Here is a 57,548-nt window from a genome sequence, read left to right on the forward strand (position 1 = left end):
GAGAAAATGTGAAAGTATTTTTTCAAATCGTCAAAGAAAATCAAAAAATACCTTCAAGCCAAATTTTGGTCTCTCAAAGGATCAGCGCAGATGTCAGGTCGGTTTTCTCTTCAGCTGTTCAGTGAAGGGTTGAGACCATCAAGGTGTCAGCCATGTGTAGGGACCGATGCGGCTGGACGAATGACGGGTTTAGCAGTGCTAAACCCGACCAGATTCATTACCTAGGATCACCAAGAAGCCTGGCTCTTGGAGACGACTCACTCCACCGTCACAGACTTCGCCAAGTTACGCGGCTGGTCCACATCAGTCCCCTTGAGCACCGCGACGTAGTACGACAGCAGTTGCAACGGGATGGTATAGAGGATCGGCGACAGGATGTCGTGGATGTGCGGCATGTGCACCACGTGGGTACCTTCACCGTTGGTCATGCCGGCTTGTTCGTCTGCAAAGACAATCAACTGGCCGCCACGGGCGCGCACTTCCTGCAGGTTGGACTTGAGCTTTTCCAGCAGCTCGTTGTTCGGCGCCACGGTGACCACCGGCATGTCGTTATCCACAAGCGCCAGCGGACCGTGCTTGAGTTCACCGGCCGGGTAGGCCTCGGCGTGGATGTAGGAGATCTCCTTGAGCTTCAAGGCCCCTTCCATCGCCACCGGGAATTGCGCGCCGCGCCCGAGGAACAGGGTGTGGTTTTTCTCGGCGAACAGCTCGGCGATTTTTTCCACGGTGCTGTCCATGGCCAGGGCTTCGCCCAGGCGGGCCGGTAGGCGGCGCAGTTCTTCCACCAGTTTGGCCTCGACGCCCTCGCCCAGCGTGCCGCGGACCTGGCCCAGGGACAGGGTCAGCAGCAGCAGGCCCACCAGTTGCGTGGTGAATGCCTTGGTCGATGCCACGCCGATCTCACGGCCGGCCTGGGTCAACAGGGTCAGGTCGGACTCGCGCACCAGCGAGCTGATGCCGACGTTGCAGATCGCCAGGCTGGCGAGGAAACCCAGTTCCTTGGCGTTGCGCAGGGCCGCCAGGGTGTCGGCGGTTTCCCCGGACTGGGAAATGGTGACGAACAAGGTGTCCGGCTGCACCACGACCTTGCGGTAACGGAACTCACTGGCCACTTCGACCTGGCACGGAATACCGGCCAGTTCTTCGAGCCAGTAACGGGCGACCATCCCGGCGTGATAGCTGGTGCCACAGGCGACGATTTGCACGTTACGCACCTTGGCGAACAGTTCGGCCGCCTGTGGACCGAACGCCTGGACCAGCACCTGGCTCTGGCTCATGCGGCCTTCCAGGGTGCGCTGCACCACGGCCGGTTGTTCGTGGATTTCCTTGAGCATGAAGTGGCGGAACTCGCCCTTGTCGGCGGCTTCGGCACCGTCGCGGTACTGAACGGTCTCGCGCTCCACGGCTTTGCCGTCGATGTTCCAGATTTGCACGCTATCGCGGCGAATCTCGGCGATATCGCCTTCTTCCAGGTACATGAAGCGGTCGGTGACCTGACGCAGCGCCAACTGATCGGAAGCCAGGAAGTTTTCCCCCAGGCCCAGGCCGATCACCAATGGACTGCCGCTGCGGGCCGCGACCAGGCGATCAGGTTGTTTCGCGCTGATGACCGCCAGGCCATAAGCACCGTGCAGTTCCTTGACGGTGGCCTTGAGGGCCACGGTCAGGTCCACCAGGTCCTTGAGCTTGTGGTTGAGCAGATGGGCGATGACTTCAGTGTCAGTGTCGGAAGTGAACACATAACCGAGCGCCTTGAGCTGTTCACGCAGGGCTTCGTGGTTTTCGATGATGCCGTTGTGCACCACCGCCAGATCGCCGGAGAAATGCGGGTGGGCGTTACGCTCGCACGGCGCGCCATGAGTGGCCCAACGGGTGTGGGCGATACCCAGGCGACCGAGCAGCGGTTCGGCGTCCAGCGCCTGTTCCAGCTCGCTGACCTTGCCCGGACGACGCATGCGCTCGAGCTTCTCGTCGTTGGTGAACACCGCCACACCGGCGCTGTCGTAGCCGCGGTATTCCAGGCGCTTGAGGCCTTCGAGCAAGATTGCTGTGATGTTGCGTTCAGCAACGGCGCCGACAATTCCACACATGCTATTTCTCCTGGCTGACAGGCGCGCAGATCACGGTGATGCCGCGGGCCTGAATCTGATCGCGGGCCTCTACGGGCAGGCGATCATCGGTAATGAGGGTATGGACGCTGCTCCACGGCAGCTCCAGGTTGGGGATCTTGCGGCCGATCTTGTCGGCCTCCACCATCACGATCACTTCCCGGGCAACCTCAGCCATCACGCGGCTCAAGCCCAGCAGTTCGTTGAAGGTGGTGGTACCTCGAACCAGATCGATGCCGTCGGCGCCGATGAACAACTGGTCGAAGTCGTACGAACGCAGAACCTGCTCGGCCACCTGGCCCTGGAACGACTCGGAGTGAGGGTCCCAGGTGCCGCCGGTCATCAACAGCACCGGCTCGTGCTCCAGTTCGCTCAAGGCGTTGGCGACATGCAGGGAATTGGTCATCACCACCAGGCCTGGCTGTTGGCCGAGTTGAGGGATCATGGCGGCGGTGGTGCTGCCGCTGTCGATGATGATGCGCGCGTGTTCGCGGATCCGCTTCACGGCGGCCCGGGCAATGGCGAGTTTGTACTTGGAGACGGTTTGTCCGTTATCGGCCACCAACTCCTGCGGCATCGGCACCGCGCCACCGTAGCGACGCAGTAGCAGGCCATTGGTTTCCAGGGCGGCGAGATCCTTGCGAATCGTAACCTCAGAGGTTTCGAAGCGCTTGGCCAGCTCATCCACACTGACCTCGCCCTGCTCTTGGAGCAAAGCAAGGATGTTGTGGCGGCGCTGTGGCGTATTGCGTTTCGACATGGCGGCTTAAGTTTCGATTCGAAAGATAACGTAAGCAATCAAAACCTATTGCAGCGGCATCGTCAAGGCGCCTGGAGAAAAATTCAGAAATCCTCTCATCACTGTGGGAGCGAGCTTGCTCGCGAAGGGGTCAGACCGGGCAATACAGCTTTACCTGATACACCGCTATCGCGAGCTAGCCCGCTCCCACAGGGGTTGTGGATAACTTTAGGGTTTCTTGATTTTTTCCGGCCGCTTCCAACCGTCGATGTTGCGTTGGCGCGCGCGCGCCACCGCCAATTGGCCGTTATCCACATTCTGGGTCAGGGTCGAACCGGCCGCCGTGGTCGCACCGCTGGAGATATCCACAGGCGCCACCAAGGAGTTGTTGGAGCCGATGAAGACATCGTCACCCATTACGGTTTTCCACTTGTTGGCGCCATCGTAGTTGCAGGTGATGGTGCCGGCGCCAATGTTGGTGCGGGCGCCGACTTCAGCGTCACCCAGGTAGGTCAGGTGGCCAGCCTTGGCGTCTTCGCCCAAATGAGCGTTCTTGAGTTCGACGAAGTTACCCACATGGGCACGGGCTTCCAGCACGGAGCCTGGGCGCAACCGCGCGAACGGGCCGGCGTCGCTGCCTTCGCCCATGACCGCGCCCTCGAGATGGCTGTTGGCCTTGATCACCACGCCTTTGCGCAGGGTGCTGTCCTTGATCACGCAGTTCGGGCCGATGATCACGTCGTCTTCGATGACGACCTTGCCTTCGAGGATGACGTTGATATCGATGACCACGTCGCGACCCACGCTGACTTCACCGCGCACATCGAAACGGGACGGATCGCGCAAGGTCACGCCCTGGGCCATCAGGCGGCGGGCGGCGCGCAATTGATAGTGGCGCTCCAGCTCGGCCAGTTGCCGACGATCGTTGGCGCCCTGCACTTCCATGGCGTCCAGCGGTTGCTCGGTAGCCACCACCAGCCCGTCAGCGACCGCCATGGCAATCACATCGGTCAGGTAGTACTCGCCCTGGGCATTGTTGTTCGACAGACGACTCATCCAGTCGCCCAGACGCTCGGCCGGCACAGCCAGGATCCCGGTGTTGCCCTCGGTGATCGCGCGCTGTGCCTCGCTGGCGTCCTTTTGCTCGACAATCGCCGTCACCTGGCCGTCGGCGTTGCGCACAATGCGGCCGTAACCGGTGGGGTCATCCAGCTCGACGGTCAGCAGGCCCAGTTGCTGTGGGGCGACGTGCGTGAGCAGGCGCTGCAAGGTCTCGACTTCGATCAGCGGCACATCGCCGTAGAGAATCAGCACCGTATTGGCCGTGATGAACGGCACGGCCTGGGCCACGGCATGACCCGTACCCAGTTGTTTGTCCTGCAGCACGAAATTCAGGTCATCCGCCGCCAGGCGTTCGCGTACCGCATCGGCACCGTGGCCGATGACCACGTGAATGCGCTGTGGATCAAGTTGCCGCGCGCTGTGGATAACATGACCGAGCATGGAATTGCCGGCGACCGGGTGCAAGACCTTGGGCAACGCCGAACGCATGCGGGTGCCTTGGCCGGCCGCGAGGATAACGATTTCAAGAGACATGACTGGCTACCAATCCTGGGTGGTCAGCGGCTGCGACCAGGTAATGAATAGGGGAAAAGAAAAAAGGGTAGCCGAGGCTACCCTTTTTAATCAATCGCACAGAAAGCAGACGGCTTAGCCGCCGAACTTCTTGCGGATCTGCTGGACGGTACGCAGCTGGGCTGCGGCCTCGGCCAGACGTGCGGCAGCAGAACCGTAGTCGAAGTCTGCGCCTTTTTCGTTCAGAGCCTTCTCGGCAGCCTTGACGGCTTCCTGAGCGGAGGCTTCGTCCAGGTCGGCAGCACGTTGCACAGTGTCGGCAAGGACCTTGACCATGTTCGGCTGAACCTCGAGGAAACCACCGGAGATGTAGAACACCTCCCTTTCCCCGCCCTGCTTGGTCAGAGTAATCGGACCTGGCTTCAAGCTGGTGATCAGCGGTGCGTGACCCAGGGCGATACCAAGATCACCCAGCTCACCGTGCGCAACCACAAACTCGACCAGACCGGAGAAGATTTCCCCTTCCGCACTGACGATATCGCAATGGACTGTCATAGCCATCTGATTGCCTCAACCTAAATTAGCGCCCGTTGCCGGGCGCCGGGATTACAGTTTCTTGGCTTTCTCGATCGCTTCTTCGATGCCGCCGACCATGTAGAACGCTTGTTCTGGCAGGTGGTCGTAGTCACCGTTGAGGATGCCTTTGAAGCCAGCAATGGTGTCTTTCAGGGAAACGTATTTACCCGAGGCACCGGTGAAGACTTCAGCCACGAAGAACGGCTGCGACAAGAAGCGCTGGATCTTACGAGCACGGTTTACCAACTGCTTGTCGGCTTCCGACAGCTCGTCCATACCCAGGATCGCGATGATGTCCTTCAGTTCCTTGTAACGCTGCAGCACGTACTGGACGCCGCGAGCGGTGTCGTAGTGCTCCTGGCCGATCACGTTCGGGTCCAGTTGGCGCGAAGTCGAGTCCAGTGGATCTACCGCTGGGTAGATACCCAGGGAAGCGATGTCACGGGACAGAACGACGGTGGCGTCCAAGTGGGCGAAGGTGGTCGCTGGCGACGGGTCGGTCAAGTCGTCCGCTGGTACGTATACCGCTTGGATCGAGGTGATCGAGCCTTGCTTGGTGGAAGTGATGCGCTCTTGCAGCACGCCCATCTCTTCAGCCAGGGTCGGCTGGTAACCTACTGCCGAAGGCATACGGCCCAGCAGTGCGGATACTTCGGTACCGGCCAGGGTGTAACGGTAGATGTTGTCGACGAACAGCAGAACGTCGTTACCTTCGTCACGGAACTTCTCGGCCATGGTCAGGCCGGTCAGGGCTACGCGCAGACGGTTTCCCGGCGGCTCGTTCATCTGGCCGTAGACCAGTGCCACTTTGTCCAGAACGTTGGAATCCTTCATCTCGTGGTAGAAGTCGTTACCCTCACGAGTACGCTCACCCACACCGGCGAACACGGAATAACCGCTGTGCTCGATGGCGATGTTACGGATCAGTTCCATCATGTTTACGGTCTTGCCTACACCGGCACCACCGAACAGACCGACTTTACCGCCCTTGGCGAACGGGCAAACCAGGTCGATAACCTTGATGCCGGTTTCCAGCAGTTCGTTGCCACCAGCCTGTTCAGCGAAGGTTGGCGCAGGACGGTGAATGCCCCAGCGTTCTTCGGTGTCGATCGGGCCAGCTTCGTCGATCGGGTTGCCCAGTACGTCCATGATCCGGCCCAGGGTCGCTTTACCGACCGGTACGGAGATGGCTGCGCCAGTGTTGTTGACGTCCAGACCGCGCTTCAAGCCCTCGGTGGAGCCCATCGCAATGGTACGAACCACGCCGTCGCCCAGCTGCTGCTGAACTTCCAGGGTGGTTTCGGCGCCTTGAACCTTCAAGGCGTCGTAGATGCTCGGTACGCTGTCGCGTGGGAATTCCACGTCGATAACGGCGCCGATGATTTGAACGATACGTCCGCTACTCATAGCTGGATCCTCTGAATATTTGAACCGTTAAACCGCGGCAGCGCCGCCGACGATTTCCGAGATCTCTTGGGTGATCGCAGCCTGACGCGCCTTGTTGTAGATCAGCTGCAAATCGCTGATCAAATCACCGGCGTTGTCGGTAGCGTTCTTCATCGCGATCATCCGCGCCGCTTGTTCAGCTGCGTTGTTCTCGACCACCGCCTGGTAGACCTGCGACTCCACGTAGCGGACCATCAAGCCGTCGAGCAGCTCCTTGGCATCCGGTTCGTAGAGATAGTCCCAGTGGTGCTTGAGTTCCTGTTCCGGGGTCGCCACCAGTGGAATCAACTGCTCCACGGTCGGCTGTTGCGTCATGGTGTTGATGAACTTGTTGGATACCACGGACAGGCGGTCGATCCGGCCTTCCAGGTAAGCATCCAGCATCACCTTGACGCTGCCGATCAGGTCATTGATCGACGGTTCTTCACCCAGGTGGCTGATAGCAGCGACGACGTTACCGCCGAAGTTGCGGAAGAAAGCCGCACCCTTGCTACCGACCACGCACAGATCGATCTCGACGCCTTGTTCGCGGTTTACCGCCATGTCCTTGACCAGGGCCTTGAACAGGTTGGTGTTCAAGCCACCGCACAGACCACGGTCACTGCTCACCACAACGTAACCGACGCGCTTGACGGCGCGTTCGATCATGAACGGGTGGCGGTATTCCGGGTTGGCGTTGGCCAGATGACCAATCACCTGGCGGATGCGCTCCGCATAAGGACGGCTAGCAGCCATGCGCATTTGTGCCTTGCGCATTTTGCTGACCGCCACTTTTTCCATGGCGCTGGTAATCTTTTGCGTGCTTTTGATGCTCGCAATCTTACTGCGAATCTCTTTTGCGCCTGCCATGTAACACCTATCAGGTTAGCAAGCGGGAGCCTTGCGGCTCCCGCTGCGGCTTACCAGGTTTGGGTGGCCTTGAACTTCTCGATACCGGCCTTGAGGCCAGCGTCGATTTCGTCATTGAAGTCACCTTTAACGTTGATCTTGGCCATCAAATCGGCGTGATCGCGGTTGAAGAAAGCGATCAGCGCTTGTTCGAAGCTGCCGATCTTGGCGATTTCAATGTCAGTCAGGAACCCACGCTCAGCGGCATACAGCGACAGCGCCATGTCAGCGATCGACATTGGTGCGTATTGCTTCTGCTTCATCAGCTCGGTAACGCGCTGACCATGCTCAAGTTGCTTACGGGTCGCTTCGTCCAGGTCAGAAGCGAACTGGGCGAATGCCGCCAGTTCACGGTACTGGGCCAGGGCGGTACGGATACCACCGGACAGCTTCTTGATGATCTTGGTCTGAGCGGCACCACCCACACGGGATACCGAAACACCGGCGTTCACAGCAGGACGGATGCCCGAGTTGAACATGGCCGATTCCAGGAAGATCTGACCGTCGGTGATGGAAATCACGTTGGTCGGAACGAACGCGGAAACGTCGCCAGCCTGGGTTTCGATGATCGGCAGCGCGGTCAGGGAACCGGTCTTGCCAGTCACTGCGCCGTTGGTGAACTTCTCTACGTACTCTTCCGAAACGCGGGATGCGCGCTCCAGCAGACGGGAGTGGAGATAGAACACGTCGCCTGGGTAGGCTTCACGGCCTGGTGGACGGCGCAGCAGCAGGGAAATCTGGCGGTAGGCCACTGCTTGCTTGGACAGATCGTCATAAACGATCAGCGCGTCTTCACCGCGGTCGCGGAAGTATTCGCCCATGGTGCAACCGGAGTACGGTGCCAGGAACTGCAGTGCGGCCGATTCGGAAGCACTGGCGGCAACGATGATGGTGTTAGCCAGTGCACCGTTCTCTTCCAGCTTGCGAACCACGTTGGCGATGGTCGATTGCTTCTGACCGATGGCCACGTAGACGCAGAAGATGCCGCTGTTTTTCTGGTTGATGATCGCGTCGATCGCCAGAGCGGTCTTACCGATCTGACGGTCGCCGATGATCAGCTCACGCTGGCCACGGCCGACAGGGATCATGGCATCGACAGCCTTGTAGCCAGTCTGTACAGGCTGGTCTACCGACTTACGCCAGATCACGCCTGGAGCAACTTTCTCGACCGCGTCGGTCTCGGTGTTGTTCAGCGGACCTTTGCCGTCAACAGGGTTACCCAGTGCGTCGACAACGCGACCCAGCAGTTCCTTGCCTACCGGAACTTCGAGGATGCGGCCGGTGCACTTGGCGCTCATGCCTTCAGCCAGCGTCGTGTATGCGCCCAGTACCACGGCACCTACAGAGTCTTGCTCCAGGTTGAGGGCCATACCGTAGACGCCGCCCGGAAACTCGATCATCTCGCCGTACATGACGTCGGCCAGACCGTGAATCCGCACGATGCCGTCAGATACGCTGACGACAGTGCCTTCGTTACGGGCTTGGGAGGTCACATCGAGCTTTTCGATGCGGCCCTTGATAATTTCACTTATTTCGGAAGGATTGAGTTGCTGCATTGCTCTGCTGCCCCTTCAAACTCAAGATTTCAATGCTTCGGCAAGTTTCGCGATTTTGCCGCGAATCGAGCCATCGATAACCAGGTCGCCGGCGCGGATGACAACGCCCCCAATCAGGGACTTGTCTTCCTCGACTTGCAGGCGCACTTCCCGGTTGAGTCGTGCACTGAGAACCTTGGCGAGTTTGTCTTGCTGTTCTTGGTTCAATGCAAAAGCACTGGTGACTTCCACGTCTACCGATTTCTCTTGCTCGGCCTTGTACAGGTCGAAAAGAGCGGCGATCTCCGGCAGAAGCGGGAGACGGTCGTTTTCGGCAACGACATGGATGAAATTCTGTGCCTTGGCATCGAACTTGTCGCCGCACACGTCAATGAACGTGGCGGCCTTTTCTGCGCTCGTCAGTCGCGGGGCCTTGAGCACGCGCTGCATGGTGCCGTCTTGCGACACCGCTGCTGCCAGGCCGAGCATGGCTGACCAATTGGCCAGTTGCTGGTGGGCCTGAGCGTGCTCGAAGGCCGCCTTAGCGTAAGGTCGGGCCAACGTGGTCAGTTCTGCCATGATCGCCCTCGCTTAGATTTCAGCAGCCAGTTTGTTTACCAGCTCTGCGTGCGCGTTTTGATCGATTGTGGCACCCAGGATCTTCGAAGCACCGCCAACGGCCAGAGCACCCACTTGGGCACGCAGCGCGTCTTTGACACTGTTGAGTTCCTGTTCGATCTCGGCTTGAGCCTGAGCCTTCACACGGTCAGCTTCGACGCGAGCCTGTTCACGGGCTTCGTCGACAATCTGGGTACCGCGTTTCTTGGCTTGCTCGATGATTTCAGCTGCCTGAGCTTTCGCTTCGCGCAGTTGCTGACCCACTTTCTCATGGGCCAACTCCAGGTCGCGAGCTGCACGGCTGGCAGCGTCCAGACCATCAGCGATCTTCTTTTGACGTTCGTGCAATGCCGCAATGACCGGAGGCCATACGAACTTCATGCAGAACAGTACAAAAATCAGGAACGCAACGGACTGGCCAATCAGGGTCGCATTAATGTTCACGCCAACACCTCGCAGTTACGTTGTCCATCACACCAATCTACTCGAGACATCCGAGTAATTAGCCAGCGATTTGACCAACGAACGGGTTCGCAAAGGTGAAGAACAGCGCGATACCAACACCGATCATGGTCACGGCGTCGAGCAGACCGGCCACGATGAACATTTTGACTTGCAGCATTGGAACCATTTCTGGCTGACGCGCTGCGCCTTCCAGGAACTTGCCGCCCAACAGGCCGAAACCAATTGCGGTACCCAGTGCGCCCAGGCCGATCAACAGTGCAACAGCGATAGCGGTTAGACCAACTACAGTTTCCATCTTTCCTCCCGACTTTTACGTCGTATGGTTTAGGTTTTTTAGATTAAAGCGGTAAAACAAATCGTTTCTCAGCCCGGTTCGGGCTCCTTCCCGTTTGACCGGGAAGGACATCAGACTAGTCGAGACTGGCCTTAATGGTTTTCTTCGTGCGCCATCGACAGGTAGACGATGGTCAGCATCATGAAGATGAACGCCTGCAGGGTGATGATCAGGATGTGGAACACAGCCCACGCCCACTGCAGAACTACACCCAGGCCGCTGAGCCAGAGCAGGCCGCTGCCGAACATCACAGCGATCAGGATGAACACCAGTTCGCCGGCATACATGTTGCCGAACAGACGCAGTGCCAGAGAAATCGGTTTGGCGATCAGGGTCACGAATTCCAGCAGGAAGTTCACCGGAATCAGCAGGGCCTGAACGAGGATGTTCTTGCTGCCGAACGGGTGCAGGGTCAGTTCGCCGATGAAGCCGCCGATGCCCTTGACCTTGATGCTATAGAAAATGATCAGTGCGAAAACCGAGAACGCCATGCCCAGGGTCGCGTTCGGGTCGGTGGTCGACACGGCGCGGAACGGGATGTGCTGATCACCGGAGATCAGGATGGCCAGTTGGGGAATCCAGTCGACCGGTACCAGGTCGACGGCGTTCATCAGGAACACCCAGACGAAGATGGTCAGTGCCAGCGGCGCGATCACCGGGCTGCGGCCATGGAAGCTGTCTTTCACGCTGCCATCGACGAATTCGACCAGTACTTCAACGAAGTTCTGCAGTGCACCTGGCTGACCGGAGGTCGCCTTCTTGGCCGCCATGCGGAAAAGAAGAACGAAAATCAGGCCCAGTGCGACCGACCAGCCGAGGGTATCGACGTGGAAAGCCCAGAAGCCCATTTCCTTGGCTTCTGCTGCGGTGTGGGCAAAACCCCAGCCGCCGTTGGGTAGCTGACCGAAGGTCAGGTTCTGCAAGTGGTGCTGGATATAGCCCGAAGCGGTTGTCTCTGCCATGGTTGCCTCAAACGCCCTAAGGTCTCGAAAGTCTTGTTCTCATTAGCAGGGGAGCGAACCAGCTGACCAGTTGGGTCAGCACGAAGACGCCGAATACAGCCAGCGGCGCCAATGGCTTCACACCTGCGAACGTCAGTGCAAACAGCACTGCCGTCAAAATCAGTTTCCCCGCCTCGCCGGCATAAAAAGACCGGACGATAGCCTGGGCTGCTCGGGCGCCGGAAAACCGAAAGGCCCTGTGAGCGAAGTAAATATTGGGAAGCAAGGCTATCAGGCCTCCGCAAAGGCCTGAGTATCCGGCGACGACTCCTTTCCATTGCCAGAGCGCCAATGTGGCGATCAGTACGACGGTGAATTGAGCCATCAGAACCGGGAAAACTGCCAGACGATGGAACGGCAAGCGGTTTGGCGTGCGGGTTTCCATCGCTTTTGCTCTCCAATAGTCGGCCGCCATAATTCAATAACTTGGCATAATTTGTGCCGACAAAATGCGCGCAGAGTATAGGGGCGGTTCTGCCCCTATTCAACTGTCAGGTAGTGATTTCCGACTGCGCGCTACAAGAGCAATTGTTTCAGCGAATGTGTGCAAGGACACCTTGCAACTCATCGAGGGAGTTATAACCAATCACCAATTGGCCCTTGCCCTTCTTTCCGTGGCGAATCTGCACCGCAGAGCCCAGGCGCTCGGCCAGGCGTTGTTCGAGGCGGGCGATATCCGGATCGGTCTTGGGTGCCTCGACAGGTGCCGGTTTGCCACTGAGCCACTGGCGAACCAGTGCCTCGGTTTGGCGCACGGTGAGGCCGCGTGCGACAACGTGTCGCGCCCCTTCAACCTGTTGATTTTCCGGCAAACCGAGCAATGCCCGGGCATGACCCATTTCCAGGTCGCCATGGGACAGCATGGTCTTGATGACTTCCGGCAACGCGATCAGGCGCAGCAGGTTGGCCACGGTCACGCGGGACTTGCCCACCGCCTCGGCGACCTGTTGCTGGGTCAGCTGGAATTCCTGCTGCAAGCGCTGCAGGGCCACCGCTTCCTCGATCGGGTTGAGGTCTTCACGCTGGATGTTCTCGATCAGCGCCATGGCGATGGCCGTTTCATCCGGCACATCGCGGACCATCGCCGGGATGGTTTCCTGGCCGGCCTGCTGGCTGGCGCGCCAGCGACGTTCACCGGCGATGATCTCGAAGCGTCCATTGGCGATCGGCCGGACCACGATCGGCTGCATCACGCCCTGGCTCTTGATCGATTGGGCCAATTCTTCCAGCGCCTGCGGGTCCATGTCCCGGCGCGGCTGGTATTTGCCGCGCTGGATCAGGTCCAGGGGCAAGTGCTGCAACTCGCGCTGGTCGGCCTGTACGGCCTGTTCTTCCAGCGAGCTGACAGTCGGACCGCTGAGCAGTGCATCCAGTCCACGTCCGAGACCTCGTTTCTTGACGGCCATGGGGTTTCCTTAAGTTGGCTGGGCTGCAGCGGTGCGTGGGTTGCGGCGCTGACGACGAACCATCTCGCCCGCCAGGGCCAGGTAAGCCAGCGCACCACGGGATTGTTTGTCGTAGGCCAGGGCCGGCATGCCGTAGCTCGGCGCTTCGGCCAGACGGATGTTACGGGGAATGACGGTGTCGTAGAGCTGCTCGCCGAAATGTTCCTTGAGCTGGGCCGAGACATCGTTCATCAGGCTCAGGCGCGGGTCGTACATGGTCCGCAACAGGCCTTCGACCTTCAGGTCCGGGTTCAACAGTTCGGCGATGCGCTTGATGTTATCCACAAGGTCGCTCAACCCTTCCAGGGCGAAGTACTCGCACTGCATGGGGATAATGACCCCATCGGCGGCCACCAGGGCGTTGAGGGTCAGCATCGACAGCGACGGCGGGCAGTCGATCAGGATGTAATCGTAGTTTTCCCGGATCGGCGCCAAGGCGCTGCGCAGGCGGCTTTCCTTCATCTGCATTTCCAGCAGCACCACTTCGGCCGCCGTCAGGTCACGGTTGGCCGGCAGCAGTTGATAACCGCCATGTTCGGAGAAGTGCATGGCCTGGCCCAGATCGCATTCGCCGATCAGGACATCGTAGATGGAGTTTTCCAGGCCATGCTTATCCACACCGCTGCCCATGGTGGCGTTGCCCTGTGGATCGAGATCGATCAACAGCACCCGGCGCTTGGTCGCGACCAGGGATGCTGCGAGGTTGATGCAGGTGGTGGTCTTGCCCACACCACCTTTCTGGTTCGCTATCGCGAATACCTTAGCCATTCTTGCTTGTGTTCCCAATCATGCCGTGCGGCGCAGTATCAGCAGATGGCGTTGGCCTTGGCAACCGGGTACGGCCAAGGCGTGTTCGCTATCGAGGTGGAAGTCTGCCGGCAATGCTACCAGCTCATCGGCCGGATGAACGCCCTTCATTGCCAGCCAGCGCGTATCGGCGTCGCCCAGGTGGCGAGTCCAGTTGCTGAAGTTCTCCATGCTGCTGAACGCCCGGGAGATGATCCCGTTGAACGGCTCGGCAGGCTGGAACGCTTCGACGCGGCTGTGGATAACTTGCAGGTTATCCAGTTTGAGTTCGAGTTTGACCTGGGTCAGGAAGCGGGTTTTCTTGCCGTTGCTGTCCAGGCAGGTCACTTGCGAGTCGGGAAACAGGATCGCCAGGGGGATTCCCGGCATGCCACCGCCACTGCCGACGTCCAGCCAACGACCGTTTTCGATGAAGGACATGACGCTGAGGCTGTCGAGCAGATGCCGCGAGACCATTTCATCCGGATCGCGCACGGCGGTCAGGTTGTAGGCCTTGTTCCATTTGATCAACAGCGCCAGATAACCCAGCAATTGCGCGTGCTGGACTTCGGTCAGGCTGACGCCGAGTTCACGGGCACCTGTGGATAACTCTTCAGCGTGTTGCGAGGTGACCATCGAACTCAAGCGCTTTGCTCCAACTGGCGGCCCGCGCCGCGTTTTTTCAAATGAATCATCAACAGGGAAATCGCCGCCGGCGTGACGCCGGGAATGCGTGAGGCCTGGCCCAGGGTCTCTGGACGGGTCGCACCGAGCTTGCTCTGGATTTCTTTCGACAAGCCGGAAATGCCGGTGTAATCAATATCCACAGGCAGCTTGGTGTCTTCGCTGGCGCGCAGGCGAGCGATTTCATCCTGCTGGCGGTCGATGTAACCGGCGTACTTGGTCTTGATCTCGACCTGTTCGGCCACCTGCGGATCTTCCGCGCCCTGGCCGGTCACTTCCACCAGCCCGGCGTAATCTATTTCCGGACGGCTCAAGAGGTTGAGCAGGTTGTATTCGTGGGTCAGCGGCGTACCGAATTTCGCCGCGATGGCATCGCCCTGCTCGGTACCGGGACGAACCCAGGTGCTTTTCAGGCGTTGCTCTTCCAGCTCGATACGCTCGCGTTTCGTGCAGAAAGCGGCCCAGCGCACGTCATCCACCAGACCCAGCTCGCGACCTTTCTCGGTCAGGCGCAGGTCGGCGTTGTCTTCACGCAGGATCAGGCGATATTCGGCGCGGGACGTGAACATCCGATACGGTTCCTGGGTACCCAGGGTAATCAGGTCGTCCACCAGCACACCGATGTATGCCTCATCGCGGCGCGGGCACCAGCTGTCTTTGCCCTGGGCACGCAGTGCCGCGTTGGCACCGGCCAACAACCCTTGGGCGCCGGCCTCTTCGTAACCGGTGGTGCCGTTGATCTGCCCGGCGAAGAACAGGCCGCCGATGACTTTGGTTTCCAGGCTGTACTTCAGGTCACGCGGGTCGAAATAGTCGTATTCGATGGCGTAGCCGGGGCGAACGATATGGGCGTTTTCCATGCCGCGAATCGATTGCACGATCTGCAGCTGCACATCGAACGGCAGGGAGGTGGAGATTCCGTTCGGGTACAGCTCGTGTGTGGTCAGGCCTTCCGGCTCGATGAAGACCTGGTGGCTTTCCTTGTCGGCAAAGCGATGGATCTTGTCTTCGATCGACGGGCAATAACGCGGGCCGATGCCTTCGATTTCACCGGCAGCGGAATACATCGGCGAACGATCGAGGTTCGCCGCAATGATTTCATGGGTGCGGGCATTGGTGTGGGTGATCCAGCAACTGACTTGCCGTGGATGCTGTTCCTTGTTGCCCATGAACGACATGACCGGGATGGGCGTATCGCCAGGCTGCTCGCTCATCACCGAGAAATCCACAGACCGACCGTCGATACGCGGTGGCGTACCGGTTTTCAGCCGACCGACACGCAGCGGCAATTCACGCAGGCGCTGGGCCAGGGCGATCGACGGCGGATCACCGGCGCGACCGCCGGAAAAGTTCTGCAAACCAATGTGGATAAGTCCACCGAGGAAGGTCCCGGTGGTCAACACCACGGAATCGGCGAAGAAACGCAGGCCCATCTGCGTCACGACACCGCGTACCTGATCCTGCTCGACGATCAGGTCATCGGCCGCTTGTTGAAATATCCACAGGTTCGGCTGGTTTTCCAGGATTTCGCGGACAGCGGCCTTGTACAGGACGCGGTCGGCCTGGGCGCGAGTCGCGCGAACGGCGGGGCCTTTGCGGCTGTTCAATACGCGAAACTGGATGCCACCCTTATCGGTGGCCATGGCCATCGCGCCCCCAAGGGCATCGATCTCCTTGACCAGGTGGCTTTTGCCAATGCCACCAATGGCAGGGTTGCAGCTCATGGCGCCGAGGGTTTCCACGTTATGCGTCAGCAACAGGGTTTTTGCCCCCATGCGCGCTGATGCAAGTGCTGCCTCGGTACCGGCATGACCGCCGCCGATGACGATCACTTCAAAACGGGAAGGGAAATCCACCACGCACCTCGTGCCTGCTTTATTCAGGTAATTCGGAAATAGGTTTTGAGTCTGGCCCTGGGCGTTTTTCGAGCCAGGTCGGCAAGTATAGGGACTTCGTCCTTTCTAAAGAACCCTTTGCACAAAATTTAACCAGCTGTGGAGAACTCGCGGTTAAAAAAATAAAAAAGAAAGAAATTTATAAAACCTTTGTTTTTATGTTTATTCTTACTGCCCTACCTATCTGTGGATAACATCCTGTAGGCCTTTATTTACGTTGTGTACATGGATTCAAAACCCTGTGGTCATGTGGCATTGAGGGGCTTGGATAACCGGTGTAAGCCTGTGGATGAATGAGGCAGTTATCCACAGAGGGGATTATCCTCGGTTTTCAAGGAGGGTTATCAACGGATCTCAGGGGCAGTTATTCACAGGGCTTAATCGTGCTTTTCGAGCACCTTGCGAAGAGCGTTGCACCCGGCTACGGCTGAAAACCTGGACGAGGCGAAAGGCCTATTGTGAGAAAACGTAACAGAGGCTAATAATAGCTATTATCATTAACGCCTCCCCCACTATGCCTCTGTCTTCCCATACCGCTGCCATCGAGCAAATTTATGAGCAACATCACTCGTGGCTGTACGGGTGGCTCAAGGGCAAGTTGCATAACGCTTGCGATGCCGCTGATGTTGCGCATGACACCTTTGTGCGGATCCTCGGAGCACGCAATGCCGTGCAGATTCGCGAACCGCGGGATTACCTGGCCACGGTCGCGCGAGGCTTGGTGATTGATCGTTATAGAAGGCAGGCTATCGAAGCGGCCTACCTGGAATCCCTTTCAGCGCGCCCCGAAGCCACTGCGATCAGTGAAGAAGACAAGGCATTGATCATCGAGACGCTGATCGCTGTGGATAAAGCCTTGGCGGGATTGGGAGCACGGACCCAGAGAATTTTCATGCTGTCGCAGATCGATGGGCTGACTTATCAACAGATCGCCCTGCAATTGAAGGTTTCCCTGACCACTGTGAAAAAGCACATGGTGCGCGCGCTCACCGAATGCGCACTGGTCATGGCCGAACGCTGATGCCGGCCCCGGATCGCAAAGTCTTCGAAACGGCTGCCAGTTGGTACGTGCAGTTCCAGGACCAATCCCCTACGCACGCCGAGCGCCTGGCTTGGCAGGATTGGCTCGACAGCGACCCTGCCCACCAGGCCGCGTGGCTGCAGATCGAACAGTTGCAACGCCATCTCGGTACGTTGCCTCAAGCCCTTTCACGGCGTGCATTGAGCACCGGGCAACACCGACGGCAAATGCTCAAGCTGCTGTTGCTGCTGGCCGGCACGGGTTATGTGGGGTGGAATCTCCAGGAGCACACGCGGTTGACCTCGGTCTGGGCCGATTACAAAACGGCAGTGGGTGAGCGTCGCACCCTCGATCTGGCGGACGGTAGCCGGGTTCATCTCAACACAGAGACAGCCATCGATGTTTCGTTCGATGCGCATCGACGATTGATCCGCTTGTTCAGCGGGGAAATCCTGGTCCAGACCGGCAAGCGCCAGGACGCGCGGCCCTTTTTCGTCGAAACCGGTGATGGTCGCATCGAGGCGCTGGGCACGCGATTCACTGTACGCCAACTGTCCGACGTGACCCGGGTGGGCGTGCTGGAGGATCGGGTCAGCGTGGCGCCAGGTGGAGCCTTGGGCAGCGCCGGTATCCTGAAAGCCGGTGAGCAGGCTGATTTCAACGGTCAGGGCATGGGGGCCATCCACGCCTACCCGTCCTCGCAGGCGGCGTGGGTGAACGGCCAGCTCATCGTCCTCGATACGCCCCTGGGCGACGTCATTGACGAGCTGGGGCGTTATCGCCCCGGTGTTCTGCAATGTCAGGAGCGGGCACGGCATCTGCGCGTGTCCGGTACGTTACGCCTGGATTCCACGGATGCCGTGTTGGCCAACCTCCAGGCGTCGTTACCCATTCAGGTTCGGTATTTCACCCGGTATTGGGTATCGATCACACGGGTGGATTGAGAAAAATCCGGAGACAGGAAAATAAACAGGCCACAGGGTTATCTTTTTTTGTGCTGATCCGGCCCTTCAGGTAATCGCGATAACGCGGCTCTTTGCCAACCTCCAGGGCTTACCCACTCATGCGCCTTCCTACGTTTCGCCAACGTTTATCCCAGCATTGCATCGCCTACAGCCTGTTGATGACGGGTGCCGCAAGCGGCCTGCTGGTCGCCTCCAACGCTTTTGCCAGCACCGCCACGCAACATTACGCCATTGCCGCCGGCTCGCTGGACAACGTCCTGAGCCAGTTCGCCGCGACAGCCAATGTCATCCTCTCATTCTCTCCTCGACAGACCGGCCAGATGCGTAGCCCGGGATTGACCGGCGACTACTCCGTTGAACAGGGATTCGCGCAATTGTTGCAAGGCTCGGGACTCCAGGCCGTGGCTCAGGCACCTGGCAGCTATACCCTGTTCGCGTTGCCGGCGAACGCCTCGATCGAATTGGCACCCACGAGCATCAGTGCGGCGGCGGCCAACCCGATGGACCTGGATTACAGCGCTGATGTGGGCTACAAGGCGAAAAACAGCCGGATCGGCACGAAAACCAGCACGCCTTTGTCGGAAACGCCGCGCTCGGTATCGGTGGTCACCGGCCAGCGCATGAAAGACCAGAAGTCCCAGACCCTGACCGATGTCTTGGGTTATGTCCCTGGAATCTTTGCCCCGCCTTTCGCCGCCGGCGATAGCCTGGCCGGGGACCTGTTCTACATTCGCGGGTTCAACGCCACGGATTACGGTTATGGTCTGCTGCGCGACGGCCTGAGAGTCCAGGGTAATCGCTACGACACCAGCTCGGAGCCGTACGGCCTGGAGCGGGTCGAGGTGTTCCGCGGGCCTTCCTCGCTGCTTTACGGTGAGAACGCGCCGGGTGGCCTGGTCAATCTCGTCAGCAAGCGCCCGACTGCCGTGCCACAAGGTGAGGTCCAGCTGGGCTACGGCTCCCACAACCGACGCCAGCTGGGTGTGGATGTCTCCGGGCCGCTCGCCGAGAACGACAACATCCAGGGCCGGATCGTGATGTTGGGCCGTAACGCGGATACCCAGACCGACCATGTCCCGGACGACCGCCTCTACATCGCGCCCTCCCTGACGCTTGATTTCGATGATTTCAACACGCTGACCCTGCTGGCCAACTATCAGAAGGATCACACCAACATGGAGCTCGGGCTGCCGGCCGCCGGTACGCTGCTGAGCAACCCGAACGGTCAGTTATCCAAGGACACCATGCTCGGCGATCCGGACTGGAACACATTCGAGCGAGAAACCTGGAGCACCGGCTACGAATACAGTCACAGCTTCAATGACGATTGGCAGTTCCGCCAGAATTCGCGCTACCTGCAGTCACGCATCACCCGCCACGAAACCTGGCCCGGCAATTTGAACAATGGCGGCTTCGGCCGCCGCGTGAACGTCACCGCTTATGACCGTTTCAACAAATCGATGGTGTATTCCCTGGATAACCAGTTGGAGGGCAAATTCAAAGTCGGTGGCCTGGAAAATACCCTGTTGTTCGGTGCCAGTTATGACCGCACATCGTTCAATCAGGATTGGAATGCTGGATTCGTAGGGCCTGTGGATATCTACGATCCCGTGTACATCGGCGATCCACAGACGCCGATCGCCGTGCAAAACACCCTGATCGAACAACAGATGAAAGGGGTTTATACACAGCTGCAAAGCAAGTACGACCGTTGGTTGTTCCTGCTTGGCGGGCGCCAGGATTGGGTCGACAGCGATTTCCGTGACAAGGTCGCCAGCGCAGGGAACCTCAGCTCAAAGGACAAGAAGTTCACCTACCAGGGTGGGCTGATGTACCAGTTCGACAATGGCATGACGCCTTACGTCAGTTACTCGACGGCGTTCGTCCCGGTGCAGCAGATTTCCAACGCTGGCACCCCCCTCGAGCCGATTACCAGCAGCCAGTACGAAGTCGGCCTCAAGTACGAGCCCAATGGATGGGATACTGCCTTCACCGCTTCCGTCTACGATTTGCGCAAGAAGGACGACACGTACTTCGACGCCACCACGTCCACCTATCGCCAGGTGGGTGAAAGCCGCGCCAAAGGCGTGGAGCTGGAGCTCAATAGCAACCTCACGCCCAGTCTGAATGTCACGGCCGCCTACACCTACACCGATGCCCGGGTCACCAAGGATGCGGCGACCTCTTTGGTAAAAGGACACCAGATGACCGGCGTGCCACGAAACCAGGCGTCTGTCTGGGCGAAATACCGCTTCCTCGAAAGTGACCTGAAGGGCCTGTATGTGGCAGGTGGCGTGCGCTACTTCGACAGTGCATTCGCCTACACCTCGCCCACCCTGTATGGAAAACTCGATGCCGGCGACGTCACCCTGGTGGACGCCGCCATTGGCTACCAGATCGACACCCATTGGAGCGTCGACCTGAATGCAAAAAACCTGTTCGACAAGGAATATGTGTCGGGATGCAACGATGCGGGGCGCTGCTACTGGGGGGAAGATCGAACGCTGCTCGGCACGGTTTCCTATAACTGGTAAAAAAGGCTGTGGATAAATTGTCCACAGCCTTTTTTTCATTTGCCGATGCAGAAGCTGGAAAAGATGCGTCCCAGCAAATCATCAGAGCTGAAAGCGCCGGTGATTTCGCCCAATGCATGCTGGGCCTGGCGTAGGTCTTCGGCGAGCAGTTCGCCGGCACCGGCCAAAGTCAGTTGAGCGCGACCGTGCTCCAGGGCGGCACTGGCATGGCGCAAGGCTTCCAGATGCCGCCGGCGAGCGCTGAAACTGCTTTCCGAGGTCTGCTCGTAGCCCATGCAGGCCTTGAGGTGCTCACGTAGCAGCTCCAGGCCTTCACCCGCCGACTTCGCGCTCAGGCTGATGGTCACGTGCCCGTCAGCGCTGACTTCCAAGGCAATCGATTCCCCGGTCAGGTCGGCCTTGTTGCGAATCAGGGTGACTTTCGCCGGATCCGGGCGGACCTCGAGGAATTCCGGCCACAAGGCAAAGGGATCGTCTGCTTCCGGTGCGGTGGCATCCACCACCAGCAATACCCGGTCGGCTTCACCGATGGCCTTGAGTGCGCGTTCGACGCCGATCTTTTCCACCTGGTCCTCGGTGTCGCGCAAGCCAGCCGTATCCACCACGTGCAGCGGCATGCCGTCGATGTGGATATGTTCGCGGAGAATGTCCCGGGTGGTGCCAGCGATCTCGGTGACGATCGCCGCCTCGCGGCCGGCCAGGGCATTCAACAGGCTGGATTTGCCGGCATTCGGTCGTCCAGCGATCACCACAGTCATCCCATCGCGCAACAAGGCACCCTGCCCGGCTTCGCGCAGTACTGTGGATAACTCGTCGCGCACTTTATCGAGCATGCTCAGCACGTGGCCATCGGCGAGGAAGTCGATTTCCTCTTCCGGGAAGTCGATCGCGGCCTCGACGTAGATCCGCAGGCCGATCAATTGCTCGGTGAGGTTATGCACACGCTGGGAAAACGCGCCCTGCAGGGAACGTAACGCGTTGCGCGCAGCCTGTGCAGAACTGGCTTCGATCAAATCGGCAATCGCCTCGGCCTGGGCGAGGTCGAGCTTGTCGTTGAGGAACGCCCGTTCGCTGAATTCCCCCGGCCGGGCCAGTCGACAACCCAATTCCAGGCAGCGCTTGAGCAGCATGTCCAACACGATCGGGCCACCGTGGCCTTGCAGTTCCAGCACATCTTCGCCAGTGAACGAATTCGGCCCGGGGAAATACAAGGCCAGCCCTTCGTCGAGCACCTGCTGGTCATCACTGAAAAACGGGCCGTAATGGGCGAACCGCGGCTTGAGTTCACGACCGCTGATAGCCTTGGCCGCGGCACTGGCCAAGGGCCCCGAAATACGGACGATGCCGACACCGCCGCGACCTTGGGCGGTGGCAACGGCGGCGATGGTTTCACGCGGTGCGCTCATAAACCGGTATCCAGACAAAAATGGCAGATAGCAAAACGCCCCACTAGGGGGCGTTTTGTGTGGTTATCCACAGAGCAAGTTACGCCTCGGCTTTTTTGGTCGCCGCTTCGATCTTACGCGTGATGTACCACTGCTGAGTGATGGACAACACGTTGTTCACAACCCAGTACAGCACAAGACCCGCCGGGAACCACAGGAAGAAGAAGGTGAAGATGATTGGCATCATTTTCATGACCTTCGCCTGCATCGGGTCCGGAGGCGTCGGGTTCAGTTGCTGCTGGATGAACATGGTCGCGCCCATGATGATCGGCAGGATGAAGAACGGATCCTTGATCGACAGGTCGGTAATCCACAGCATGAACGGTGCCTGACGCATCTCCACGCTTTCCAGCAACACCCAGTACAGCGACAGGAACACTGGCATCTGCACAAGAATCGGCAAGCATCCACCCAGCGGGTTGATCTTCTCTTTCTTGTACAGCTCCATCATGGCCTGGGACATTTTCTGCCGGTCATCGCCATGCTGTTCTTTCAGGGCGGCCAGTTTCGGCGCCACTGCACGCATGCGTGCCATGGATTTGTAGCTGGCGGCCGACAATGGGAAGAAGATCCCCTTGATCAGCATGGTCAGGAAAATGATCGACCAGCCCCAGTTACCGACGATGCTGTGGATATGTTGCAGCAGCCAGAAGATCGGCTGGGCAATGAACCACAGGAAACCGTAGTCGACGGTCAGTTCCAGGCCTGGGGACAGCTGTTTCAGCACCGCCTGGCTTTTTGGGCCGGCATACAGGATGGCGCTGGTTTCGACTTTCGCACCTGGCGCGGCAGTCAATGTCGGGCCGGTGTAACCGATGATGAAGTTGCCCTTGCTGTCTTTACGCGTCTGGACAACGTTGCTGTCGCCCTTCTGCGGGATCCAGGCTGTTACAAAATAGTGCTGCAGCCAGGCAACCCAGCCACCTTGTACGGTTTCCTTGAGCTGACCCTTGTCCATGTCCTTCATGGACACTTTCTTGTACGGCTCCGAACTTGTCCACAGGGCGGCGCCCAGGTAAGTCGCGGTGCCGGTGGCGGTGCTGGAGGAAGGATCGTCGCTGGCGTCACGCTTGAGTTGCGCGAACATCGCACCGGACCAAGGCTGGGTGCTCTGGTTGTCGATCAGGTAAGAGACGGTGACGTCATACAGGCCGCGTTTCAGGGTGAAACGCTTGATGTAGTTGACACCGTCCTTGCTGAACTTCAGGTCCACGACCAATTGGTCCTGACCGTCAGCCAGTTGATAAGTCTTCTTCTCGGCAGAGTAGACCGGGCGACCGGCCGGGTTCGAATCCGGGCCGTTGCTACCAATCAGGCCACTTTGGGCCAGATAGGTGCGCTCGTTACCGTTGTCGAACAACTGGAACGGGATGTCCGGATGATCCTGGCGACGCGGGTACAGCGGCAGCTTCAGCTGGGCGACGTCACCACCTTGTGGATCGATTGCCAGCTCGAGCACGTCCGTCTTGACCTGGATGAGATCTTTGCTTGCGGCCACAGGGGCTTCGGCAGGCGCGCTGGTATCGCTTGCCGCGCGTGGGACGTCGTCATTGCTGGCAGCATTGTTGCCAACGGGAGCATCCGGCAGGCTCGGTGCGGTATTGCTGGCTGCAACATTCTGAGTCGGCAGGGCAGCCTGCCCATAGTCCTGGTTCCATTTAAGGACCATGACGTAGGACACGATTGCCAGGGCGACGATCAGGATCGTGCGTTTGATATCCATGATTACTCGGCCATCGAAGAAGAACGGGAGGTAGGGATAGGCGGAACCGGGTCGTAACCGCCGGGATTCCACGGATGACAGCGACCTAAACGACGAAAGGTCAGCCAGCCACCGCGCAGTAGGCCATGATTTTCTATGGCTTCGTACGCGTAGCAGGAACAACTGGGGTAGAAACGACAGTGATTGGCCATCAAAGGACTAATGGCATAGCGATAAAACTGGATCGGAACGAGTGCCAGTTTACGCATCGGGACTGTCTACCCCTACAGTTTCGGTGTTGACCGCTGGTACTGGCTTGTTGCGTGCCAGACGTTTCCAGAGCTTGCCGAAATGCTGAATCAATTCGGGGTTTTCTACGTCACCCAAACCTTTGCGCGCGACGATAACGATGTCCCATCCAACCAGTGAATCCTGGTTCAGGCGAAACGATTCGCGCATCAGACGTTTGAGGCGATTGCGCTCAACGGAGAGCTTGACGCTCTTTTTCCCGATAACCAGCCCTAGTCGGGGGTGATCGAGATCGTTGTTGCGCGCAAGGAGCAGGAGATTTTTCCCCGGAACCTTGCCGGTAGGGGAGTCAAAGACTGCCTTGAAATGCCGGGGTGTAAGCAGACGCTTTTCCCGACTGAAGTCCTGACTCACCTCCAGTGCCGGATTATCAAACTGCCAGACGCGCACGACCTTTGGCGCGACGACGCGACAGGACGGCACGACCGTTCTTGGTAGCCATGCGAGCACGGAAACCGTGGGTACGAGCGCGTTTGATAGTGCTTGGTTGGAAAGTACGTTTCATGTCGTGTTACCTGGTTCGTCCACAACGGGCCGGAATGGCCCCCGTTTTAAGAGACCGGGGATTCTAGAGAAAGCAAGCCTCTAGGTCAATTTCCAACCAGCGTTTCCTTTAAATAGATATCCAGCCCCTTTCGACGGATTCATCACACAGCGCTAGATATAGAAATAAAGAAGGGAATTATTTAAAGCTTTTCTGTAAAGCTTATAAAAGCAAGGTTGCCACCTGTCTGTGGATAACCATGCCAAGGCCTTGTAATCCGCCATGTACAGAGAATGACAACTACAGGGGAAAGCAGTGGCCAGCCTGTGCTCCGCTGTCGGATAAGCTGTGGGTGGAATGGCCTGTTATCCACAGGGCGGTTATCCACCGAGTTTCGCCCCCACTTGTGCAACGACCTCAGGCTCGGTTATCCACAGAGCTTATCCACCGACCGTCGGTCGTCTTTCTCTCGCTTAACGCATTGATAAATCATGGGCAATGAGCAACCTGCGTGTGGATAAGTGCACGTCTGCTCGCTACAATGGCCGCTTGTTTTTGCCTCACCGGCTTTCAACTTAGGGGATATCCGTGTCAGTGGAACTTTGGCAGCAGTGCGTGGAGCTTTTGCGCGATGAGCTGCCTGCCCAACAATTCAACACTTGGATCCGTCCACTACAGGTCGAAGCCGAAGGCGACGAGTTGCGTGTCTATGCACCGAACCGTTTCGTTCTCGACTGGGTCAACGAAAAGTACCTGGGCCGGGTCATGGAACTGCTCGACGAGCATGGCAATGGCATGGCGCCTGCGTTGTCCTTATTAATAGGCAGCAAACGCAGTTCGGCACCCCGCGCCGCGCCCAATGCGCCGCTGGCCGCCGCCGCGTCACAGGCCCAGCAGGCTGCCCCGGCCCCCGTGAACAACCATGCCGCCCCGGCGCCCGCGCCTGCCCCGAGCAAACGCAACACGCAAAAAGTCGCCGACGTCAGCGAAGAGCCTTCCCGGGACAGCTTCGACCCCATGGCTGGTGCCAGCTCCCAGCAGGCTCCGGTGCGGGCCGAACAGCGCACCGTCCAGGTCGAAGGTGCGCTCAAGCACACCAGCTACCTGAACCGGACCTTTACCTTCGAGAATTTCGTCGAAGGTAAGTCCAACCAACTGGCCCGCGCGGCGGCCTGGCAGGTCGCGGACAACCCCAAGCACGGTTACAACCCGCTCTTCCTTTATGGCGGCGTCGGCTTGGGTAAGACCCACTTGATGCACGCCGTGGGCAACCATCTATTAAAGAAGAATCCGAATGCCAAGGTCGTGTACCTGCATTCGGAGCGTTTCGTGGCCGACATGGTCAAGGCGCTGCAACTGAACGCCATCAACGAGTTCAAGCGCTTCTACCGTTCGGTAGACGCTTTGCTGATCGACGACATTCAGTTCTTCGCCCGCAAGGAACGTTCCCAGGAAGAGTTTTTCCACACCTTCAACGCATTGCTTGAAGGCGGACAGCAAGTCATCCTCACCAGTGACCGCTACCCGAAAGAGATCGAAGGCCTCGAGGAACGCCTCAAGTCGCGTTTCGGCTGGGGCCTGACGGTGGCTGTCGAGCCGCCGGAGCTGGAGACCCGGGTCGCGATCCTGATGAAGAAGGCCGACCAAGCCAAGGTCGAGCTGCCTCACGACGCGGCATTCTTCATCGCTCAGCGTATCCGCTCGAACGTGCGTGAGCTCGAAGGTGCCCTCAAGCGGGTGATTGCCCATTCGCACTTCATGGGCCGCGATATCACCATCGAGTTGATTCGCGAATCCTTGAAGGACCTGTTGGCGCTTCAGGACAAGTTGGTTTCTGTGGATAACATTCAGCGAACGGTTGCTGAATACTACAAAATCAAGATCTCCGACCTGCTGTCCAAACGCCGTTCGCGTTCGGTGGCACGTCCGCGCCAGGTGGCCATGGCCCTGTCCAAGGAACTGACCAACCACAGCCTGCCGGAAATCGGCGATGTGTTTGGCGGACGCGACCACACCACCGTGCTGCACGCGTGCCGCAAGATCAACGAACTTAAGGAATCCGACGCGGACATCCGCGAGGACTACAAGAACCTGCTGCGTACACTGACCACTTGATGACCACCAGCGCAGCTTATTAAGGCAAGGGACTAGACCATGCATTTCACCATTCAACGCGAAGCCCTGTTGAAACCCCTGCAACTGGTCGCAGGCGTCGTCGAACGCCGCCAGACCTTGCCGGTACTTTCCAACGTGCTGCTGGTTGTCGAAGGCCAGCAATTGTCGCTGACCGGTACCGACCTGGAAGTCGAGCTGGTCGGTCGTGTGCAACTTGAGGAACCGGCCGATCCGGGTTCCATCACCGTGCCGGCGCGCAAGCTGATGGACATCTGCAAGAGCCTGCCCAACGACGCGCTGATCGACATCAAGGTCGATGAGCAGAAGCTCGTGGTCAAGGCCGGTCGCAGCCGCTTCACCTTGTCCACGCTGCCCGCCAACGATTTCCCGACCGTTGAAGAAGGCCCGGGTTCGCTGACCTGCAGCCTGGACCAGAGCAAGTTGCGTCGCCTGATCGAACGCACCAGTTTCGCCATGGCCCAGCAGGACGTGCGTTATTACCTCAATGGCATGCTCCTGGAAGTGTCGGCCGGCGTTATCCGCGCCGTTGCCACCGACGGTCACCGCCTGGCCATGTGCTCGATGCAGGCCGATATCGGTCAGCCGGATCGCCACCAGGTGATCGTGCCGCGTAAAGGTATCCTGGAGCTGGCCCGTCTGCTGACCGAGCCTGATGGCAACGTCAGCATCGTGTTGGGCCAACACCACATCCGTGCCACCACCGGTGAGTTCACCTTCACCTCGAAGCTGGTGGACGGCAAGTTCCCAGACTACGAGCGCGTGCTGCCAAAAGGCGGTGACAAGCTGGTCCTGGGCGATCGCCAGGCCCTGCGCGAAGCCTTCAGCCGTACCGCGATCCTGTCCAACGAGAAGTACCGCGGCATTCGTCTGCAACTGGCCAACGGGCAGTTGAAGATCCAGGCGAACAACCCGGAGCAGGAAGAAGCGGAAGAAGAAGTAGGCGTTGAGTACAACGGCGGCTCCCTGGAAATCGGCTTCAACGTCAGCTACCTGCTCGACGTGCTGGGCGTGATGACCACCGAGCAAGTGCGTCTGATCCTGTCTGACTCCAACAGCAGTGCGCTGGTGCAAGAGTCCGATAACGACGATTCGGCCTACGTTGTCATGCCGATGCGTCTGTAGTCGCTAAATGTCCTTAAGTCGCGTCTCGGTCACCGCGGTGCGCAATCTGCACCCGGTGACCTTCTCCCCTTCCCCCCGCATCAATATCCTTTACGGCGCCAACGGCAGCGGCAAAACCAGCGTCCTGGAGGCCGTGCATCTGCTCGGGCTTGCCCGTTCGTTCCGCAGCACCCGTCTGCTTCCGGTCATCCAGTACGACCAACTGGCGTGTACGGTGTTCGGGCAGGTCGAACTGGCGGAGGGTGGCCATAGCGCCCTGGGGATCTCGCGGGACCGGCAAGGGGAATTCCAGATCCGCATCGATGGGCAGAACGCCCGCAGCGCTGCACAGCTGGCTGAGATCCTGCCGTTGCAGCTGATTAACCCGGACAGCTTCCGCCTTCTGGAAGGCGCGCCGAAGATTCGCCGGCAATTCCTCGACTGGGGCGTGTTCCACGTAGAACCGCGCTTCATGACGACTTGGCAACGCCTGCAGAAGGCGCTGCGCCAGCGAAACTCTTGGCTGCGACATGGTACACTTGACGCCGTTTCGCAAGCGGTTTGGGACAGGGAACTGTGCCAGGCCAGCGCTGAAATCGATGAATACCGCCGCGCTTACATCAAAGCCTTGAAACCGGTCTTCGAGCAGACCTTGAGCGAACTGGTTGAGCTTGAGGGCCTGACGCTCAGCTATTACCGAGGCTGGGACAAGGACCGGGAACTGAGCACCGTGCTGGCTGGCTCGCTGCAGCGGGACCAGCAGATGGGCCATACCCAGGCTGGACCACAACGCGCTGACTTGCGCCTCAGATTGGGCGCACATAACGCCGCGGACATCTTGTCCCGGGGGCAGCAGAAGCTAGTGGTGTGTGCCTTGCGTATCGCCCAAGGGCATCTGGTCAGCCAGGCCCGGCGCGGTCAGTGTATTTATCTGGTGGATGACTTGCCGTCCGAGCTGGACGAAGCCCACCGCCGCGCGTTGTGCCGCTTGCTGGAAGACTTACGCTGCCAGGTGTTCATCACCTGTGTAGACCACGAATTATTGAGGGAAGGCTGGCAGACGGAAACGCCAGTCGCCCTGTTCCACGTGGAACAGGGCCGTATCACCCAGACCCACGACCATCGGGAGTGAAGGCATTGAGCGAAGAAAATACGTACGACTCAACGAGCATTAAAGTGCTGAAAGGCCTGGATGCCGTACGCAAACGTCCCGGTATGTACATTGGTGACACCGACGATGGCAGCGGTCTGCACCACATGGTGTTCGAGGTGGTCGACAACTCCATCGACGAAGCCCTCGCCGGCCATTGCGACGACATCAGCATCATCATCCACCCGGATGAGTCCATCACCGTTCGCGACAACGGCCGTGGCATCCCGGTAGACGTGCACAAAGAGGAAGGCGTTTCCGCCGCCGAGGTCATCATGACCGTCCTCCACGCGGGCGGTAAGTTCGACGATAACTCCTACAAGGTCTCCGGCGGTCTGCACGGCGTAGGTGTATCGGTGGTGAACGCGCTGTCCGAACAGCTGGTTCTCACGGTGCGCCGCAGTGGCAAGATCTGGGAACAGACCTACGTCCATGGCGTGCCCCAGGCACCGATGGCGATCGTTGGCGACAGCGAGTCCACCGGCACCCAGATCCACTTCAAGGCGTCGAGCGAAACCTTCAAGAACATCCACTTCAGCTGGGACATCCTGGCCAAGCGGATTCGCGAACTGTCCTTCCTCAACTCTGGTGTCGGCATCGTCCTCAAGGACGAGCGCAGCGGCAAGGAAGAGCTGTTCAAGTACGAAGGTGGCCTGCGTGCGTTCGTTGAGTACCTGAACACCAACAAGACCCCGGTCAACCAGGTGTTCCACTTCAACATCCAGCGTGAAGACGGCATCGGCGTGGAAATCGCCCTGCAGTGGAACGACAGCTTCAACGAGAACCTGTTGTGCTTCACCAACAACATTCCGCAGCGCGACGGCGGTACCCACCTGGTGGGCTTCCGTTCGGCGCTGACCCGTAACCTGAACAACTACATCGAACAGGAAGGCCTGGCGAAGAAGCATAAAGTCGCCACGACCGGTGACGATGCTCGCGAAGGCCTGACGGCGATCATTTCGGTGAAGGTGCCGGATCCGAAGTTCAGCTCCCAGACCAAAGACAAGCTGGTGTCTTCCGAAGTGAAAACTGCGGTCGAACAGGAAATGGGCAAGTACTTCTCCGACTTCCTGCTGGAAAACCCGAACGAAGCCAAGCTGGTGGTCGGCAAGATGATCGACGCCGCCCGTGCCCGTGAAGCCGCGCGCAAGGCTCGTGAGATGACCCGCCGCAAAGGCGCGCTGGACATCGCCGGCCTGCCGGGCAAATTGGCCGACTGCCAGGAAAAGGACCCTGCCCTGTCCGAGCTGTACCTGGTGGAAGGTGACTCTGCTGGCGGTTCCGCCAAGCAGGGCCGCAACCGTCGCACCCAAGCCATCCTGCCGCTCAAGGGCAAGATCCTCAACGTCGAGAAGGCGCGCTTCGACAAGATGATTTCCTCCCAGGAAGTCGGCACCTTGATCACCGCCCTGGGCTGCGGCATTGGCCGCGAAGAGTACAACATCGACAAGTTGCGCTATCACAACATCATCATCATGACCGATGCTGACGTCGACGGTTCGCACATCCGCACCCTGCTGCTGACGTTCTTCTTCCGTCAGTTGCCGGAGCTGATCGAGCGCGGCTACATCTACATCGCCCAGCCGCCGCTGTACAAGGTCAAGAAAGGCAAGCAAGAGCAATACATCAAAGACGACGACGCCATGGAAGAGTACATGACGCAGTCGGCCCTGGAAGACGCAAGCCTGCACCTGAACGAAGACGCCCCGGGTATTTCCGGTGAAGCCCTCGAGCGCCTGGTCAACGACTTCCGTCTGGTGATGAAGACCCTCAAGCGCCTGTCGCGCCTGTACCCACAGGAACTGACCGAGCACTTCATCTACCTGCCTGCCGTGAGCCTGGAGCAATTGTCCGATCACGCAGCGATGCAGGATTGGCTGGCCCAGTACGAAGTACGCCTGCGCACCGTCGAAAAATCCGGCCTGGTCTACAAAGCCAGCCTGCGCGAAGACCGTGAGCGTAACGTCTGGCTGCCGGAGGTCGAACTGATCTCCCACGGCCTGTCGAACTACGTCACCTTCAACCGCGACTTCTTCGGCAGCAACGACTACAAGACCGTCGTATCCCTTGGCGCGCAACTGAGCACGCTGCTGGACGAAGGTGCGTACATCCAACGGGGTGAGCGCAAGAAAGCCGTGACCGAATTCAAGGAAGCCCTTGAATGGCTGATGGCGGAAAGCACCAAGCGCCACACCATCCAGCGATACAAAGGTCTGGGTGAAATGAACCCGGATCAGCTGTGGGAAACCACCATGGACCCAAGCTCGCGCCGGATGCTGAAAGTCACCATCGAAGACGCCATTGGCGCGGACCAGATCTTCAACACCCTGATGGGTGATGCGGTCGAGCCTCGTCGTGACTTCATCGAGAGCAATGCGTTGGCGGTGTCCAACCTGGATTTCTGATCCTTCTGCCGCACCCTGCTCCAGCAAAAAAGCCAACGCACATGCGTTGGCTTTTTTTTACGCTGGAAAAATACCCAATCCTTCCAAGACCCAACGGTCACGAATGGGGTAACTGGGTAACACCCTGGCATAAAGCCTTCATTGTCAATGGGTTAGGAATTGGATGAAGGCCCCGGATACCGGGGACTTTGGATTTCCTGGCGCAAAACTTGCGTGTTTAATAACTTACACATCGTTTTTTTAAATTTACAGAAAGCGATGGGTCGAGGTGGTACGAATAAATCCAAATGCCAAGGGTAGTCTCAATGAGCGGTACGCAAACTTCCGATAATCTGGCGCAAGGGCTCAAGCCCCGTCATGTGACGATGCTTTCCATAGCCGGTGTGATTGGCGCCGGTCTGTTCGTCGGCTCCGGCCATGCGATCGCAGCGGCCGGTCCGGCCGTGTTGTTGGCCTACGCTGCCGCAGGTGCCCTGGTGGTGCTGGTGATGCGGATGCTGGGCGAAATGGCGGTGGCGTCGCCGGACACGGGGTCCTTCTCGACATATGCGGACCGGGCGATTGGTCATTGGGCGGGTTTCACCATCGGCTGGCTCTACTGGTGGTTCTGGGTCCTGGTGATTCCGCTGGAGGCCAACGCCGCTGCAACGATCCTGCACGCCTGGTTCCCGAACGTGGCGATCTGGGTCTTCACATTGGTCATCACCCTGCTGCTGACGGTCACCAACCTGTTCAGTGTGAAGAATTACGGAGAGTTCGAATTCTGGTTCGCCCTGGTCAAGGTGGTGGCGATCATCGGCTTCATCGGGCTGGGTCTGATGGCGATATTCGGTGTTCTGCCAACCAGCCAGGTCAGCGGTGTTTCGCACCTGTTCGACACTCAGGGCTTCCTGCCCAACGGCATGGGCGCGGTGTTGGGAGCGATCCTGACCACCATGTTTTCGTTCATGGGCACCGAGATCGTGACCATCGCCGCAGCCGAATCGAAGAACCCAGGCCAGCAGATTTCCAAGGCAACCAACTCGGTGATCTGGCGGATTGGCTTGTTCTATCTCGTTTCCATTTTCATCGTTGTCGCCCTGGTACCATGGAACGACCCGCTCCTGGCCAGTGTTGGCTCCTACCAGACGGTGCTGGAGCGCATGGGCATCCCCAATGCCAAACTGATCGTCGATATCGTGGTCCTGGTGGCGGTCACCAGCTGCCTGAACTCGGCGTTGTACACGGCTTCGCGCATGATGTTCTCGTTGGGCAAGCGCGGTGATGCGCCGGCCGTTTCCCAGCGCACCAACAAGAGCGGCACGCCTCACTGGGCGGTGATGCTGTCGACCGGTGCGGCTTTTTTGGCGGTGTTCGCCAACTACGTGGCACCGGCGGCGGTCTTCGAATTCCTGCTGGCCAGCTCTGGCGCCATTGCGTTGCTGGTGTACCTGGTCATCGCGATTTCGCAGCTGCGTATGCGCAAACAACGCATGGCTCGCGGGGAAAAAATCGCTTTCAGCATGTGGCTGTTTCCCGGCCTGACCTACGCGGTGATTGTCTTCATCGTCGGCGCTTTGACCATCATGCTGTTCCAGGAAGCCCATCGCGTGGAGATCCTCGCGACCGGCCTGCTGAGTGTCCTGGTGGTGATATCCGGCGTGTTGGTACAGCGTCGTCGGATCGCAAAAGCAGGAAGCCTGGTACCGACGATCGGGTGATATCCATTGTGTGGCGAGGGAGCTTGCTCCCGCTCGAGTGCGAAGCGCTAATAAAAGGGGCTGCTGCGCAGCCCAGCGGGAGCAAGCTCCCTCGCCACAGAGGCCATTCAATATGAGCAGTCGGTTCCCTAACTGGCCACCGACGCCTCATTCCCCGCCACCACACTCTCCAACCGATACCCATAGCCGTAGATCGTCAGCAACTGCCAACCCCGATCCGCCGTCAGCCCGAGTTTGTTGCGCAGGCGATAGATGTGGGTGTCGAGGGGGCGGGACGAGGTCATTTCCTCGTGGGTCCAGAAGCGTTCGTAGAAGTATTCCCGGGACAGCGGCCGGCCCAGGTTGGCGAACAGGCACCGGGCCAGGCGGTATTCCCGTTCGGTCAGGCTGATGGGGATGCCGGCACGGGTGATGGTCAGCTCGGCGTCGTCGAACGCCAGGTCGTTGAACACCAGCACGTCGCTGGCGGGCGCGCGTTGCAGGTTGTGACGGCGCAGCACGGCGGTGACCCGGGCCTTGAGCTCGTTGGGCCTGAAGGGTTTGCTCACGTAGTCGTCGGCACCGCTGTTGAGGGCCTGGACGATGTCGTGCTCACCGTCGCGGCTGGTCAGCATGATGGCGGCCGGTGGCGAATCCATGTGCTCGCGGGTCCAGCGCAGCAATGAAAGCCCGCTGATGTCGGGCAGTTGCCAGTCGAGGATCAACAAGTCGAAGGTTTCCCGCCGCAGTTGTCGCAACAAGTCTTCCCCTCGTTCAAAACTGTGCAGGGTCCAGGCTTGCTCGCCTCTGCCGGGGATTTGCTGCAGCGTCTGTTCTACCCGGCGCAACTCGGCCGGTTCATCGTCCAGTATGGCGACACGCATGGAATGCGATTCCTTGATCTCGAGAGTAACGGACATCTTCAGGTGGCAATGAAAGGCAGCCAGTGGCTGATTCATTGACCTGTCGCTGGCTGCGACAATACCGGCTCGCGACACAGAGGGAAAGGCAGCAGCGCGCCACCCATCGAGTCCGTTATAGTCGTGGGCTTTCAAGCCTGTCGACTTAGGCAGGCCAGTGAGAATATCCACAGTCCTTGAGTTCGGCCAGGAGGCCTATGAGTAACCAGCGTCGCCGTGAAAGTCGTGAACCTACCCAGGTTCAGCGGTTGTTTCGACAGTTGGTGCGGGAGTGGTTGTGGATAAGTCTGCTGCTGTTGCCGCTGACGGCCTTGTTGTCATTGAGCAGCCAATCCACAGGTCATTCAGGCGCCGCGTTGCTGTCGGTATGCCTGGTGGGTTGTGTGTTGGGCTTGCTGCTGTTGCGCCCGCGCCTTGCCCTGTGGACAACGGTGGGTGGTATGAGCCTGGCCCTGTTGATCAGCGCCATGCTGGGCGCGCGAGGGTGGTGGTGGTCGCCCATGGCGAGTGTGCTGGGGATCATGTTCGGCTACCTGATCTGGAACTGGCGACGGCTGAGCGTGGTGTTGGCCTACTTCGGTTGGGAACTGGCACGCCTGGACGCCGAGCCCAAGGTCTTCCCGGAGCGTCGCCGCGCCTCCTACACCGGTAGTGACCGTTTACAGGGTCAGATCATGGCCTTGGAACAAGCCATGAGCCGAACCCGCGACACCCGGCGCTTCATTGCCGACGGCCTGGAATACTTGCCGGTGGCAACCATGATCAGCGATCCCCACGGCAAGCTGCTGCTGGGTAATCGAAAGGCCCGCGAGCTGTTCGGCCATGGGCTGGCGGGCGGCGATGTGCTGGAGCACCTTGGGCAACTGGGTTATCCGGGGCTGGAGCACGGGGCGCATCACCGCTTATCCACATTGCCCCTGGTGGAGTTTCGCGACATTCGCGAGCGTAGCTTGCGCCTGGAACGGGCTGCGCTGTTGCCGGTGGATGGCGATGCGCCGATTGGCTGGTTGCTGAGCCTCACGGACCTGAGCGCCGAACGTGAGGCGGAAGAGCAGCGCAGTGTCATGCTGCGGTTCCTCTCCCATGACTTGCGCGCCCCTCACTCGGCAATCCTTGCGCTGCTCGATGTGCAGCGACATCAGGCCGGTGGCGATCATCCACTGTTCGACCAGATCGAACGCCAGGTACGGCGGGCCCTGGACCTGACCGAGGGTTTCGTACAGCTGGCCAAGGCCGAATCCGAGGCCTATCAATTCCAGCCGACGCTGTTCGCCATGCTGGTGTTGGACGTGCTCGATCAGGCGCTGCCCATCGCCCAGGCAAAGCGTATCCAGTTGGTTCACGAAATAGAGGATGAAGACGCTATGGTGAGGGCGGATCAATCGTTATTGACCCGTGCCCTGTTCAATCTGCTGGAAAATGCCATCAAGTACAGCCCCCCCGACGCCTGCATTTCCCTGCAGGTTCATTGCATCTCGGGTTGGTTGATCTGCAATGTCGCCGACCAAGGCAAGGGCATCAGCGCCGAAGAACTGCCGGACCTGTTCAGTCAGTACCGACGGTTTTCCTCGGCCCACGGGGTCGATGGAATTGGCCTGGGATTATCGATGGTCAAGGCGGTGGTTGACCATCACGAGGGGAAAATCGAGTGTTGTAGCGTGGTGGGTAAAGGCACGACGTTCAGCCTGCGCTTCCCGTTATTGGAAGGTTGAGAAGATCGCAGCCTTCGGCAACTCCTACAGGATGTACCCAATCCCCGAAGGCTGGGATTTTTTGCTGCTATAAAAACTTATGCACCTGAACGTGGATTTTATGTGTTTAGGAAATATGTATAAAAAACATATGGTTACTACATAAAAGCAACGGATTTCGAAAAAACGGTACACAGGTTATCCACAGATCTCAAACAGCGGCTTGTTCCGTGGAGACTTCCGCGACAGGGCCTGGAGGAAGCGAGCCCATCTCCCGTTGTGCCTGTTCATTCCAGGCCTGTACGCGGTCATTGAGCTCGGCGATGGCGCGGGGGCCAGTGCCTTCGGCATACATCGGCGCGCCGATCACCACGGTGATGACGCCTGGTGTTCTGATCCAACCTGCCTTGGGCCAGAATTTGCCGGCATTGTGTGCAATCGGCAGCACCGGCAGGTTCGCGTTCACCGCCAATGCGGAACCGCTGCGGGAAAACTTGCCAATCGTCCCGTAAGGAACACGGGTGCCCTCGGGGAAGATCAGCACCCAGGTGTTGTCCTTGAGCAGTTCGTCGCCCTTTTTCGCCACTTGCTTGAGCGCCACTTTGGGATTGTCGCGATCGATGGCGATCGGGCGCAGCATGGCCATGGCCCAGCCAAAGAACGGTACGAACAGCAGCTCACGCTTGAGGACCTGACTCAACGGCTCGAAATAGGCCGAGAGAAAGAACGTCTCCCAGGTGCTCTGGTGGTTGGACTGGATCACGCAGGGCCGGTCCGGCACGTTCTCGGCACCCTTCACTTCATAGCGGATGCCCAGGAATACCTTGCTCAGCCACAGTGCGCAACGGCACCAGTACACATTGATGAAACGATAGCGCGCCTTGAACGACATGAACGGCGCGATAAAAAAACTCAGGGTGCACCACAGCAAGGAGCTGGTGCCCAGCAGCAGGTAAAAGAGAAAGCTTCTGATGGCCTGCAATATCGACATAGCGGCGTTTACCGTTGCGGGCAATGCCCGCCTTGTTCAAGCGCTTCCCGAACAGTCCTTGATCAGGTTGTCTTGGGAGCTCTAATTGTGGATAAGTTCAGCGGCAATCGCCGCCAGGTCGTCAAAAATCAAGGTGCCCACCGGCAGGGTCTTGCCCAGGGTCTTCTCGCCTTTCCCGGTCTTTACCAAAACTGGCTGACAATCGACGGCCTTGGCCGCCTCCAGGTCACCGAGACTGTCACCGACAAACCACACACCTGCCAAGGCCACATCGTAATGCGCGGCAATGGTTTTCAACATGCCCGGCTTGGGCTTGCGGCAATCGCAGCCGTCGTCCGGCCCATGCGGGCAATAGACGATCAAGCCGACTTCCCCGCCCTGTTCCGCCACCAGGGCGCGCAGGCGCTCATGCATGGCGTCCAGGACGGTGAGGTCATAATAACCGCGGGCAATGCCCGACTGGTTGGTGGCGACCGCCACCGTCCAGCCGGCCTTGCTCAACTGCGCGATGGCTTCGATCGAACCGGGCAGCGGCAACCACTCCTCCACCGATTTGATGTAAGCGTCGGAGTCGTGATTGATCACTCCGTCCCGATCGAGAATCAGCAGTTTCAAGCGTTACCCCAGCAACGAAATATCGGCGACGCCGAGGAACAGCCCACGCAGACGCGCCAGCAGCGCGTAACGGTTGGCCCGTACTTTGGCATCTTCGGCGTTGACCATCACCGCCTCGAAAAACGCATCCACCGGTTCGCGCAGTGCCGCCAGGCGTGCCAGGGTTTCGCTGTACTGACGCGCCGCCGCCATTGGCTGGACCGCCTGGTCCGCCTGCTGGATCGCCGAGTACAGGGAAAACTCGTTGGCGTTGTCGAAGTACTTGGCTTCGACGGTGGCCGCGATGTTGCCTTCGGCCTTGCCCAACAGGTTCGATACCCGCTTGTTCACCGCTGCCAGCGCGGCGGCTTCCGGTAATTTGCGGAAGGCCTGCACCGCTTGTACGCGCTGGTCGAAGTCCAGGGCCGAACCCGGTTTCAGGGCTCGTACCGACAGGTAGGTGGCGACGTCGACGCCTTCATCTTCATAACGCGCACGCAGGCGGTCGAAGATGAATTCCAGCACCGCATCGGCCAGGCCGGCAGCCTTGACCTTGCCACCGAACGCGTTGACGGCGAACGCCACGGCGTCGTTCAGGTCCAGGTCCAATTGCTTGTCGATCAGGATCCGCAACACGCCCAGGGCCGCACGACGCAAGGCATACGGGTCTTTGCTGCCGGTGGGCAGCATGCCGATGCCGAAGATGCCAACCAGGGTGTCGAGCTTGTCGGCGATCGCCACGGCCGCACCGGTCAGGGTGGTTGGCAGCTCAGCGCCGGCACCGCGGGGCATGTACTGCTCGTTCAGCGCCAGGGCCACGTCCTGCGGCTCGCCATCGTTGAGGGCGTAGTAGTAACCGGCCACGCCTTGCATCTCCGGGAACTCACCGACCATCTCGGTGGACAGGTCGCATTTGGACAGGATGCCGGCACGGGCCGCACGCTGGGCGTCGCCGCCGATGCGTGGGGCGATGAACGCCGCCAGTTTCGAAACGCGCTCGGCCTTGTCGTAGACGCTGCCGAGTTTTTCCTGGAACACCACGTTGCGCAGGCGCTCGTTGAAGCTTTCCAGGGGCTGTTTCTTGTCTTGCTTGAAGAAGAACTCGGCATCGGTCAGGCGCGGGCGAACGACTTTTTCGTTACCGGCGATGATCTGCTGCGGGTCCCTGCTTTCGATGTTGGCAACCGTGATGAAGCGCGGCAGCAACTTGCCTTCGGCGTCCAGCAGGCAGAAGTACTTCTGGTTGTCCTGCATGGTGGTGATCAGTGCTTCCTGCGGCACTTCGAGGAAGCGTTCCTCGAACGAGCACACCAGCGGCACTGGCCATTCCACCAGCGCGGTCACTTCGTCCAGCAGGTTGGCCGGCACGATGGCGGTGCCTTCCTGCAGGGTGGCCAGCTCTTCGGTGCGCTTGCTGATCAGCTCGCGCCGCTCGTTGGCGTCGGCCAGTACGTAGGCGGCACGCAGGTCGGCCAGGTAGTTGGCCGGCGAGGTGATGCGCACGTTCTGGGGATGATGGAAGCGGTGACCGCGGGAGTCGCGACCGGCCTTCTGGGCCAGGATCGTGCAATCGATGACCTGGTCACCGAGCAACATCACCAGCCATTGGGTTGGACGTACGAATTCTTCCTTGCGCGCGGCCCAGCGCATGCGCTTGGGGATCGGCAAGTCATTGAGGGAGTCTTCGACGATGGTCGGCAACAGGCTGGCGGTCGGCTTGCCCTTGATGCTCTGGCTGTAGCGCAGCTTCGGACCGCTCTGGTCGATTTCGCTCAGGTCCACGCCGCACTTCTTGGCGAAGCCCAGGGCGGCCTGGGTCGGGTTGCCGTCGGCATCGAACGCGGCCTGGCGTGGCGGGCCGTCGAGGTTGATGCTGCGGTCCGGCTGTTGGGTCGCCAGGGCGGTGATCAGCACGGCCAGGCGGCGCGGCGCGGCGTACACCTGTTTGGCTTCGTAGCTCAGGCCGGCGGCTTGCAGGCCTTTGTCGATACCGGCCAGGAACGCATCGGCCAGGGTGTTCAGGGCTTTGGGTGGCAGTTCTTCGGTGCCCAGTTCAACCAGAAAATCTTGAGCACTCATTGTGCAGCCTCCAGCTTAGCCAACACTTCATCACGCAGGTCCGGGGTCGCCATCGGGAAGCCCAGCTTGGCACGGGCCAGCAGGTAGGCTTGCGCAACGGAACGCGCCAGGGTACGTACACGCAGGATGTATTGCTGGCGCGCGGTCACGGAAATCGCCCGGCGTGCATCCAGCAGGTTGAAGGTATGGGACGCCTTCAACACCATTTCATAGCTCGGCAACGGCAGCGGCTGATCCAGCTCGATCAGGCGCTTGGCTTCGCTCTCGTAGAAATCGAACAGCTCGAACAGCTTCTCGACGTTGGCGTGTTCGAAGTTGTAGGTCGACTGCTCCACTTCGTTCTGGTGGAACACGTCGCCATAGGTCACTTTGCCGAACGGGCCGTCGGCCCACACCAGGTCGTAGACCGAATCCACGCCCTGCAGGTACATCGCCAGGCGTTCCAGGCCGTAGGTGATCTCGCCGGTGACCGGGTAGCACTCGATGCCGCCCGCCTGCTGGAAGTAGGTGAACTGGGTCACTTCCATGCCGTTGAGCCAGACTTCCCAGCCCAGGCCCCAGGCGCCCAGGGTCGGCGATTCCCAGTTGTCTTCGACGAAACGAATGTCGTGCACCAACGGGTCGAGGCCGACGTGCTTGAGGGAGCCCAGATACAGTTCCTGGAAGTTTTCCGGGTTCGGCTTCAGGACCACCTGGAACTGGTAGTAGTGCTGCAGGCGGTTCGGGTTTTCGCCGTAGCGGCCGTCAGTCGGGCGGCGGCTGGGCTGCACATAAGCGGCGTTCCAGGTTTCCGGGCCGATGGCACGCAGAAACGTGGCAGTGTGGAAAGTGCCGGCGCCTACTTCCATATCGTAGGGCTGAAGTACCACGCAACCTTGCTCGGCCCAGTATTGCTGGAGGGCGAGGATCAAGTCTTGGAAGGTACGCACGGCTGGCGTAGGCTGGCTCACGAAATTCACCTGTTTCTTGGGCTGCGATTTAAAGAGCGGGAGTATACCCGATTCGTTCGTGCGCACGCCCCCTGGAGCCTTATGCCACGCTGCTTTTGGTGTTCTGACGATCCGTTGTACATGGCTTATCACGATCAGGAGTGGGGCACGCCGCTGCGCGATGCGCAGGGTTTGTTCGAGTTGCTTTTGCTCGAAGGGTTCCAGGCCGGGCTGTCCTGGATCACCGTTTTGCGCAAACGCGAGCGCTACCGGGAAGTGTTGTACGGCTTCGATGTGCAGCGCGTGGCGCAGATGAGCGACGCGGAAATCGATGAGCTGATGCTCGACCCGGGCATCATCCGCAACCGCCTCAAGCTCAAGGCCGCCCGTCGCAATGCCCAGGCCTGGCTGGCGCTGGAAGATCCGGTGGCGTTCCTCTGGTCGTTCGTGGACGGCAAACCCATCATCAACCATTTCAAGGACCGCAGCGAAGTGCCGGCCATCACGCCCGAGGCACTGGCGATGAGCAAAGGTTTGAAAAAAGCCGGGTTCACTTTCGTCGGGCCGACCATTTGCTACGCCTTGATGCAGGCCTCGGGCATGGTCATGGACCACACCCAGGACTGCGACCGCTACGCCGAGTTGGTAAACGGCGGTTAGAATAGCCGGCTCGCAACACGGCCCATACATTCAGGAGTGACCTGTGGATAAGTTGAAAGGCGCCTTGCTGGTCGGCGCTCTGCGGTTGTTTGCGCTGCTGCCCTGGCGAGCGGTGCAGGCGGTGGGCTCGGCGATTGGCTGGCTCATGTGGAAATTTCCCAACCGTTCCCGCGACGTGGTGCGGATCAACCTCGCCAAGTGCTTTCCCGAGATGGACCCGGCCGAGCGCGAACGCCTGGTGGGCCAGAGCCTCAAGGACATCGGCAAATCCCTGACCGAAAGCGCCTGCGCCTGGATCTGGCCGGCCCAGCGCTCCATCGACCTGGTGCGCGAAGTCGAAGGCCTGGAGGTGCTGAAAGAAGCCCTGGCCTCCGGTAAAGGCGTGGTGGGTATCACCAGCCACCTGGGCAACTGGGAAGTGCTCAACCACTTTTATTGCAGCCAGTGCAAACCGATCATTTTCTACCGCCCGCCCAAACTCAAGGCGGTGGATGAATTGCTGCAAAAGCAACGTGTGCAACTGGGCAACAAAGTCGCGGCCTCCACCAAGGAAGGCATCCTCAGCGTCATCAAGGAAGTGCGCAAGGGCGGCCAGGTGGGCATCCCCGCCGACCCGGAACCGGCCGAATCCGCCGGCATCTTCGTGCCCTTCTTCGCCACCCAGGCCCTGACCAGCAAATTCGTGCCGAACATGCTCGCCGGCGGCAAGGCGGTCGGCGTCTTCCTTCACGCCCTGCGCCTGCCGGACGGCTCCGGCTACAAAGTCATCCTCGAAGCCGCGCCAGAGGCCATGTACAGCACCGACACCGAAACCGCCTGCGCCGCCATGAGCCAAGTGGTGGAGCGCTACGTGCGGGCCTACCCGAGCCAGTACATGTGGAGCATGAAACGCTTCAAGAAGCGCCCGCCGGGCGAGGCGCGGTGGTACTGAGTTGCTTCATATGAGCGGGGGTTTGGGATTTGTGGTGAATGCAGGATCTGTGAGCACCCAAGTCCCTATGTGGGAGTCCCTATGTGGGAGCCGAGTTTGCTCGCGATGACGACGGCACACTCGCCATCGCTGCAAGCAGACCCACCGCTATCGCGAGCAAGCTCGCTCCCACCGTTTGCCGGGCTGTTTACAGACATTGCCTCCAACATAAATTCCTGTGGGAGCGAGTTTGCTCGTGATAGCGCCCTAACAGCCGCCACATAACTAACGGACCTCACCCCACGCCATCTCTCATCCTAAAGCTCGGTCCCCGGCTGTCGATAACCCGATGTATCCGCCAATCATGGACCGATGAAATGGAACTCTCCCTTAGCGCTGCCTCTATTGCACCCGCCAACACCCACCTCACCCGCTCCGATCAGACGTTGGTCACTCATCCACCAACAGGCTCTGTAAAAGAACTGGCAAGCGCTGGCCCAGCGGCCATCTACCATCCCAGTGAAGAAACCCAGACCGTGGAGCAACCGCTGGTGGCCATTACCACCTGGGTCGGTCGCTCCCAATCGCCAGATTTTCCTCGCTATGTCGCGATCACCGAGAGCGCGAAAAACACGTTGAAAACCTCCTTCGAGGCATTCCAGTCACAGCTGTCGGCGACCCACCCGGATTTGGCCAGCAAGAAATACGGCTTCACCGTCGAGGCCGATGGCAAGCTGAAAGTGCTCAACACCGCCGGGCAGCTCAGCACCTCGGAGACCCAGCGCCTCACCGATCTGCTCAATGAATCCAATGACTTGAAAACCGCAGCCAGCGCCTTCCGCGACGCTTCCATCGACATGGTGGATGCCGACTCGCCCTGGTCTGGCAGCTACCTGGGCCGCTACAACCTGACCAAGGAAAACTTCGCCAGCACCATCGACCTGGCACCGCTGCTCAAGCGCTCCGGCTCGGTGCCGCCCCAGGAGTTTTCGGACGGGCTGTTCTTCAATCAACTGGCGCACAAAGGCGAACTGGCGACCCAAGAGACGGAAGCCGCGATGCTTGAACGGCGTGCTGCGCAGCGATTCAGCGCGCAGGCCTGAATGACGAGGGAGTTTGCTGCCGAAATCCAATACAACTGCAACGAGCGCTCTAACCCTGACCATTTATCTGGAATTCTGCGGGTCTGTAAGTTCTTAAGGTAGCCACGCCGCCCTACCTGGCCCCTAATAACTTCGTCGACCCCTTTCCTGCGCGACGATCATGCTGCGTTGAAAACAGGCTCGGAATGCTCATTTACAACCAGTAAACTCCGCTTCCTCGCCTGTTTTCGCCTTGCCTGATCGCCGCTCGGCGACTTTTCGTACAAGCCCTGGGTGGCAAGATGCAAGGAAGCGCAGTGAAGACAGTTGTCACGATGGTTCTATCTTTGGGGTTATGCGGCTGCGTTTTCGATTCTCGCAGCTCTGCGCCGGCACTCTGGACAGATGGCATCATGCTGGAGCAGAAGAAGGCCACCGTGGATGATCAACACGCCAAAGTGATCATGCAGGCATTTGGCGATGTGGCCTATCCAATAGATTTTGAAGTGGTCCGAGGCAATGACCCGGATACACGCCCGGATCAACTCGGAACAGTGGTCGAACCGTTTCACAGTAAAGCCGGTGGATGGTTCAACCGTCTTAACAGCGCGGTCTTCAAGCATTTTCCCCAGTTGGAAATGCAGGCTGATCCTGGCCAGACTTTGCAAGTGGTCGGGTCATCGACGATCAGTCGTCAGATTCCGGCACCGGGTTATCGGACGCTTTACAACGAAGACCACGTTTTCAACCAGTCGAAGAACAAGTACGAGAAAAAGGTAAACGCCAATCCGACGGTCTCGTCGTATTACAGCTGTGGGCCGATCGCTATTACCTTTATTCCCGAGAAGCAAAAAGTCTATTTGGTGGAGTTCGTCTTTGTTGATCGGGGCGAAGGGTGTGAACTTCAGGTCTATGACATCACGCGACCCGAACTACGTGCTCCAGTCGTTGCCATCAAAGGAACGCAGCCTTCGTCTGGCAAATCGTACCGCTACCCCTAGGTTCTGTAAGAGCCTGCTTGACGGCGCCCAGTGAGTTTCTTTCAGCCCCTGATCCAATGACCGGCTAAAAGCCCATCCACTCGAACAAGGCAAGTCCATTGTGAATGCACCAGACGTCCTGGCGAACGAAACAGACCTCGGCAATTGCATGATGAAGGTTGACCATGCAGGTGAGCATGGCGCGATCTGTATCTACAGCGGTCAGTTGACCATGGCCCGGCTTTTCTTCCCGGATATGGTGGGTGAGCTCAGGGAGTTTCTTTCCCACGAGCGCCGTCACCGGGCCGTCTTCTTCGCGGAACTGCAACGTCGCAACTATCCCCGCTGCCGCAGTTACTGGCTGTGCGGGATGGGCGGCTTGGCGTTGGGACTGATCACTGGCCTCTGCGGCCGTAAAGCCATTCTTGCCACCACCGTCGCGGTTGAAAGTGTGGTGCTTAAACACCTGGCCCACCAACTTCAGGTTCTGGGCGATATCGATCCGCACGCAGTGGCGGCCATCGCTTCGATCGTGGAAGAAGAACAACACCATCATGACCATTCGGCAGCGCAGATTGATGCAAACGATCCTTGGTTCAGAGCGCTGGCACCGATGGTGATCGCTTGGACTGAAGCCGTGATATGGATGGGTATGCGTTCTTAGCAAAGGCGCAAAGATCGACTGGCCTTCCCCCACCAGCAAGTAGATAGACGACTGCTCCCTTCTGAGCGAAAGCGGTCAGCCGTTAATGCCCACAAGGAGGCGCAAAGTCTAAATCGCGTCCATGATTAAGCCCTTGGTCGAACGACCGTCAGCCAAAAACATCGCACAGCCCTCTGGTCCATGACTCAAGGAGTTCCTCCCATGAAAATCGACTTCACTGGCCGTCACGTTTTAGTCACCGGTTCCACCAGCGGCATCGGTTTTGCCACCGCCAAAGGCTTCCTCGAAGCCGGTGCCAACGTGGTCCTCAATGGCCGCAGCGACAGCAGCGTGCAGGATGCGTTGCAGCGCCTGGGCGGCCTCGCTTCCAAAGCCGAAGGCTTTGTTGGCGACCTCAGCAACGAGGCAGGCTGCCAGGCACTGATCGCCAAATACCCCAGCTTCGATATCGTCATCAACAACCTGGGCATTTTCAAACAACAAGACTTTTTCGAAACGCCGGACAGCGAATGGCAGCGCTTCTTCGAAACCAACGTGATGTCGGGTGTGCGGGTTTCCAGGGCTTACGCGCAAGGCATGGTCGAGCGCGGTTGGGGACGGATCGTGTTTATCTCGTCGGAATCGGGCGTGAACATTCCTGCCGACATGATCCATTACGGCTTCACCAAGACCGCCCAACTGTCCATCGCTCGCGGCCTGGCCAAGCGCCTCGCCGGCACGGGCGTGACGGTGAACTCGGTGTTGCCTGGGCCGACGCTTTCCGAAGGGGTTGCCCAGATGCTCCAGGCAGATGTGGAGCGCAGCGGGGAAAGCCTGGAAAAGGTGGCGGCGGATTTCGTCAACCAGCACCGCAGCACCTCGATCATCCAGCGCGCGGCGCGCGTCGAGGAGGTCGCCAACATGATTATCTACGCCAGCTCGGAGCAGGCCTCGGCCACCACGGGGGCGGCGTTGCGTGTTGATGGGGGTGTGGTGGATAGCATCGTTTAGGAACCTGTGACGCAAAAAAACGCCGCTTCCTCATGAGAGATAAGCGGCGTTTTTTATTCGTGGGTGAAGTGAGTTAGACGGTGACGTGCAATCGGACGTCAACGTTGCCGCGTGTCGCGTTGGAGTACGGGCAAACCTGGTGAGCCGCGTCGACCAGCGCCTGAGCATCGGCTTGATCCAGACCTGGCAGGTTGATGTGCAAGTCGATGTCCAGACCGAAACCGCCAGGGATCTGGCCGATGCCAACGTGTGCGGTGATCGAAGCGTCGGCAGGAATGCTGCGTTTGCTCTGGCTGGCGACAAACTTCAGTGCACCGATGAAGCAGGCCGAGTAGCCGGCAGCGAATAGCTGCTCAGGGTTGGTGGCTTCACCACCGGCACCACCCAAGGCTTTTGGCGTGGCCAGTTTTACGTCGAGAATCTTGTCGCTGGAAACAGCACGGCCATCACGGCCACCGGTGGAAGTTGCGACTGCGGTATAGAGAACGTTCATGGTGTTTCCTCTTGCTGAATGGGCTGATCGAGTATTTGTTTTGATTTGCGCTAAATGTTTGTGCGCTAATCAGTTGAGATAAAATTAACGCTCAAATACTTTGCGCGCAAGATAAATTTTCAAGAAATGATCAACCTTTAATTAACAGATTGATATTAAAAGGAAATTATTTTCAGTACAGGGCAAGAACACTCGCCGCGAGGTGAACCAAGGAGAAGCCAGAGGGATCAATGCCCAGGCGATTGCAGGCCTTTGGAGAGAGAGCGTTCAGGGTTCCCGCGCTCCCGAGTGGGAACGCCGCCGGGGGACGCTCCGCGTTCCGCTTCTGGAATATGACGTAGAGGTGGGGTTGATCAAATTCTGGCCAATGATGCAGAGCCAACCCGACTAAGCAACAGCCACTCGATTGCGCCCCAACGCCTTCGCCCGATACAGGGCTTTATCCGCATCGTTCATCAAGCTATGAAGATCCTTGTTACAGGCCTCCGTCGACGCGACGCCAAGGCTGGCGGTTATGCAGTGAACAGGCTCGATCATCAAACCCGCAATCGTATCGATGAGCTGTTCCGCAATCTGGGTGGCGACCTCGATGGACGTGTCCGGAAGCAGAATGGCGAACTCTTCCCCACCCAGCCGGCCGTGAATGTCCGTTGCCCGAAACGACGAACTGATGACCATCCCCATCTCGCGCAAAACCTGATCCCCGACCTGATGGCCGTAGGTGTCGTTGATGTGCTTGAAGTGATCCATGTCCAACATGACGGCGCACAACCCTAACCGGTTGCTCTTGCATTCGTCATAAAGCCGCTGGGCATGCTCGAAAAAAGCCCGCCGACTCTTCAGGCCGGTCAGTTCATCGGTTTGTGCGGCGCGGGTTGAAATGCTGTTCGCCTGCTCCATTTCACGGGTAAGACGAAAGGCGATTTCCAGTGCCTGGGACATTTTGTGCGTGGCGCGGGCCGCAAATGCCGCGAACACCAAGATCGAAAGGGCCATGCCAACTTGGATCGGGGACGGTTGAAACAGCAGCCAGACGGTGCATGGAAACAGCACCAGGCCAATGGAGGCCAGCGTCATATCGCGGTAGGCCGAGTAGCAGGACACCGCGCTGACGGTCATGCCGACGGTAAACAGCATGACCAACGCCTGGGACAGCAGATCGTCCGCCGGCATGACCACAAATGCACCGCCGCCCCAGATGCTGGCGGATAACACCAGCGTGACCCAGTATCTGCGCTCCCAGCGCTGAGGCGTACGCTCACTTTCGGCGCTGCGAAAATAGGCGACGAACATCGCGATACGCAACAACGTCGATGCGGTCAGGATGCCCAACCACCAAAGAATAGCGCTGTGCTCAAACCGATCCCAACACAGCCCACTCAGCATGATGGCAGCCAGGTAACTGCCGAAAACCGCAGAAACGGATTGGCGAAACAGTTGCTGCAGTCGATCAGTTCGCACCTGCTCGGCTATGAAAAAAGCTTGGCCGTTCCGAGATCTTGGGCCATCCATTTGATCCACCTGATCGTGATGCAACTAAAATGGCGATTGTGGCACCCTGCCACCAACGCAAACAACTGAATTACACCTACGGCCCCGATTGAACCAAAACCCCGTGGCGAGGGAGCTTGCTCCCACCATTCCTACAGTCAAACGGCATCATCTGCGTTACAGGATCAGGCTGGAATCAATCCTGCTTCCCGGTAGCTCAAAATCAGATCATCGAACAGGCCGACATCCGCCCGAGTCCGCGCGATTAACTGAGCACCCGCAACAGCGGTGTAAATGGCGCGGGCTCGGCGTTCACATTCTTCTGCGCTGCCTGTTCCCGCATCCGCCAGCACCTGGGCGAGCCACGTCACGTTAACGTCCGCAAAAGCCCTGACCTCTCGCGACACTTCATCGGGAAGGTCTTCGTATTCAGCTGCCATGAAGCTGGACAGACAAAGCCTGTTGCCGTCCTCAAGCGACTTTCGAAAAATGGAGGGGTACAGCCGTACACACGCCTTTGGATCGGTATGGGCGGCGCGTATCTCTTCGAGCATGCGCAGCGCATCCTGCCAGTAGCGTTCGGCAACCGCCGCAGCCAGGCCTGCCTTGCTCGGAAAGTGGTAGTAAATGCTGGCGTTCTTGATGCCCACCTGGTCGGCAATGCTACGGAAATTGATTCCGCTGTAACCGTGCAGTTGGGCAGCGGCTTTCGCTGCCGCCAAGATGGCTTCTCGAGCATTTTCGTTCACGTTGCGGCCTCGTTTCGAAATTCGACTCACTCAGGTAACCGCGATTCTACGCGCAGATGTGTATACCTGCCAATTGTCAGGTAGGGGATTGACAGCGCTGAATTGGCGGCTCAATCTTTACCTACCAATTGACAGGCAGGTACTCGAGTCATGACTTCTTCACAACAGCGCGTTGATGTTTCCACTGTTCCTACGATGAAAATCTACGATTGGTTCAACGGCCCCTACCCCGCCCGAGTGCGCATTGCGCTGGCGGAAAAAGGATTGCTGCCGAACATCGAATTCATACCGGTGAATCTCTGGGCCGGTGAGCACAAGAACCCCGAGTTCCTGGCCATCAATTACTCCGGGACACTGCCCGTGCTGGAGCTGGACGATGGGACGCGGATCGCGGAGTGCACGGCGATTACCCAGTATCTGGATAGCCTGGACGGTCATCCGACGCTGACGGGCGAAACGCCTGTTGAAAAAGGCATCATCCATATGATGACCAAACGTGCCGAGATCGAGTTTCTCGACGCCGTCAGCGTGTACTTCCACCATGCCACGCCGGGCCTCGGCCCCGATGTCGAGCTGTACCAGAATGCCGAGTGGGGCACCCGGATGCGCGATAAGGCGATCAGGGGCATGCGCTATTTCGACAACCTTCTCAAGGACCAGGCCTTTGTGGCGGGCGACAAGTTTTCGATGGCCGACATTGCGGTACTGGGCGGCATGATCTTCGCCTCGCTGGTGCAACTCTCCGTGCCTGAAGAATGTGCCGCACTGCGAGCCTGGCACGCCAGGATGCAGGAACGCTCCAGCGTCCAGGCATGGCGTGCCATGGTCGAGCGTGGTGCTGCGTAGCACTGATCATGACCAGCCTGCGTCAGGCATGAAAGAAGGGGCAAGGGCGAGTTGAGCCGCGATAGCAGGTGAACCCACCAAAGAAAAACCCGACGCTTTACGTCGGGTTTTCGAGGGATACGACTGCAAGCCCGACGTTGTTTACGGGTTACTCGACTTGCGACAGCTTGGCGTCGTCGCAACCGGCAGCACGGCACTCGCGCTCGACAGCTTTGAGTATGACGATACGCGCCTCGGTCTTCTCATTGGCACAGTCCAGGTAGAGCAGGCCATCGTTGGAACAGGCGCTGTCACGATTTTTGATCCACTGGATCTGAGCGGCTTTCACTTTTTTCTTTTGATCCGGGTTCAGGGCACTCATCGTCTTCTTGTACTGCTCGTTGATTTCCTGATCCGACTGAACCATTTTCAGCGACGCGCAATAGGTCCTGTCATAGGCGTTTCTAGGATTATCGCAACTCATCGCAGATGCCGATGCTGATGCCATTGCCAGCAATGCCCCAACCAACAAAGACTTGATCACTTACTTCTCTCCCTGAATGCCCTCTATTGATTAGAGGTCGCGGCGGGGAATTTATCATGAGGGTTGTTGAACAATGAAGCAGAACTGCAACGCCCTTGGCCGCCGCGCTTCCGGCGACGGCCTTTCGTCACAACTTTGACTTTCTCGACCAAAGTTCGAAGTCGCTGCTGCACGCCGCAACGATGTAGTTCCCACACCAGGAGAATCCGAACGCCCTCACGTGGTCCCTGTAGATCACCGTGCAATCTGCTTGATGACCTTCAATCAGCGCATTTTTGAAGGGTTTGCTCAGAATAAGACTGTTTTCAGGCCAATCCGGGGAAACCAACTCCAGTCCTTCCCCGGCGATGTTGCCGGTTGGCAAGCCACCGCCCTGAATGCCACACAGCGGTATGACTTCATCGGCGATCACGCCAATACCCTGGCAATGCAACCCGAGCTCGCTCAAGCCCGCATATTCTTCATAGTCGCGCTCAATTTTTTCTCCTGTGTCGCAGTGCACAACACTCCGCCCCGAGCTTGAGACGACCAGCAAGTAGGGACCTTTTTGCGAAAACCCAACCGATAGCAGCCCACCGACGGCTATCGAAGTAATATGAGTCCAACCCTCGGGGTTCTCATCGACAGGGATCTGGTCGATGAGTCGTATCAAGCGCTTTCGATTGTCTTCGCGTAATGAATTCATGAGTGCAGTCGGATAAGAAAGGGGCAAGTTTACTCTGCCTTCCGTCCCCCTTTACGGACCGAAAGACAAGCAGTTAACAGGCATTGAGCGGGGGCCGGTCAAACATTCGTGGCGAGGGAGCTTGCTCCCGCTGGGCTTTCCTTAATGCCGCATACCTCCGAGCAAAAAAAAACGGGCCTGCATTCCCACGCAGCCCCGTTTTTTCACCACCCGATCAGCTCAAAACGCCGGCAAAACCGCGCCTTTGTACTTCTCAAGAATAAAAGCCTTCACTTCCGGCGTGTGCAACGCCGCAACCAGCTTCTTCATCGCCTCACTGTCCTTGTCATCCTCACGAGCCACCAGGATGTTCACATACGGCGAGTCGCTACCTTCGATAACCAGCGCATCCTTGGAAGGATCCAGCTTGGCTTCCAGCGCATAGTTGGTATTGATCAACGCCAGATCCACCTGGGTCAGCACCCGCGGAATGGTCGCGGCTTCCAGCTCACGGAATTTCAAATCCTTCGGATTCTCGGTGATGTCCTTGGTGGTCGACAGGATGTTGTTCGAATCCTTCAACTTGATCACCCCAGCCTTCGCCAGCAGCAACAGCGCACGGCCGCCGTTGGTGGCGTCGTTCGGGATCACCACGTTGGCGCCGCCTGGCAGTTCGTCGAGCTTCTTGTACTTGCTGGAGTACGCGCCCAGGGGTTCCAGGTGCACACCGGCCACGCTCACCAGGTGGGTGCCCTTGGCCTTGTTGAACTCATCCAGGTACGGCTGGTGCTGGAAGAAGTTGGCGTCCAGGCGCTTTTCCGCAACTTGTACGTTCGGCTGGATGTAGTCGGTGAAGACTTTGACCTTCAGATCGACGCCTTCTTTGGCCAGTGTCGGTTTGACGAATTCGAGGATTTCCGCGTGCGGCACCGGTGTGGCCGCGACGGTCAGGGTGTCGGCGGCGTGGGCGGAAAACGCTGCGGCGGCGGCGAGGGCAACCAGTAGTTTTTTCATTCAGCTAACTCCTTGTGAGGCGCCTGCTCTTGGCGCCTGCCAGCGAATGGCCGGCTCATGGTTTAGTGGCGCGAGGCCTTATTTTCTAGAGAAATGCACAACCAGTTTGTCGCCCACGGTCTGCAGCACCTGGACCAGCACCAGCAGCAACACCACCGTGACCACCATGACATCGGTCTGGAAACGCTGGTAGCCGAAGCGGATTGCCAGGTCGCCCAAGCCACCGGCGCCGACCACACCGGCCATGGCCGTGTAGGACACCAGCGTAATCGCTGTCACCGTAATCGCGGCAAAAATGCCTGGACGGGCTTCCGGCAGCAAGGCATTGACGATGATCTGCCGCGTGGTGGCGCCCATGGCCTGGGTCGCTTCGATGATGCCGCGGTCGACTTCGCGCAGGGCCGTTTCCACCAGGCGGGCGAAGAACGGTGTCGCGCCGACCACCAGCGGTGGGATCGCGCCGGCCACGCCCAGGGAGGTGCCGGTGATCAATACCGTGAACGGGATCATCACGATCAACAGGATGATGAACGGCAGCGAACGCAGGATGTTCACGATCAGCGACAGCAGTGCATACACACCGCGGGCCTCGAGCAACTGGCGCGGGCTGCAGAGGAACAGCAACACGCCCAGGGGCAGGCCGAGCAGCACGGTGAACAACAGCGAACCGAACAGCATCAGGAAGGTGTCGCCGGTGGCCAGCCAGATTTCCAGCCAGTCGATGTTGGAGAAGAACGAACTCAACAGTTCCATTAGCGCAGCACCTCCATGTGGACATCGGCCGCGGTGAAGCGGGCGAACGCCGCCTCCATGTCACCGCCGGTGATGGCGAGGGTCAGTTGCCCGTAGGGGGTGTCTTTGATGCGGTCGATACGACCGGCCAGGATGCTGTAGTCCACACCGGTTTCCCGGGCGACGGTGCCGAGCAATGGCGCGTAGGTCGCGTCGCCCTGGAACGTCAGACGCACGATGCGTCCGGGCACGTGGGCGAAGTCGTCGCGCTGTTCGCTTTCGTCGATCTGCTCGTCTTCCTGGACAAAACGCTTGGTGGTCGGATGCTTGGGGTGCAGGAACACCTCGGCCACCGGGCCTTGCTCAACGATCACGCCGGCGTCCATCACCGCCACTTGATCGCAAACGCGGCGGATCACGTCCATTTCATGGGTGATCAGCACGATGGTCAGCTTCAGCTCGCGGTTGATTTCCGCCAGCAGTTGCAGGACCGAGGCGGTGGTCTGCGGGTCGAGGGCGCTGGTGGCCTCGTCGCACAGCAGGATCTTGGGTTTGGTCGCCAGGGCGCGGGCGATGCCGACGCGCTGCTTCTGGCCGCCGGACAGCTGCGCCGGGTACTTCTTGGCGTGGTCGGACAAGCCGACGCGGGCGAGCAGCTCGGCGACGCGCTGGTCGATTTCACTGCGGGACAATTCACCCGCCAGCGTCAGCGGCAGCGCCACGTTGTCGGCCACGGTCTTGGACGCCAGCAGGTTGAAGTGCTGGAAGATCATTCCGACCTGTTGACGGAAACGCCGCAGGCCGCTGGCGTCCAGGGCGGTGACTTCTTCGCCGTCGACGATGATCTTGCCGCCAGTGGAGTCTTCCAGGCGATTGATCAGGCGCAGCAGGGTACTTTTTCCCGCACCGGAATGACCAATCAGGCCGAAGACCTGACCGTTCTCAATCGTCAGACTGGTCGGATGCAGGGCGGGGATATCCCTACCGGCGACCCGGTAGGTTTTATGGACGTCTTGAAACTCGATCACGTAGCGAACCTTGTGGGGCGCGTTGGAAAAGGATCAGCGGTTAGCCGGGCGCGCATTTTAGCCTGTCCGTATAGAGGTTCTTAGCATTTATTTGCGATCGGACCAGTCATTTGGCAATAACGCGATCAAAGGACATAAAAAAGGAACACGGCCAAACGGCGTCGGTCACTCATTAAGCCACTCGAAATGCCGAGGTCATGTGCCTGCGGCGTCGAACTCAAGAGTCCTGGCCACGGCGAGGAACGTAAAGAGGAGTCATGCCTGATGAGTACCAAGAAGCCCACGGTCAACAAGAGCCAACTGGCCGGGACCGACACCCTGGATCGCGGCAACACCAACGCCAAGCTCGAAAGCCTGGAACAGTTCCGTTCCGACGCCACCGAACAGGCGTTGCGCACCAATCAGGGCGTGAAGATCGCCGATAACCAGAACACCCTCCGGGTCGGCGCCCGGGGCCCGTCGCTGCTGGAAGACTTCATCATGCGTGAAAAAATCACGCATTTTGACCATGAACGCATCCCTGAACGCATCGTTCACGCCCGCGGGACCGGCGCCCATGGCTACTTCCAGAGCTATGAAGCGCATTCGGCGCTGACCAAGGCTGGTTTTCTACAGGACCCGAGCAAGAAAACCCCGGTGTTCGTGCGCTTTTCCACCGTGCAAGGTCCGCGGGGTTCCGGCGACACCGTGCGGGACGTGCGCGGCTTCGCGGTGAAGTTCTTCACCGACGAAGGCAACTTCGACCTGGTGGGCAACAACATGCCGGTGTTTTTCATTCAGGACGCGGTGAAGTTTCCGGACTTTGTCCACGCGGTAAAACCCGAGCCCCATAACGAAATTCCTACAGGCGGCTCGGCCCACGACACATTCTGGGATTTTGTCTCGCTGGTGCCGGAATCGGCTCATATGGTGATCTGGGCGATGTCTGACCGGGCCATTCCAAAAAGCCTACGCACCATGCAGGGTTTTGGGGTGCACACCTTCCGCATGATCAACGCCGAAGGCAAAAGCAGCTTCGTCAAATTCCACTGGCGCCCTACAGCCGGGACGTGTTCATTGGTGTGGGACGAAGCCCAGAAGCTGGCGGGTAAAGACACCGACTACCACCGTCGCGATCTCTGGGAGTCGATCGAGATGGGCGACTACCCGGAATGGGAATTCGGCGTGCAGATCGTCGCCGAGGAAGACGAGCATAAGTTCGACTTCGACCTGCTCGACCCGACCAAGATCATCCCTGAAGAGCTGGTGCCCATCACGCCCCTGGGCAAGATGGTGCTCAACCGTAACCCGGACAACTTCTTCGCCGAAGTCGAGCAGGTTGCGTTCTGCCCCGGGCATATCGTTCCGGGCATCGACTTTTCCAACGACCCATTGCTGCAAGGTCGGCTGTTTTCCTACACCGATACGCAGATCAGCCGACTCGGTGGGCCGAATTTCCATGAGCTGCCGATCAACCGAGCCATCACGCCTGTGCACAACGGTCAGCGCGATGCGATGCACCGCACCACCATCGACAAGGGGCGCGCGTCCTACGAGCCGAACTCCATCGACGGCGGTTGGCCGAAGGAAACCCCGCCCGGCCCGGAAGACGGCGGCTTCGAAAGTTATCCAGAGCGTATCGACGCCCACAAGATCCGCCAACGCAGCGATTCGTTCGCCGACCATTTCTCCCAGGCGCGGTTGTTCTACAAGAGCATGAGCCCCCACGAAAAAGAGCACATCATCGCCGCCTACAGCTTTGAGTTGGGCAAGGTGGAGCGGGAGTTCATCCGGGCGCGGCAGGTCAATGAGATTCTCGCCAACATCGACCTGGAACTGGCCGGGCGGGTCGCCAAGAACCTGGGGTTACCGGCGCCTACCGCCGGCACCGTCGATGTGCCGAAACCCTCGCTGGAGGAGTCCCCGGCCTTGAGCCAGGCGAACCTGCTGTCTGGGGACATCAAGACGCGCAAAGTGGCGGTGTTGGTGGCCAACGGTGTCGATGGGTCGATCATCGATGCCCTCAAGCAGGCCCTGGAGGCCGAAGGCGCCCACGCCAAAGTGCTGGGGCCGACCTCGGCACCGGTCACGACGGCCGATGGGCAGGAACTGGCGGTGGATGCGTCCATGGAAGGGTTGCCGTCGATTGCCTTCGACGCGGTGTTCGTACCGGGTGGCGCGGAATCGATCAAGGCCTTGAGCGGCGATGGTGTGGCGTTGCATTACCTGCTGGAAGCCTACAAGCACCTGAAGGCCATCGCGCTGAATGGCGAAGCGCGGCAGTTACTGGTGTTGTTGAAACTGGAGGCGGATGCGGGGCTGATTCCTGACGCGGATGCTGGCAAGTTCCAGGCGTTCTTCGATGCGATTGCCCAGCATCGGGTGTGGGCGCGGGAACCTAAGGCGAAGGCGATTCCAGCTTGAGTGTCTGAAAGAGGCTGGTTGCCGGTAGGACGCTATCGCGAGCGAGCTCGCTCCCACAGGGTTAGGTGTCGATCACTAAACTGTGATCACCCTAGCTCCAATGTGGGAGCGAGCTTGCTCCGGGCGGCGTTCCGACGATGCTGTTAAGGCTTGCGCGGTGTCAGCACCATCTGCGCCGGCACATTGCGCAGGGTCTGCTTGCGTAGATTCAGTTCAGACCCCGGATCAAGCTTTTTAACCCGCTTGGTCAGCAAAGTCGCCAGCCAAGGATAATCATCGGTGCGCGGCGCCTGGATGCTGACGTCACACTGATAATTCACCACATCTGCGGCAATGGCGTCCAGTTGGCGCCGCATTTTCTGGATATCGCCGATATTAAGCGCAACGGTGGTGCTCTCGGCGCTCGGGTCGATCACTTTGGCGACCGGCTTGGCTTCGGCGGCCTTGAGGTCGGCCTCGGCTTTTTCCAGGTCGGCCTTGCGAGCTTCGGCAATGGCGCTGTTGACCTCGCCGGTGAGGGCCGGGGCCTTGGGCATCAACGCCCGGGCACGGCTCAGGGCGGTGGCTGCGGCGTTTACGTCGCCTTTTTGCAAATCGATCTGGCTGCGGCGTAAATACGCCTCGGCCAATTGCCGCTGGTAGGGTTCCAGCGACCGGTCTTCGGGCGACTGGGCTTGCAAGGCGGCCATCTGGTCTTCAGCGGTGGCCAATTCATTGCTGGCCAGGCTTTGCTCGAGCTGCGCGATGGCCGGGCCCCGCGTATCGGGAGCCTGGGTGACCGGCGGTGTACTCTGGCAAGCGCCCAGCAGCAGGGAAAATGCGACAAGGAGCAGATAACGGGAGGCGAACGGCTTCATTCCTGCGACTCTCTATTTGCGCAAAAAGCGAGCAAGTCTACACCCCTCGACGAGGCAGGACAAAACTCAGCAGAAACAACGCAGCGGCGCTGACCACGATCGACGGTCCGGCCGGGGTGTCCTTGAACCAGGAAAGTGCCAAGCCGCCACACACCGCGAGCATGCCCAGCACGCTCGCGCCGAGCGCCATCTGCTCGGGCGAGCGGGCGTGACGCTGTGCCGCGGCCGCCGGGATGATCAGCAAAGACGTAATCAGCAACACACCGACGATTTTCATCGCCACGGCGATAACCACCGCAATCAGTAGCATTAGCGCCAGTCGCAAACCCAGCACAGGCAAGCCTTCGACCCGGGCCAGCTCTTCGTGCACGGTGACGGCCAGCAATGGCCGCCAGAGCGCCACCAGCAACAGCAGCACCGCCGCGCTACCGCCCAGGATCCACGACAGGTCCGTCGGACTGATCGCCAGCAGGTCGCCGAACAGATAGGCCATCAGGTCGATGCGCACGTCATGCATGAAGCTCAGCACCACCAGTCCGAGGGACAAGGTGCTCGGCGCGAGAATGCCCAACAACGTGTCGGACGCCAGCGGCTGGCGGTGTTGCAGGGTCACCAGGACCACCGCCAGCAACAGGCAACCAACGGTCACGGCTACCGCCGGGCTGACATCCAGCAGGAACCCCAAGGCCACGCCGAGCAATGCGGCGTGGGACAAGGTGTCGCCGAAATAGGCCATGCGCCGCCAGACCACGAACGAACCCAGGGGGCCGGCGACCAAGGCGAGTGCCAGACCTGCGAGCAGGGCGTACAACAGAAAATCAGCCATGCTTGCAGCCATCTCCATGAACATGATTGGAAGCGGAAGGGGCGCTGACCACCGAGCCATGCAGGTCATGGGCGTGGTCATGGTGGTGGTGATAAATCGCCAGGCTTTGTGCGTTTTTTCCGAACAGCTCGACAAAGGCCGGATCGCCGCTGACCTGCTCGGGATGCCCGGAACAGCAGACGTGGCGGTTGAGGCAGACCACCTGGTCGGTGGTGCTCATCACCAGGTGCAGGTCGTGGGACACCATCAGCACGCCGCAGCCGTGACGGTCGCGCAGGCGCGTGATCAGGCTGTACAGCTCGGCCTGCCCCGCCACATCGACCCCTTGCACCGGCTCGTCGAGCACCAACAATTCAGGCTCGCGCAGCAGGGCGCGGGCCAGCAGCACGCGTTGCATCTCGCCCCC

General features: G+C 59.2%; 54 protein-coding genes (1 of these 54 running past the window's edge). 17 read left to right on the forward strand and 37 right to left on the reverse strand.

Translation table 11 applies throughout. The annotated features are described in order from the left end of the window. Positions 1–257: 257 nt before the first annotated feature. The 16 genes from glmS to mnmG form a co-directional block, all read right to left on the reverse strand. A complete protein-coding gene (glmS, locus tag BLU85_RS14655; protein ID WP_092200207.1) occupies positions 258–2,090 on the reverse strand; it encodes a glutamine--fructose-6-phosphate transaminase (isomerizing) in 1,833 nt (610 codons plus the stop codon). Position 2,091: 1 nt separating this feature from the next. Next, positions 2,092–2,868 carry a DeoR/GlpR family DNA-binding transcription regulator gene (locus BLU85_RS14660; RefSeq protein WP_060739917.1) on the reverse strand — a complete coding sequence of 259 codons (777 nt, stop codon included), beginning with the start codon at positions 2,866–2,868 and terminating at the stop codon, positions 2,092–2,094. Positions 2,869–3,075: 207 nt separating this feature from the next. Then, the gene (gene glmU / locus BLU85_RS14665) at positions 3,076–4,443 is read right to left on the reverse strand and encodes a bifunctional UDP-N-acetylglucosamine diphosphorylase/glucosamine-1-phosphate N-acetyltransferase GlmU (protein ID WP_092200204.1); all 1,368 of its coding nucleotides are present in this window, start codon (positions 4,441–4,443) and stop codon (positions 3,076–3,078) included. Positions 4,444–4,557: 114 nt separating this feature from the next. Next, positions 4,558–4,983: a F0F1 ATP synthase subunit epsilon gene (locus BLU85_RS14670; protein WP_072407653.1), complete on the reverse strand. Its 426-nt coding sequence runs from the start codon at positions 4,981–4,983 to the stop codon at positions 4,558–4,560. 45 nt (positions 4,984–5,028) lie between these two features. Further along, on the reverse strand, positions 5,029–6,405 hold the full coding sequence (gene atpD / locus BLU85_RS14675) for a F0F1 ATP synthase subunit beta (RefSeq protein WP_003187186.1): 1,377 nt from the start codon (positions 6,403–6,405) through the stop codon (positions 5,029–5,031). 27 nt (positions 6,406–6,432) lie between these two features. After that, positions 6,433–7,293, reverse strand: coding sequence for a F0F1 ATP synthase subunit gamma (gene atpG, locus BLU85_RS14680; protein ID WP_072343713.1), 861 nt, complete (start codon positions 7,291–7,293; stop codon positions 6,433–6,435). Positions 7,294–7,343: 50 nt separating this feature from the next. Further along, positions 7,344–8,888 carry a F0F1 ATP synthase subunit alpha gene (gene atpA / locus BLU85_RS14685; RefSeq protein WP_024777788.1) on the reverse strand — a complete coding sequence of 515 codons (1,545 nt, stop codon included), beginning with the start codon at positions 8,886–8,888 and terminating at the stop codon, positions 7,344–7,346. A gap of 21 nt (positions 8,889–8,909) precedes the next feature. Further along, on the reverse strand, positions 8,910–9,446 hold the full coding sequence (locus BLU85_RS14690) for a F0F1 ATP synthase subunit delta (protein WP_060739913.1): 537 nt from the start codon (positions 9,444–9,446) through the stop codon (positions 8,910–8,912). 12 nt (positions 9,447–9,458) lie between these two features. Continuing rightward, positions 9,459–9,929: a F0F1 ATP synthase subunit B gene (locus tag BLU85_RS14695; protein ID WP_047230097.1), complete on the reverse strand. Its 471-nt coding sequence runs from the start codon at positions 9,927–9,929 to the stop codon at positions 9,459–9,461. A gap of 58 nt (positions 9,930–9,987) precedes the next feature. After that, on the reverse strand, positions 9,988–10,245 hold the full coding sequence (atpE, locus tag BLU85_RS14700) for a F0F1 ATP synthase subunit C (RefSeq protein ID WP_003097235.1): 258 nt from the start codon (positions 10,243–10,245) through the stop codon (positions 9,988–9,990). 131 nt (positions 10,246–10,376) lie between these two features. Beyond that, entirely contained in the window at positions 10,377–11,246 is an 870-nt protein-coding gene (atpB, locus tag BLU85_RS14705; protein ID WP_058542464.1) for a F0F1 ATP synthase subunit A, read from the reverse strand. 16 nt (positions 11,247–11,262) lie between these two features. After that, entirely contained in the window at positions 11,263–11,670 is a 408-nt protein-coding gene (locus BLU85_RS14710) for a F0F1 ATP synthase subunit I (RefSeq protein ID WP_053126821.1), read from the reverse strand. A 148-nt stretch (positions 11,671–11,818) separates the two neighbouring features. After that, on the reverse strand, positions 11,819–12,691 hold the full coding sequence (locus BLU85_RS14715) for a ParB/RepB/Spo0J family partition protein (protein ID WP_003187197.1): 873 nt from the start codon (positions 12,689–12,691) through the stop codon (positions 11,819–11,821). 9 nt (positions 12,692–12,700) lie between these two features. After that, a complete protein-coding gene (locus tag BLU85_RS14720) occupies positions 12,701–13,498 on the reverse strand; it encodes a ParA family protein (protein WP_003207100.1) in 798 nt (265 codons plus the stop codon). Between the two features lie 18 nt (positions 13,499–13,516). Continuing rightward, a complete protein-coding gene (rsmG, locus tag BLU85_RS14725) occupies positions 13,517–14,152 on the reverse strand; it encodes a 16S rRNA (guanine(527)-N(7))-methyltransferase RsmG (protein ID WP_170847586.1) in 636 nt (211 codons plus the stop codon). Positions 14,153–14,157: 5 nt separating this feature from the next. Beyond that, the gene (gene mnmG / locus BLU85_RS14730; protein WP_092200198.1) at positions 14,158–16,056 is read right to left on the reverse strand and encodes a tRNA uridine-5-carboxymethylaminomethyl(34) synthesis enzyme MnmG; all 1,899 of its coding nucleotides are present in this window, start codon (positions 16,054–16,056) and stop codon (positions 14,158–14,160) included. A 553-nt stretch (positions 16,057–16,609) separates the two neighbouring features. Here mnmG and BLU85_RS14735 point away from each other — a divergent pair. The 3 genes from BLU85_RS14735 to BLU85_RS14745 all read left to right on the forward strand — a co-directional run bounded on the left by BLU85_RS14735 (position 16,610) and on the right by BLU85_RS14745 (position 20,615). Next, entirely contained in the window at positions 16,610–17,116 is a 507-nt protein-coding gene (locus BLU85_RS14735) for a sigma-70 family RNA polymerase sigma factor (protein ID WP_092200195.1), read from the forward strand. Further along, positions 17,116–18,060, forward strand: a complete 945-nt coding sequence (locus tag BLU85_RS14740; RefSeq protein ID WP_092200192.1) for a FecR domain-containing protein — start codon at positions 17,116–17,118, stop codon at positions 18,058–18,060. Before BLU85_RS14735 ends, BLU85_RS14740 begins: the two co-directional genes overlap by 1 nt. 119 nt (positions 18,061–18,179) lie before the next feature. Next, positions 18,180–20,615 carry a TonB-dependent siderophore receptor gene (locus BLU85_RS14745; protein WP_092200189.1) on the forward strand — a complete coding sequence of 812 codons (2,436 nt, stop codon included), beginning with the start codon at positions 18,180–18,182 and terminating at the stop codon, positions 20,613–20,615. A gap of 35 nt (positions 20,616–20,650) precedes the next feature. On the opposite strand, the gene mnmE is transcribed toward BLU85_RS14745, so the two are convergent. The 5 genes from mnmE to rpmH form a co-directional block, all read right to left on the reverse strand. Further along, on the reverse strand, positions 20,651–22,021 hold the full coding sequence (gene mnmE / locus BLU85_RS14750) for a tRNA uridine-5-carboxymethylaminomethyl(34) synthesis GTPase MnmE (protein WP_092200186.1): 1,371 nt from the start codon (positions 22,019–22,021) through the stop codon (positions 20,651–20,653). 79 nt (positions 22,022–22,100) lie between these two features. Next, positions 22,101–23,783, reverse strand: coding sequence for a membrane protein insertase YidC (yidC, locus tag BLU85_RS14755; protein ID WP_092200183.1), 1,683 nt, complete (start codon positions 23,781–23,783; stop codon positions 22,101–22,103). 2 nt (positions 23,784–23,785) lie between these two features. After that, a complete protein-coding gene (gene yidD / locus BLU85_RS14760) occupies positions 23,786–24,031 on the reverse strand; it encodes a membrane protein insertion efficiency factor YidD (protein ID WP_080921994.1) in 246 nt (81 codons plus the stop codon). Then, entirely contained in the window at positions 24,024–24,425 is a 402-nt protein-coding gene (gene rnpA, locus BLU85_RS14765) for a ribonuclease P protein component (RefSeq protein ID WP_218130119.1), read from the reverse strand. The genes yidD and rnpA overlap by 8 nt, the downstream gene beginning before the upstream one ends. 16 nt (positions 24,426–24,441) lie before the next feature. After that, complete coding sequence (gene rpmH, locus BLU85_RS14770) at positions 24,442–24,576, reverse strand: 50S ribosomal protein L34 (protein ID WP_003213577.1); 135 nt, start codon at positions 24,574–24,576, stop codon at positions 24,442–24,444. A gap of 567 nt (positions 24,577–25,143) precedes the next feature. Between rpmH and dnaA the strand changes: the two genes are divergently transcribed. The 5 genes from dnaA (at position 25,144) to gabP (ending at position 33,047) form a co-directional block, all read left to right on the forward strand. After that, positions 25,144–26,670, forward strand: a complete 1,527-nt coding sequence (gene dnaA, locus BLU85_RS14775; RefSeq protein ID WP_092200177.1) for a chromosomal replication initiator protein DnaA — start codon at positions 25,144–25,146, stop codon at positions 26,668–26,670. Between the two features lie 39 nt (positions 26,671–26,709). Then, positions 26,710–27,813, forward strand: coding sequence for a DNA polymerase III subunit beta (dnaN, locus tag BLU85_RS14780; RefSeq protein ID WP_003196145.1), 1,104 nt, complete (start codon positions 26,710–26,712; stop codon positions 27,811–27,813). Between the two features lie 7 nt (positions 27,814–27,820). Beyond that, positions 27,821–28,924 carry a DNA replication/repair protein RecF gene (gene recF / locus BLU85_RS14785; protein ID WP_003196148.1) on the forward strand — a complete coding sequence of 368 codons (1,104 nt, stop codon included), beginning with the start codon at positions 27,821–27,823 and terminating at the stop codon, positions 28,922–28,924. Between the two features lie 5 nt (positions 28,925–28,929). Next, complete coding sequence (gyrB, locus tag BLU85_RS14790; protein WP_072407669.1) at positions 28,930–31,347, forward strand: DNA topoisomerase (ATP-hydrolyzing) subunit B; 2,418 nt, start codon at positions 28,930–28,932, stop codon at positions 31,345–31,347. Positions 31,348–31,652: 305 nt separating this feature from the next. After that, on the forward strand, positions 31,653–33,047 hold the full coding sequence (gabP, locus tag BLU85_RS14795; RefSeq protein ID WP_092200174.1) for a GABA permease: 1,395 nt from the start codon (positions 31,653–31,655) through the stop codon (positions 33,045–33,047). A gap of 128 nt (positions 33,048–33,175) precedes the next feature. Here the strand turns inward: gabP and BLU85_RS14800 are convergent, their stop codons facing one another. Beyond that, positions 33,176–33,910, reverse strand: coding sequence for a response regulator transcription factor (locus tag BLU85_RS14800; protein WP_092200171.1), 735 nt, complete (start codon positions 33,908–33,910; stop codon positions 33,176–33,178). A 233-nt stretch (positions 33,911–34,143) separates the two neighbouring features. Here BLU85_RS14800 and BLU85_RS14805 point away from each other — a divergent pair, with 233 nt between their 5' ends. Next, on the forward strand, positions 34,144–35,658 hold the full coding sequence (locus BLU85_RS14805) for a sensor histidine kinase (protein WP_092200169.1): 1,515 nt from the start codon (positions 34,144–34,146) through the stop codon (positions 35,656–35,658). Positions 35,659–35,848: 190 nt separating this feature from the next. Here BLU85_RS14805 and BLU85_RS14810 read toward each other — a convergent pair whose 3' ends face one another. From BLU85_RS14810 to glyQ, 4 genes are all read right to left on the reverse strand, one after another. Next, positions 35,849–36,628, reverse strand: a complete 780-nt coding sequence (locus BLU85_RS14810; protein WP_092200166.1) for a lysophospholipid acyltransferase family protein — start codon at positions 36,626–36,628, stop codon at positions 35,849–35,851. 81 nt (positions 36,629–36,709) lie between these two features. Then, positions 36,710–37,243, reverse strand: a complete 534-nt coding sequence (gene gmhB / locus BLU85_RS14815; protein WP_060739901.1) for a D-glycero-beta-D-manno-heptose 1,7-bisphosphate 7-phosphatase — start codon at positions 37,241–37,243, stop codon at positions 36,710–36,712. A gap of 3 nt (positions 37,244–37,246) precedes the next feature. Then, the gene (glyS, locus tag BLU85_RS14820) at positions 37,247–39,301 is read right to left on the reverse strand and encodes a glycine--tRNA ligase subunit beta (RefSeq protein WP_092200163.1); all 2,055 of its coding nucleotides are present in this window, start codon (positions 39,299–39,301) and stop codon (positions 37,247–37,249) included. Further along, on the reverse strand, positions 39,298–40,251 hold the full coding sequence (gene glyQ / locus BLU85_RS14825; RefSeq protein WP_003177094.1) for a glycine--tRNA ligase subunit alpha: 954 nt from the start codon (positions 40,249–40,251) through the stop codon (positions 39,298–39,300). The genes glyS and glyQ overlap by 4 nt, the downstream gene beginning before the upstream one ends. An 81-nt stretch (positions 40,252–40,332) precedes the next feature. On the opposite strand from glyQ, the gene BLU85_RS14830 reads away from it, so the two are divergent. From BLU85_RS14830 to BLU85_RS14855, 6 genes are all read left to right on the forward strand, one after another. Next, on the forward strand, positions 40,333–40,890 hold the full coding sequence (locus BLU85_RS14830) for a DNA-3-methyladenine glycosylase I (protein WP_092200160.1): 558 nt from the start codon (positions 40,333–40,335) through the stop codon (positions 40,888–40,890). Between the two features lie 43 nt (positions 40,891–40,933). Then, positions 40,934–41,821 (forward strand): lysophospholipid acyltransferase, encoded by an 888-nt coding sequence (locus BLU85_RS14835; protein WP_092200157.1) that lies wholly within the window; start codon positions 40,934–40,936, stop codon positions 41,819–41,821. Between the two features lie 356 nt (positions 41,822–42,177). Then, a complete protein-coding gene (locus BLU85_RS14840; protein ID WP_092200154.1) occupies positions 42,178–42,903 on the forward strand; it encodes a hypothetical protein in 726 nt (241 codons plus the stop codon). A 296-nt stretch (positions 42,904–43,199) separates the two neighbouring features. After that, complete coding sequence (locus BLU85_RS14845; RefSeq protein ID WP_256572852.1) at positions 43,200–43,883, forward strand: hypothetical protein; 684 nt, start codon at positions 43,200–43,202, stop codon at positions 43,881–43,883. A 100-nt stretch (positions 43,884–43,983) separates the two neighbouring features. After that, a complete protein-coding gene (locus BLU85_RS14850; protein WP_256572851.1) occupies positions 43,984–44,526 on the forward strand; it encodes a 3-demethoxyubiquinol 3-hydroxylase in 543 nt (180 codons plus the stop codon). Between the two features lie 201 nt (positions 44,527–44,727). Continuing rightward, positions 44,728–45,516 carry an SDR family NAD(P)-dependent oxidoreductase gene (locus BLU85_RS14855; RefSeq protein WP_092200148.1) on the forward strand — a complete coding sequence of 263 codons (789 nt, stop codon included), beginning with the start codon at positions 44,728–44,730 and terminating at the stop codon, positions 45,514–45,516. Between the two features lie 73 nt (positions 45,517–45,589). Here BLU85_RS14855 and BLU85_RS14860 read toward each other — a convergent pair whose 3' ends face one another. The 3 genes from BLU85_RS14860 to BLU85_RS14875 all read right to left on the reverse strand — a co-directional run bounded on the left by BLU85_RS14860 (position 45,590) and on the right by BLU85_RS14875 (position 48,249). After that, a complete protein-coding gene (locus BLU85_RS14860) occupies positions 45,590–46,009 on the reverse strand; it encodes an organic hydroperoxide resistance protein (RefSeq protein ID WP_003196182.1) in 420 nt (139 codons plus the stop codon). Between the two features lie 387 nt (positions 46,010–46,396). Continuing rightward, the gene (locus BLU85_RS14870; RefSeq protein WP_092200142.1) at positions 46,397–47,521 is read right to left on the reverse strand and encodes a GGDEF domain-containing protein; all 1,125 of its coding nucleotides are present in this window, start codon (positions 47,519–47,521) and stop codon (positions 46,397–46,399) included. A 164-nt stretch (positions 47,522–47,685) separates the two neighbouring features. After that, on the reverse strand, positions 47,686–48,249 hold the full coding sequence (locus BLU85_RS14875; protein ID WP_092200139.1) for a TetR/AcrR family transcriptional regulator: 564 nt from the start codon (positions 48,247–48,249) through the stop codon (positions 47,686–47,688). 150 nt (positions 48,250–48,399) lie between these two features. On the opposite strand from BLU85_RS14875, the gene BLU85_RS14880 reads away from it, so the two are divergent. Further along, positions 48,400–49,095: a glutathione S-transferase gene (locus BLU85_RS14880; RefSeq protein ID WP_092200136.1), complete on the forward strand. Its 696-nt coding sequence runs from the start codon at positions 48,400–48,402 to the stop codon at positions 49,093–49,095. Between the two features lie 148 nt (positions 49,096–49,243). Here the strand turns inward: BLU85_RS14880 and BLU85_RS14885 are convergent, their stop codons facing one another. The 5 genes from BLU85_RS14885 to BLU85_RS14905 all read right to left on the reverse strand — a co-directional run bounded on the left by BLU85_RS14885 (position 49,244) and on the right by BLU85_RS14905 (position 53,056). Then, positions 49,244–49,618: a lysozyme inhibitor LprI family protein gene (locus tag BLU85_RS14885; protein ID WP_092148941.1), complete on the reverse strand. Its 375-nt coding sequence runs from the start codon at positions 49,616–49,618 to the stop codon at positions 49,244–49,246. A 127-nt stretch (positions 49,619–49,745) separates the two neighbouring features. Then, positions 49,746–50,303 (reverse strand): hypothetical protein, encoded by a 558-nt coding sequence (locus BLU85_RS14890; protein WP_139207926.1) that lies wholly within the window; start codon positions 50,301–50,303, stop codon positions 49,746–49,748. Between the two features lie 219 nt (positions 50,304–50,522). Beyond that, positions 50,523–51,296: a MetQ/NlpA family ABC transporter substrate-binding protein gene (locus BLU85_RS14895; protein WP_092200130.1), complete on the reverse strand. Its 774-nt coding sequence runs from the start codon at positions 51,294–51,296 to the stop codon at positions 50,523–50,525. 78 nt (positions 51,297–51,374) lie between these two features. Continuing rightward, positions 51,375–52,049, reverse strand: a complete 675-nt coding sequence (locus BLU85_RS14900; protein WP_003196204.1) for a methionine ABC transporter permease — start codon at positions 52,047–52,049, stop codon at positions 51,375–51,377. Further along, complete coding sequence (locus BLU85_RS14905; RefSeq protein ID WP_060739889.1) at positions 52,049–53,056, reverse strand: methionine ABC transporter ATP-binding protein; 1,008 nt, start codon at positions 53,054–53,056, stop codon at positions 52,049–52,051. The genes BLU85_RS14900 and BLU85_RS14905 overlap by 1 nt, the downstream gene beginning before the upstream one ends. Before the next feature lie 186 nt (positions 53,057–53,242). Between BLU85_RS14905 and katE the strand changes: the two genes are divergently transcribed. After that, on the forward strand, positions 53,243–55,459 hold the full coding sequence (katE, locus tag BLU85_RS14910) for a catalase HPII (protein WP_170847580.1): 2,217 nt from the start codon (positions 53,243–53,245) through the stop codon (positions 55,457–55,459). A 143-nt stretch (positions 55,460–55,602) separates the two neighbouring features. Here katE and BLU85_RS14915 read toward each other — a convergent pair whose 3' ends face one another. The 3 genes in view from BLU85_RS14915 to znuC are tightly spaced (at most 37 nt apart) and all read right to left on the reverse strand, a layout consistent with a single transcriptional unit that may run on beyond the window. Beyond that, positions 55,603–56,316 carry a PA5502 family lipoprotein gene (locus tag BLU85_RS14915; protein WP_092200124.1) on the reverse strand — a complete coding sequence of 238 codons (714 nt, stop codon included), beginning with the start codon at positions 56,314–56,316 and terminating at the stop codon, positions 55,603–55,605. 37 nt (positions 56,317–56,353) lie between these two features. Then, complete coding sequence (gene znuB, locus BLU85_RS14920) at positions 56,354–57,142, reverse strand: zinc ABC transporter permease subunit ZnuB (RefSeq protein WP_092200121.1); 789 nt, start codon at positions 57,140–57,142, stop codon at positions 56,354–56,356. After that, on the reverse strand, positions 57,135–57,548 hold the 3' portion of the coding sequence (gene znuC / locus BLU85_RS14925; RefSeq protein ID WP_092200118.1) for a zinc ABC transporter ATP-binding protein ZnuC. 369 nt of this gene lie beyond the right edge of the window; the window shows 414 of its 783 coding nt (coding positions 370–783); its start codon lies off the right edge, out of view; the stop codon is at positions 57,135–57,137. Before znuC ends, znuB begins: the two co-directional genes overlap by 8 nt.

It is taken from the genome of Pseudomonas sp. NFACC14 (assembly GCF_900106885.1).
In the GTDB taxonomy this organism is placed as follows: Bacteria; Pseudomonadota; Gammaproteobacteria; order Pseudomonadales; family Pseudomonadaceae; genus Aquipseudomonas; species Aquipseudomonas fluorescens_AA.

What these genes read in the sequence shown, in the direction of transcription:
- BLU85_RS14735 (WP_092200195.1), top strand. Translation starts at nt 16,610, where the DNA reads ATGCCTCTGTCTTCCCATACCGCTGCCATCGAGCAAATTTATGAGCAA.
- atpA (WP_024777788.1), bottom strand. Translation starts at nt 8,888, where the DNA reads ATGCAGCAACTCAATCCTTCCGAAATAAGTGAAATTATCAAGGGCCGC.
- atpD (WP_003187186.1), bottom strand. Translation starts at nt 6,405, where the DNA reads ATGAGTAGCGGACGTATCGTTCAAATCATCGGCGCCGTTATCGACGTG.
- yidC (WP_092200183.1), bottom strand. Translation starts at nt 23,783, where the DNA reads ATGGATATCAAACGCACGATCCTGATCGTCGCCCTGGCAATCGTGTCC.
- rpmH (WP_003213577.1), bottom strand. Translation starts at nt 24,576, where the DNA reads ATGAAACGTACTTTCCAACCAAGCACTATCAAACGCGCTCGTACCCAC.
- BLU85_RS14900 (WP_003196204.1), bottom strand. Translation starts at nt 52,049, where the DNA reads ATGGAACTGTTGAGTTCGTTCTTCTCCAACATCGACTGGCTGGAAATC.
- glmS (WP_092200207.1), bottom strand. Translation starts at nt 2,090, where the DNA reads ATGTGTGGAATTGTCGGCGCCGTTGCTGAACGCAACATCACAGCAATC.
- glyS (WP_092200163.1), bottom strand. Translation starts at nt 39,301, where the DNA reads ATGAGTGCTCAAGATTTTCTGGTTGAACTGGGCACCGAAGAACTGCCA.
- recF (WP_003196148.1), top strand. Translation starts at nt 27,821, where the DNA reads ATGTCCTTAAGTCGCGTCTCGGTCACCGCGGTGCGCAATCTGCACCCG.
- dnaN (WP_003196145.1), top strand. Translation starts at nt 26,710, where the DNA reads ATGCATTTCACCATTCAACGCGAAGCCCTGTTGAAACCCCTGCAACTG.
- BLU85_RS14810 (WP_092200166.1), bottom strand. Translation starts at nt 36,628, where the DNA reads ATGTCGATATTGCAGGCCATCAGAAGCTTTCTCTTTTACCTGCTGCTG.
- BLU85_RS14715 (WP_003187197.1), bottom strand. Translation starts at nt 12,691, where the DNA reads ATGGCCGTCAAGAAACGAGGTCTCGGACGTGGACTGGATGCACTGCTC.
- glmU (WP_092200204.1), bottom strand. Translation starts at nt 4,443, where the DNA reads ATGTCTCTTGAAATCGTTATCCTCGCGGCCGGCCAAGGCACCCGCATG.
- BLU85_RS14915 (WP_092200124.1), bottom strand. Translation starts at nt 56,316, where the DNA reads ATGAAGCCGTTCGCCTCCCGTTATCTGCTCCTTGTCGCATTTTCCCTG.
- rsmG (WP_170847586.1), bottom strand. Translation starts at nt 14,152, where the DNA reads ATGGTCACCTCGCAACACGCTGAAGAGTTATCCACAGGTGCCCGTGAA.
- katE (WP_170847580.1), top strand. Translation starts at nt 53,243, where the DNA reads ATGCCGAGGTCATGTGCCTGCGGCGTCGAACTCAAGAGTCCTGGCCAC.
- BLU85_RS14840 (WP_092200154.1), top strand. Translation starts at nt 42,178, where the DNA reads ATGGAACTCTCCCTTAGCGCTGCCTCTATTGCACCCGCCAACACCCAC.
- BLU85_RS14805 (WP_092200169.1), top strand. Translation starts at nt 34,144, where the DNA reads ATGAGTAACCAGCGTCGCCGTGAAAGTCGTGAACCTACCCAGGTTCAG.
- atpB (WP_058542464.1), bottom strand. Translation starts at nt 11,246, where the DNA reads ATGGCAGAGACAACCGCTTCGGGCTATATCCAGCACCACTTGCAGAAC.
- BLU85_RS14710 (WP_053126821.1), bottom strand. Translation starts at nt 11,670, where the DNA reads ATGGAAACCCGCACGCCAAACCGCTTGCCGTTCCATCGTCTGGCAGTT.
- BLU85_RS14855 (WP_092200148.1), top strand. Translation starts at nt 44,728, where the DNA reads ATGAAAATCGACTTCACTGGCCGTCACGTTTTAGTCACCGGTTCCACC.
- BLU85_RS14800 (WP_092200171.1), bottom strand. Translation starts at nt 33,910, where the DNA reads ATGCGTGTCGCCATACTGGACGATGAACCGGCCGAGTTGCGCCGGGTA.
- atpG (WP_072343713.1), bottom strand. Translation starts at nt 7,293, where the DNA reads ATGGCAGGCGCAAAAGAGATTCGCAGTAAGATTGCGAGCATCAAAAGC.
- yidD (WP_080921994.1), bottom strand. Translation starts at nt 24,031, where the DNA reads ATGCGTAAACTGGCACTCGTTCCGATCCAGTTTTATCGCTATGCCATT.
- BLU85_RS14895 (WP_092200130.1), bottom strand. Translation starts at nt 51,296, where the DNA reads ATGAAAAAACTACTGGTTGCCCTCGCCGCCGCCGCAGCGTTTTCCGCC.
- BLU85_RS14745 (WP_092200189.1), top strand. Translation starts at nt 18,180, where the DNA reads ATGCGCCTTCCTACGTTTCGCCAACGTTTATCCCAGCATTGCATCGCC.
- BLU85_RS14690 (WP_060739913.1), bottom strand. Translation starts at nt 9,446, where the DNA reads ATGGCAGAACTGACCACGTTGGCCCGACCTTACGCTAAGGCGGCCTTC.
- BLU85_RS14830 (WP_092200160.1), top strand. Translation starts at nt 40,333, where the DNA reads ATGCCACGCTGCTTTTGGTGTTCTGACGATCCGTTGTACATGGCTTAT.
- BLU85_RS14740 (WP_092200192.1), top strand. Translation starts at nt 17,116, where the DNA reads ATGCCGGCCCCGGATCGCAAAGTCTTCGAAACGGCTGCCAGTTGGTAC.
- BLU85_RS14670 (WP_072407653.1), bottom strand. Translation starts at nt 4,983, where the DNA reads ATGGCTATGACAGTCCATTGCGATATCGTCAGTGCGGAAGGGGAAATC.
- BLU85_RS14870 (WP_092200142.1), bottom strand. Translation starts at nt 47,521, where the DNA reads ATGGATGGCCCAAGATCTCGGAACGGCCAAGCTTTTTTCATAGCCGAG.
- BLU85_RS14880 (WP_092200136.1), top strand. Translation starts at nt 48,400, where the DNA reads ATGACTTCTTCACAACAGCGCGTTGATGTTTCCACTGTTCCTACGATG.
- BLU85_RS14890 (WP_139207926.1), bottom strand. Translation starts at nt 50,303, where the DNA reads ATGAATTCATTACGCGAAGACAATCGAAAGCGCTTGATACGACTCATC.
- BLU85_RS14860 (WP_003196182.1), bottom strand. Translation starts at nt 46,009, where the DNA reads ATGAACGTTCTCTATACCGCAGTCGCAACTTCCACCGGTGGCCGTGAT.
- znuB (WP_092200121.1), bottom strand. Translation starts at nt 57,142, where the DNA reads ATGGCTGATTTTCTGTTGTACGCCCTGCTCGCAGGTCTGGCACTCGCC.
- gabP (WP_092200174.1), top strand. Translation starts at nt 31,653, where the DNA reads ATGAGCGGTACGCAAACTTCCGATAATCTGGCGCAAGGGCTCAAGCCC.
- atpE (WP_003097235.1), bottom strand. Translation starts at nt 10,245, where the DNA reads ATGGAAACTGTAGTTGGTCTAACCGCTATCGCTGTTGCACTGTTGATC.
- mnmE (WP_092200186.1), bottom strand. Translation starts at nt 22,021, where the DNA reads ATGAGCGCACCGCGTGAAACCATCGCCGCCGTTGCCACCGCCCAAGGT.
- BLU85_RS14660 (WP_060739917.1), bottom strand. Translation starts at nt 2,868, where the DNA reads ATGTCGAAACGCAATACGCCACAGCGCCGCCACAACATCCTTGCTTTG.
- BLU85_RS14720 (WP_003207100.1), bottom strand. Translation starts at nt 13,498, where the DNA reads ATGGCTAAGGTATTCGCGATAGCGAACCAGAAAGGTGGTGTGGGCAAG.